The sequence below is a fragment of the Pseudomonas sp. FW215-R2 genome, from assembly GCF_058789255.1.
In genome coordinates this window covers 1-57671 of sequence record NZ_JBYTBO010000017.1, presented here as the reverse complement: position 1 = coordinate 57671, position 57671 = coordinate 1, and the positions used below count along the sequence as shown (strand labels likewise).

48 protein-coding genes and 1 other RNA gene (1 of these 49 running past the window's edge) are annotated in these 57671 nt (G+C 60.5%); 34 read left to right on the top strand and 15 right to left on the bottom strand.

What is annotated here, in order from left to right; genetic code table 11:
- The 3 genes from AC3WRD_RS21950 to AC3WRD_RS21940 all read left to right on the top strand — a co-directional run.
- Positions 1–147, top strand: the end of a protein-coding gene (locus tag AC3WRD_RS21950; RefSeq protein WP_096822786.1) for a DUF1302 domain-containing protein. Its footprint begins 1743 nt before the window's first position; the window shows 147 of its 1890 coding nt (coding positions 1744–1890); its start codon lies off the left edge, out of view; its stop codon occupies positions 145–147.
- 28 nt (positions 148–175) lie between these two features.
- A complete protein-coding gene (locus AC3WRD_RS21945; RefSeq protein ID WP_096822787.1) occupies positions 176–1540 on the top strand; it encodes a DUF1329 domain-containing protein in 1365 nt (454 codons plus the stop codon).
- A 170-nt stretch (positions 1541–1710) separates the two neighbouring features.
- Positions 1711–4446 (top strand): winged helix-turn-helix domain-containing protein, encoded by a 2736-nt coding sequence (locus tag AC3WRD_RS21940; RefSeq protein WP_102621237.1) that lies wholly within the window; start codon positions 1711–1713, stop codon positions 4444–4446.
- 96 nt (positions 4447–4542) lie between these two features.
- Here AC3WRD_RS21940 and AC3WRD_RS21935 read toward each other — a convergent pair whose 3' ends face one another.
- Positions 4543–10011 (bottom strand): M10 family metallopeptidase C-terminal domain-containing protein, encoded by a 5469-nt coding sequence (locus AC3WRD_RS21935; RefSeq protein WP_102621238.1) that lies wholly within the window; start codon positions 10009–10011, stop codon positions 4543–4545.
- Between the two features lie 204 nt (positions 10012–10215).
- On the opposite strand from AC3WRD_RS21935, the gene AC3WRD_RS21930 reads away from it, so the two are divergent.
- Both AC3WRD_RS21930 and AC3WRD_RS21925 read left to right on the top strand, forming a co-directional pair.
- Complete coding sequence (locus tag AC3WRD_RS21930) at positions 10216–10860, top strand: MBL fold metallo-hydrolase (RefSeq protein WP_096822849.1); 645 nt, start codon at positions 10216–10218, stop codon at positions 10858–10860.
- Positions 10861–10976: 116 nt separating this feature from the next.
- The gene (locus tag AC3WRD_RS21925; protein ID WP_096822848.1) at positions 10977–11714 is read left to right on the top strand and encodes a YiaD family glycine zipper/OmpA-like lipoprotein; all 738 of its coding nucleotides are present in this window, start codon (positions 10977–10979) and stop codon (positions 11712–11714) included.
- Between the two features lie 68 nt (positions 11715–11782).
- Here AC3WRD_RS21925 and AC3WRD_RS21920 read toward each other — a convergent pair whose 3' ends face one another.
- Positions 11783–12217 (bottom strand): Z-ring associated ZapG family protein, encoded by a 435-nt coding sequence (locus tag AC3WRD_RS21920; RefSeq protein WP_096822847.1) that lies wholly within the window; start codon positions 12215–12217, stop codon positions 11783–11785.
- A 144-nt stretch (positions 12218–12361) separates the two neighbouring features.
- On the opposite strand from AC3WRD_RS21920, the gene AC3WRD_RS21915 reads away from it, so the two are divergent.
- From AC3WRD_RS21915 to zapE, 3 genes are all read left to right on the top strand, one after another.
- The gene (locus tag AC3WRD_RS21915) at positions 12362–12991 is read left to right on the top strand and encodes an alpha/beta hydrolase (RefSeq protein ID WP_102621257.1); all 630 of its coding nucleotides are present in this window, start codon (positions 12362–12364) and stop codon (positions 12989–12991) included.
- A 24-nt stretch (positions 12992–13015) separates the two neighbouring features.
- Positions 13016–14371, top strand: a complete 1356-nt coding sequence (locus AC3WRD_RS21910; protein ID WP_102621239.1) for a tryptophan--tRNA ligase — start codon at positions 13016–13018, stop codon at positions 14369–14371.
- Between the two features lie 90 nt (positions 14372–14461).
- Positions 14462–15556, top strand: a complete 1095-nt coding sequence (gene zapE, locus AC3WRD_RS21905; protein WP_045121816.1) for a cell division protein ZapE — start codon at positions 14462–14464, stop codon at positions 15554–15556.
- Positions 15557–15618: 62 nt separating this feature from the next.
- Here the strand turns inward: zapE and AC3WRD_RS21900 are convergent, their stop codons facing one another.
- Complete coding sequence (locus tag AC3WRD_RS21900) at positions 15619–16515, bottom strand: GlxA family transcriptional regulator (RefSeq protein ID WP_173861364.1); 897 nt, start codon at positions 16513–16515, stop codon at positions 15619–15621.
- 246 nt (positions 16516–16761) lie between these two features.
- Here AC3WRD_RS21900 and AC3WRD_RS21895 point away from each other — a divergent pair, with 246 nt between their 5' ends.
- Positions 16762–17898, top strand: a complete 1137-nt coding sequence (locus tag AC3WRD_RS21895; protein WP_096822844.1) for an acyl-CoA dehydrogenase family protein — start codon at positions 16762–16764, stop codon at positions 17896–17898.
- A gap of 49 nt (positions 17899–17947) precedes the next feature.
- Here the strand turns inward: AC3WRD_RS21895 and AC3WRD_RS21890 are convergent, their stop codons facing one another.
- Positions 17948–18988, bottom strand: a complete 1041-nt coding sequence (locus AC3WRD_RS21890) for an NADP(H)-dependent aldo-keto reductase (protein WP_096822843.1) — start codon at positions 18986–18988, stop codon at positions 17948–17950.
- A gap of 244 nt (positions 18989–19232) precedes the next feature.
- Between AC3WRD_RS21890 and rplM the strand changes: the two genes are divergently transcribed.
- The 7 genes from rplM to AC3WRD_RS21855 all read left to right on the top strand — a co-directional run bounded on the left by rplM (position 19233) and on the right by AC3WRD_RS21855 (position 24120).
- Complete coding sequence (gene rplM / locus AC3WRD_RS21885; protein ID WP_003228062.1) at positions 19233–19661, top strand: 50S ribosomal protein L13; 429 nt, start codon at positions 19233–19235, stop codon at positions 19659–19661.
- Positions 19662–19675: 14 nt separating this feature from the next.
- Positions 19676–20068, top strand: a complete 393-nt coding sequence (gene rpsI / locus AC3WRD_RS21880) for a 30S ribosomal protein S9 (protein ID WP_007961615.1) — start codon at positions 19676–19678, stop codon at positions 20066–20068.
- A gap of 269 nt (positions 20069–20337) precedes the next feature.
- Positions 20338–20931 (top strand): ubiquinol-cytochrome c reductase iron-sulfur subunit, encoded by a 594-nt coding sequence (gene petA, locus AC3WRD_RS21875; protein ID WP_003228055.1) that lies wholly within the window; start codon positions 20338–20340, stop codon positions 20929–20931.
- A complete protein-coding gene (locus AC3WRD_RS21870) occupies positions 20931–22142 on the top strand; it encodes a cytochrome b (RefSeq protein WP_102621240.1) in 1212 nt (403 codons plus the stop codon). The genes petA and AC3WRD_RS21870 overlap by 1 nt, the downstream gene beginning before the upstream one ends.
- Entirely contained in the window at positions 22142–22924 is a 783-nt protein-coding gene (locus AC3WRD_RS21865; RefSeq protein WP_102621241.1) for a cytochrome c1, read from the top strand. Before AC3WRD_RS21870 ends, AC3WRD_RS21865 begins: the two co-directional genes overlap by 1 nt.
- A gap of 148 nt (positions 22925–23072) precedes the next feature.
- A complete protein-coding gene (locus AC3WRD_RS21860) occupies positions 23073–23690 on the top strand; it encodes a glutathione S-transferase N-terminal domain-containing protein (RefSeq protein WP_096822840.1) in 618 nt (205 codons plus the stop codon).
- Between the two features lie 16 nt (positions 23691–23706).
- Complete coding sequence (locus tag AC3WRD_RS21855) at positions 23707–24120, top strand: ClpXP protease specificity-enhancing factor (RefSeq protein WP_065261496.1); 414 nt, start codon at positions 23707–23709, stop codon at positions 24118–24120.
- Between the two features lie 51 nt (positions 24121–24171).
- Here the strand turns inward: AC3WRD_RS21855 and AC3WRD_RS21850 are convergent, their stop codons facing one another.
- The 4 genes from AC3WRD_RS21850 to AC3WRD_RS21835 form a co-directional block, all read right to left on the bottom strand.
- Positions 24172–24750: a BON domain-containing protein gene (locus tag AC3WRD_RS21850; RefSeq protein ID WP_102621242.1), complete on the bottom strand. Its 579-nt coding sequence runs from the start codon at positions 24748–24750 to the stop codon at positions 24172–24174.
- On the bottom strand, positions 24747–25340 hold the full coding sequence (locus AC3WRD_RS21845; protein ID WP_007928463.1) for a phosphoheptose isomerase: 594 nt from the start codon (positions 25338–25340) through the stop codon (positions 24747–24749). Before AC3WRD_RS21845 ends, AC3WRD_RS21850 begins: the two co-directional genes overlap by 4 nt.
- Before the next feature lie 102 nt (positions 25341–25442).
- Positions 25443–25805, bottom strand: coding sequence for a YraN family protein (locus AC3WRD_RS21840; protein WP_102621243.1), 363 nt, complete (start codon positions 25803–25805; stop codon positions 25443–25445).
- Positions 25805–27616: a penicillin-binding protein activator gene (locus AC3WRD_RS21835; protein WP_096822837.1), complete on the bottom strand. Its 1812-nt coding sequence runs from the start codon at positions 27614–27616 to the stop codon at positions 25805–25807. Before AC3WRD_RS21835 ends, AC3WRD_RS21840 begins: the two co-directional genes overlap by 1 nt.
- A gap of 240 nt (positions 27617–27856) precedes the next feature.
- On the opposite strand from AC3WRD_RS21835, the gene rsmI reads away from it, so the two are divergent.
- The 18 genes from rsmI (at position 27857) to lpxC (ending at position 47347) form a co-directional block, all read left to right on the top strand.
- The gene (gene rsmI, locus AC3WRD_RS21830) at positions 27857–28699 is read left to right on the top strand and encodes a 16S rRNA (cytidine(1402)-2'-O)-methyltransferase (RefSeq protein WP_173861362.1); all 843 of its coding nucleotides are present in this window, start codon (positions 27857–27859) and stop codon (positions 28697–28699) included.
- 73 nt (positions 28700–28772) lie between these two features.
- An RNA gene (gene rnpB / locus AC3WRD_RS21825) (RNase P RNA component class A) lies at positions 28773–29126 on the top strand.
- A gap of 403 nt (positions 29127–29529) precedes the next feature.
- Positions 29530–29985 (top strand): division/cell wall cluster transcriptional repressor MraZ, encoded by a 456-nt coding sequence (gene mraZ / locus AC3WRD_RS21820; protein WP_003205355.1) that lies wholly within the window; start codon positions 29530–29532, stop codon positions 29983–29985.
- Positions 29982–30929 (top strand): 16S rRNA (cytosine(1402)-N(4))-methyltransferase RsmH, encoded by a 948-nt coding sequence (gene rsmH / locus AC3WRD_RS21815; protein WP_371858318.1) that lies wholly within the window; start codon positions 29982–29984, stop codon positions 30927–30929. Before mraZ ends, rsmH begins: the two co-directional genes overlap by 4 nt.
- On the top strand, positions 30926–31219 hold the full coding sequence (gene ftsL, locus AC3WRD_RS21810) for a cell division protein FtsL (protein ID WP_007956777.1): 294 nt from the start codon (positions 30926–30928) through the stop codon (positions 31217–31219). The genes rsmH and ftsL overlap by 4 nt, the downstream gene beginning before the upstream one ends.
- Positions 31219–32958: a peptidoglycan D,D-transpeptidase FtsI family protein gene (locus tag AC3WRD_RS21805; RefSeq protein WP_173861365.1), complete on the top strand. Its 1740-nt coding sequence runs from the start codon at positions 31219–31221 to the stop codon at positions 32956–32958. Before ftsL ends, AC3WRD_RS21805 begins: the two co-directional genes overlap by 1 nt.
- Positions 32958–34421: a UDP-N-acetylmuramoyl-L-alanyl-D-glutamate--2,6-diaminopimelate ligase gene (locus tag AC3WRD_RS21800; RefSeq protein ID WP_102621245.1), complete on the top strand. Its 1464-nt coding sequence runs from the start codon at positions 32958–32960 to the stop codon at positions 34419–34421. Before AC3WRD_RS21805 ends, AC3WRD_RS21800 begins: the two co-directional genes overlap by 1 nt.
- Positions 34414–35781, top strand: a complete 1368-nt coding sequence (locus AC3WRD_RS21795; protein ID WP_102621246.1) for a UDP-N-acetylmuramoyl-tripeptide--D-alanyl-D-alanine ligase — start codon at positions 34414–34416, stop codon at positions 35779–35781. Before AC3WRD_RS21800 ends, AC3WRD_RS21795 begins: the two co-directional genes overlap by 8 nt.
- Positions 35781–36863, top strand: a complete 1083-nt coding sequence (gene mraY / locus AC3WRD_RS21790; protein WP_096822832.1) for a phospho-N-acetylmuramoyl-pentapeptide-transferase — start codon at positions 35781–35783, stop codon at positions 36861–36863. The genes AC3WRD_RS21795 and mraY overlap by 1 nt, the downstream gene beginning before the upstream one ends.
- A 5-nt stretch (positions 36864–36868) precedes the next feature.
- Positions 36869–38215, top strand: coding sequence for a UDP-N-acetylmuramoyl-L-alanine--D-glutamate ligase (gene murD / locus AC3WRD_RS21785; RefSeq protein ID WP_102621247.1), 1347 nt, complete (start codon positions 36869–36871; stop codon positions 38213–38215).
- Positions 38212–39429, top strand: coding sequence for a putative lipid II flippase FtsW (gene ftsW / locus AC3WRD_RS21780; protein ID WP_096822830.1), 1218 nt, complete (start codon positions 38212–38214; stop codon positions 39427–39429). Before murD ends, ftsW begins: the two co-directional genes overlap by 4 nt.
- Positions 39419–40489 (top strand): undecaprenyldiphospho-muramoylpentapeptide beta-N-acetylglucosaminyltransferase, encoded by a 1071-nt coding sequence (gene murG, locus AC3WRD_RS21775; RefSeq protein ID WP_096822829.1) that lies wholly within the window; start codon positions 39419–39421, stop codon positions 40487–40489. The genes ftsW and murG overlap by 11 nt, the downstream gene beginning before the upstream one ends.
- Positions 40482–41942 carry a UDP-N-acetylmuramate--L-alanine ligase gene (murC, locus tag AC3WRD_RS21770; protein WP_085733672.1) on the top strand — a complete coding sequence of 487 codons (1461 nt, stop codon included), beginning with the start codon at positions 40482–40484 and terminating at the stop codon, positions 41940–41942. Before murG ends, murC begins: the two co-directional genes overlap by 8 nt.
- The gene (locus AC3WRD_RS21765) at positions 41939–42913 is read left to right on the top strand and encodes a D-alanine--D-alanine ligase (protein ID WP_096822828.1); all 975 of its coding nucleotides are present in this window, start codon (positions 41939–41941) and stop codon (positions 42911–42913) included. Before murC ends, AC3WRD_RS21765 begins: the two co-directional genes overlap by 4 nt.
- 4 nt (positions 42914–42917) lie before the next feature.
- The gene (locus AC3WRD_RS21760) at positions 42918–43784 is read left to right on the top strand and encodes a cell division protein FtsQ/DivIB (protein WP_096822827.1); all 867 of its coding nucleotides are present in this window, start codon (positions 42918–42920) and stop codon (positions 43782–43784) included.
- Between the two features lie 15 nt (positions 43785–43799).
- A complete protein-coding gene (ftsA, locus tag AC3WRD_RS21755) occupies positions 43800–45059 on the top strand; it encodes a cell division protein FtsA (RefSeq protein ID WP_007956755.1) in 1260 nt (419 codons plus the stop codon).
- 67 nt (positions 45060–45126) lie between these two features.
- Positions 45127–46323, top strand: a complete 1197-nt coding sequence (ftsZ, locus tag AC3WRD_RS21750; protein ID WP_025109282.1) for a cell division protein FtsZ — start codon at positions 45127–45129, stop codon at positions 46321–46323.
- A 112-nt stretch (positions 46324–46435) separates the two neighbouring features.
- A complete protein-coding gene (gene lpxC, locus AC3WRD_RS21745) occupies positions 46436–47347 on the top strand; it encodes a UDP-3-O-acyl-N-acetylglucosamine deacetylase (RefSeq protein ID WP_007916984.1) in 912 nt (303 codons plus the stop codon).
- Positions 47348–47408: 61 nt separating this feature from the next.
- Here lpxC and AC3WRD_RS21740 read toward each other — a convergent pair whose 3' ends face one another.
- From AC3WRD_RS21740 to AC3WRD_RS21710, 7 genes are all read right to left on the bottom strand, one after another.
- On the bottom strand, positions 47409–48917 hold the full coding sequence (locus AC3WRD_RS21740) for a sensor domain-containing diguanylate cyclase (protein ID WP_102621248.1): 1509 nt from the start codon (positions 48915–48917) through the stop codon (positions 47409–47411).
- A 112-nt stretch (positions 48918–49029) separates the two neighbouring features.
- Complete coding sequence (locus AC3WRD_RS21735; RefSeq protein ID WP_102621249.1) at positions 49030–50346, bottom strand: OprD family porin; 1317 nt, start codon at positions 50344–50346, stop codon at positions 49030–49032.
- 194 nt (positions 50347–50540) lie between these two features.
- Positions 50541–50762: a hypothetical protein gene (locus AC3WRD_RS21730; protein ID WP_102621250.1), complete on the bottom strand. Its 222-nt coding sequence runs from the start codon at positions 50760–50762 to the stop codon at positions 50541–50543.
- Positions 50763–50883: 121 nt separating this feature from the next.
- Positions 50884–52248: a heavy metal sensor histidine kinase gene (locus AC3WRD_RS21725; RefSeq protein ID WP_102621251.1), complete on the bottom strand. Its 1365-nt coding sequence runs from the start codon at positions 52246–52248 to the stop codon at positions 50884–50886.
- On the bottom strand, positions 52238–52915 hold the full coding sequence (locus AC3WRD_RS21720; protein ID WP_053123617.1) for a heavy metal response regulator transcription factor: 678 nt from the start codon (positions 52913–52915) through the stop codon (positions 52238–52240). Before AC3WRD_RS21720 ends, AC3WRD_RS21725 begins: the two co-directional genes overlap by 11 nt.
- Positions 52916–52923: 8 nt before the next feature.
- Positions 52924–56025, bottom strand: a complete 3102-nt coding sequence (locus tag AC3WRD_RS21715) for a multidrug efflux RND transporter permease subunit (RefSeq protein WP_102621252.1) — start codon at positions 56023–56025, stop codon at positions 52924–52926.
- Positions 56022–57182, bottom strand: coding sequence for an efflux RND transporter periplasmic adaptor subunit (locus AC3WRD_RS21710; protein ID WP_096822821.1), 1161 nt, complete (start codon positions 57180–57182; stop codon positions 56022–56024). Before AC3WRD_RS21710 ends, AC3WRD_RS21715 begins: the two co-directional genes overlap by 4 nt.
- Positions 57183–57671 lie beyond the last annotated feature (489 nt).

The following is a 57671-nucleotide window of genomic DNA, read 5'->3' as shown; positions in this document are numbered from 1 at the left end:
GGCCGCAAGGCCATCAGCCTCGGGCTTGATGCCGAATACCAGAACACCTACACCGCAAGCCTGGCCTACACCAACTTCTTTGGTGGCGAATACAGCACGGTGGATGATCGCGATTTCGTTGCCCTCAGTGTTGGCGTGAACTTCTAAGCACAGTTTTTTCAGGACGAACAACCATATGAAAATAACAAAGAGTCTGTTCCACGCCGGTGTTCTGGGGCTTTCGCTGCTGGCGACCAGCGTGATGGCGGCGGTCCCTGCCGCCGAGGCCGACAAATTGGGCAAGAGCCTGACCCCGATGGGTGCCGAGATGGCGGGCAACGCCGACGGTTCGATCCCGGCCTGGAAACCGCTGGCGAAAAATGCTGGCACCGTCGACAGCAAAGGCTTCCTGTCCGATCCGTACGCCAGTGAAAAACCGCTGTTCACCATCACCGCGCAGAACGTCGACCAGTACAAGGACAAGCTTGCGCCGGGCCAGTACGCGATGTTCAAGCGTTACCCGGACACGTTCAAGATGCCGGTTTACCCGTCCCATCGCGGTGCCACCGTGCCGGATGACGTGTTCGCCGCCATCAGGAAAAACGCCACGACCACCACGCTGGTGGCTGGTGGCAACGGTCTGGAAAACTTCCAGACCGCCGTGCCGTTCCCGATCCCGAAAGACGGTCTGGAAGTCATCTGGAACCACATCACTCGCTATCGCGGTGGCAGCGTGACCCGTCTGGTGACCCAGGCGACGCCGCAGACCAACGGCTCGTTCAGCCTGGTGTATTTCCAGGACCAGTTCGTGTTCCGCGACAAGATGAAGGATTACGATCCGGCCAACCCGGGCAACGTGCTGTTCTACTTCAAGCAGAAAGTGACCGCGCCGGCTCGTCTGGCAGGTACCGTGCTGCTGGTGCACGAGACCCTCGACCAGGTGAAAGAGCCGCGCAAGGCCTGGGTTTATGCAACCGGCCAGCGTCGCGTACGTCAGGCACCACAAGTGTCCTATGACGGTCCGGGCACGGCGGCGGACGGTCTGCGTACCTCCGACAACCTGGACATGTACAACGGTGCACCGGATCGTTATGACTGGAAGCTTGAAGGCAAGAAAGAGATGTACATTGCCAACAACAGCTACAAGATCGATTCGCCAACACTCAAGTACACCGACATCATCAAGGCCGGTCATATCAATCAGGACCTGGCTCGTTACGAGCTGCGTCGCGTCTGGCACGTGGTGGCAACCTTGAAACCGGGTCAGCGTCACATCTATGCCAAACGTGACTTCTTCATCGATGAAGATACTTGGCAAGCAGCCGTCATCGACCATTACGACGGTCGCGGTCAGCTGTGGCGTGTCGCCGAGGCCCATGCCGAGGACTACTACGACAAGCAAGTGCCGTGGTACGCGCTGGAAACCCTGTATGACCTGCAATCGGGTCGCTACCTGGCGCTGGGCATGAAGAACGAAGAGAAATCAGCGTATGACTTCGGCTTCTCTGCCAGTAAAAGTGAATTCCAGCCGGGCAACCTGGGCCAGGACGGTATCCGCTAAGCTGTAACCCGAGGCCGCATCCTCGAAAAAACGCCCCGACTGGTTCGGGGCGTTTTTTTTGCGTCGTGATTTTGTAGCCATTTGTAGCAACAACTTCATATGTACGCCGTTTAAGGCTAGTCTGCGGACATCTGCTACGCCGCCAACAGCCATTCAAACAAGAGCCGGCCATGACTGATCTGTCCCCACTTCCGGGTCCCGCAAGCGTTGCCGTCGCGGCATTGGACGGACGTTTTTTCCGTCCTCCGCTGCCTGACGGATACGTATTGCGACCCCGCCTCTGCGAGCGCCTGCAAGCCGGGCTCGGTGGACGTCTGTTGCTGGTCTGCGCCCCGGCCGGGTTCGGCAAAAGCTCGCTGGCCGTGGAGTTCTGTCAAAGCCTGCCGGGACATTGGCAAAGCCTGTGGCTGGGACTGAGCGCCCGGGACAGTGACCCGGGGCGCTTTCTCGAGCGCTTGCTCGAAGGCTTGCAGGACTACTTCCCGGAACTCGGCAGCCGCGCACTCGGTCTGTTGAAAATGCGTCAGCGTCATCAGCCGTTCGCCTTTGAAGAATGGCTCGACGGCCTGCTCGATGAGCTGGCCCTGCACCTGCAACCGACCTCGCCCCTGTTGCTGGTGCTGGACGATTACCACCTCGCCCAAGGGCCGGTACTCGACCGTTGTCTGCAATTCTTCCTCAATCATTTGCCCGATGGCCTGCTGGTCATGGTTACCAGCCGTCAGCGACCGGACTGGCATCTCGCCCGTCTGCGCCTGTCGCGACAGTTGCTGGAACTGCATGAACAGGATCTGCGCCTGACCCACGACGAAGCCCTGGCGTTGCTCGACCGTCACAGTAGCTCGCTGCGCGGCGAGGCCCTGGAAAACCTGATCCAGCGCAGCGAAGGCTGGGTGGCCGGGCTGCGCTTCTGGTTGCTGGCGGTGTCCGAGGCCGGGAGTGACGCAGCGTTGCCGCAGGCCTTGAACAGCGGGGAAGGGCTGATCCGTGATTACCTGCTGGAAGAAGTCATCGACTGCCTGCCGGCCGAGGTGCAGGCGTTTCTCTACGACACCGCACCGCAGGAACGCTTTTGCAGCGAGTTATGCGACGCGGTGCGCGAATCCCACGACAGTGCCGAGATTCTGCGCTTCCTGCTGGCGCATCAGGTGTTTCTGGTGCCGCTGGATGAACACGGGCACTGGTATCGCTATCACCATCTGTTTTCCGATCTGTTGCGCAGCAGGCCGATCGCCCGGGCGATCGTCCCCGCGGCAACACTGCACCTGCGCGCCTGTCGCTGGTTCAATGCCCAGGGGCTGCTGGATGAGGCCGTGGAGCAGGCGTTGCGGGCAGGGCATCTGGACGTGGCGGCGAATCTGGTGCAGAACCTGTCCGAGGAACAACTGCTCGCCGAGCAGAACGTCGGCATGTTGCTGCGCTGGAAGATGGACTTGCCTGACAGTCTGCTGATCAGCACGCCACGCCTGATCGTGTTGTACAGCTGGGCGCTGGGGCTGGCGTGTCAGCTCGACGCGGCCGAAGAACTCGCCAGTCACCTGAGCCGGTTTCTGCCGGCGCCGTCGGCCACCGCACAGAAATCCATGCTTGCCCAATGGCTGGCGCTCAAGGGCATCATCGCCCGTGGCCGAGGGCATCGCGAGCAGACCATCGAGTATTGCAGCGAAGCGCTGGAAAGCCTGCCGGCCAAACGCTACGGCCAGCGCCTGATGTGTTTGTCGACCTTGTCCAACCTGGCGATTGCCGACGGCGATCTGTGGCGCGCCCGAGGCTTGAACCGCGAATCCCTGGAGCTGGCGCAGCGGGTCGGCAATCCACTGTTCGAAGCGCTGGCCCACTACGACCGTGCCCGGGTATTGCAGGCGCGGGGGGAGATCGTGCGCTCGCTCGATGAAGTGCATCAGGGCCTCGAGCGTCTGCGCGGATTGTCGGCGCAGCGTTTGTATGCCGTGCGTGCGCGATTGACGCTGTATGAGGGGTTTCTGTTGGCCATGCGCTTGCAGCCCGACGCGGCGCGAGTGCGATTGCAGGCCGGCCTGAGTGAAGCGCGCGCCTGTCGTGATATCAGCGTGTTGATTGGTCACTGTGTGATTGCCCGGCTCGACGGCAGCCGCGGTGATTACGCCCGGGCTTTTGCCGAACTGGCCGAAGCCGAGCGTCTGATGCACATCTGGGATGTTCCGCCGATCTACTACCTGGCGATGATCACGCTGGTCAAATGCGAGCTGTGGCTGGCGCAGGGGCGGATTGACCTGGCCGAGGCGTGGCTGGCGCGTCTGGGGCAGACCTACACCGGCGAACGCGCCGCGGCACCACCGGAGTTTCACCCGCAGTTGCCGTTGCATGTCGAATTGCAGCAGGCGCTGCTGGATGTCATTCAGGGGCAACCGATGCTGGCCGAAGGCCGGTTGAATGTACTGTTGGAAAACGGCCAGCAGACCGGGCGCCAGTTGTTGAGTGTGATGGCGTTGACGCAGAAGGTGGCGCTGCTGCTGGTGAACAATCGCGAACCCGAGGCCCGCAAAGCGTTGGCACAGGCAATGGAAGCAGCCAGTGGCGGGGTGTTGCAGCCATTCGAGTGCCTGGTCAAAGACCACGCCGATTGGTTGCGCGGGCAACTGTCGCTGAACGCACCGGGTCTTGTAGGTCAGCAACTGCTGGAGCACTTCCCGCCGCCAGCGTTGCGCACGGTGCAGGATTCTCCGATTACTGAACAGTTGAGCAGTCGCGAACTGGCAGTCCTGCGTCTGATTGCCCAAGGATGCTCGAATCAGGAAATCAGCGAACAACTGTTCATTTCGCTGCATACCGTGAAAACCCACGCCAGTCATATCAACAGCAAACTGGGGGTTGAGCGGCGCACACAGGCAGTGGCGAGGGCCAAGGAGCTCGGGGTTCTGAGCTAGGTCTTTGGCTCGATCGACGCCAACAAAAACGCCCCGAATCATCGGGGCGTTTTTTTGGCATCCGACCTGTGAAAACAGGTCGGGTGTCGGGTTGTATCAGGCCACCAGATCGGTGGCGCTGAAGCTGTTTACACCCACCAGCTGGATTTCGAAGTCCGCACCGGCGTTGCCGCTGACGTTGCCCGAAAGCACGTGGTCGACGAAGCGCAGTTGGCCGGCGCCAGTGAAGTCGCCCGCACCGATGAAGGTGAAGCCATTGAAGCCGGCGGTCAGCAGGTTGGCGTCAAACTTCGTCAGGTCGATCTTGTCGCCTTGCGCACTGTTGAAGTCGGTAATGACATCGCGGTTGCTGCCGGTACCCATTTCGTTGACGCCACCGAAAACAAACGTGTCCGCGCCTGCGCCACCGGTGAGCGTGTCCGCCCCGGCTCCGCCATTGAGGACGTTGTTGTCGGCGTTGCCGATCAGGGTGTTGTTCAGGCTGTTGCCGGTCAGCGCGAACTTGCCGCTGCCCAGCAACGTGGCGTTTTCGACATTCACCAGGTTACTGATGCTCAGATCGACAAGGCTCGATTGCGGTGTGGCGGCGTAGGTGATCAACAGGGTGTCGTTACCTTCGTTGGCCTGTTCCTGAATCAGGGCCAGTTCGCCGGACTGATCGAGGCCGTAGGTGTCGTTGCCCTTGCCGCCGATCATGGTGTCCAGGCCTGCGCCACCGGACAGCTGGTTGTTGCCGTCGTTGCCGATCAACACGTTGTTCAGTGCGTTGCCCAGGGCAAAGATGTCAGCAGTGCCAGTGAGGGTCAGATTTTCCAGGTTGTTGCCCAGGACATAGTTGATCGAGGACATCACTGTGTCGATCTCGTTTGCCAGGGTGCTGGTTTCGCTGACCACGTCGCCGACGTTGTCGACGATGTAGGTGTCATTGCCGGCACCGCCCGCCATGAAGTCTGCCCCGGCGCCACCATCGATAATGTTGCTGTCGGCGTTGCCGATGAGGGTGTTGTTCAGGCTGTTGCCGGTCAGCGTGAAGTTGCCGCTGCCCATCAGGGTGACGTTCTCGACGTTGTGCAGGTTGCTGAGGCTCAGGTCGACGACGTTGGTCTGTGCCGTGGCGGCGTAGGTGATCAACAGGGTGTCAGTACCTTCGTTGGCCAGCTCCTGAATCAGGGCCAGTTCACCGGCCTGATCGAGACCGTAGGTGTCATTGCCCTTGCCACCGATCATGGTGTCGAGACCGGCGCCACCGGACAATTGGTTATTACCGTCGTTGCCGATCAGCACGTTATCCAGCGAGTTACCCAAGGCAAAGATGTCGGCAGCGCCAGTGAGGGTCAGGTTTTCGAGGTTGGCGCCCAGGACATAGCTGACCGAAGCCCGTACGGTATCGATTTCACCGACTACCGTACTGGTTTCGCTGACCACGTCGCCGGCATTGTCGACGATGTACGTGTCGTTACCCGCGCCGCCGATCATGATGTCTGCGCCGGTACCACCGTCGAGAACGTTGTCGCCGCTGTTGCCGATCAAGGTGTTGTTCAGAGCATTGCCGGTACCGTTGAGGTTGTCGGTGCCGGTGAGGGTGAGGTTTTCAACGTTGTTGCCCAGGGTGTAACTGATCGAGGCTTGAACAGTGTCGATTTCGTTCGCCAGGGTGCTGGTTTCGCTGACCACGTCGCCGACATTGTCGACAATGTAGATGTCATTGCCGGCGCCGCCCGCCATGAAGTCCGCACCGGCGCCACCGTCGATGTAGTTGCTGTCAGCGTTGCCGATCAGGGTGTTGTTCAGGGCGTTGCCGTTCAAGCGGAAACTACCGCTGCCCAGCAGGGTGGCGTTCTCGACGTTGCGCAAGTTGCTGAGGTTCAGGTCGACGACATTGGTCTGCAGAGTCGATGCGTAGGTGATCAGCAGCGTGTCGTTGCCTTCGCCGGCCTGTTCCTGGATCAGGGCCAGCTCACCGGCCTGGTCGAGACCGTAGGTGTCATTGCCTTTGCCGCCGATCATGGTGTCCAGACCTGCGCCACCCGAAAGCTGGTTGTTGCCGTCGTTGCCGATCAGCACGTTATCCAGCGCGTTGCCCAGAGCAAATGTATCGCCTGTGCCGGTCAGGGTCAGGTTCTCGAGGTTGGCGCCCAGAACGTAGTTGATCGAGGCCTGCACGGTGTCGATTTCGTTCGCCAGGGTGCTGGTTTCGCTGACCACGTCGCCGACGTTGTCGACGATGTAGGTGTCATTGCCGGTGCCGCCGGCCATGAAGTCCGCGCCGACACCGCCGTCGAGAATGTTATTGCCACTGTTGCCGTTCAACACGTTGTTCAGGGCGTTGCCTGTCGCGTTGATGTTGTCAGTGCCCACCAGCGTAAGGTTTTCGACGTTGTTGCCCAGGGTGTAATTGATGTAGGAGTAAACCAGGTCGATTTCCGTCGCCGAGGTGCCCTCTTCGATAACCACGTCACCGACGTTGTCGACTACATAGGTGTCATTGCCTGCGCCGCCATTGAGGGTGTCCGCGCCAGCTCCGCCGTTGAGAATGTTGTTGTCGGCATTACCGATCAGAACGTTGTTCAGGCTGTTGCCGACCACTGCGAAATTACCGCTGCCCAGCAGTGTCACGTTTTCCACGTTCTGCAGGTTGCTGATGCTCAGATCGACAATCTGCGAGGTGGCGGCATAGGTCAGAAGCAGGGTGTCGGTGCCTTCGTTGGCCAGTTCCTGGATCAGGGCCAGTTCGCCGGACTGATCGAGGCCATAGGTGTCGTTACCCTTGCCACCGATCATGGTGTCCAGACCTGCGCCACCGGACAGCTGGTTGTTGCCGTCGTTGCCGATCAGCACGTTGTTCTGTGCGTTACCCAGGGCAAAGATGTCAGCAGTGCCAGTGAGGGTCAGATTTTCGACGTTGGCGCCCAAGGCGAAATTGACCGAGGACAATACGGTGTCGATCTCGCTCGCCAGGGTACTGGTTTCGCTGACCACGTCGCCGATATTGTCGACGATGTAGGTGTCATTGCCGGCTCCGCCCGCCATGAAGTCCGCCCCGGCGCCACCATCGATAATGTTGCTGTCGGCGTTGCCGATGAGGGTGTTGTTCAGGCTGTTGCCGGTCAGCGTGAAGTTGCCGCTGCCCAGCAGAGTGACGTTCTCGATGTTGCGCAGGTTACTGAGGTTCAGGTCGACGGTGCTGGTCTGCGGTGTGGCGGAATAGGTCAGTTGAAGGGTGTCGATGCCCTCGTTTGCCAGTTCCTGAACCAATGCCAGTTCCCCGGCCTGATCCAGTGCGTAGGTGTCATTGCCCTTGCCACCGATCATGGTGTCGAGACCGGCGCCACCGGCGAGCTGGTTGTTGCCGTCGTTGCCGATCAGCACGTTGTCCTGCGAGTTGCCCAAGGCAAAGATGTCGGCAGTGCCGGTGAGGGTCAGGTTCTCGAGGTTGGCGCCCAGAACGAAGCTGACCGAAGCCCGTACGGTATCGATTTCACCGACTACGGTACTGGTTTCGCTGACCACGTCACCGGCATTGTCGACGATGTAGGTGTCATTGCCCGCGCCGCCGATCATGATGTCCGCGCCGGCGCCACCGTTGAGCACGTTGTCGCCGCTGTTGCCGATCAAGGTGTTGTTCAGGGCATTGCCGGTACCATTGAGATTGTCGGTGCCGGTGAGGGTGAGGTTCTCAACGTTGTTGCCCAGGGTGTAACTGATCGAGGCTTGAACAGTGTCGATTTCGCTCGCCAGGGTGCTGGTTTCGCTGACCACGTCGCCGACATTGTCGACGATGTAAATGTCATTGCCAGCGCCACCCACCATGACATCCGCACCGGCGCCGCCGTCGATGTAGTTGCTGTCGGCGTTGCCGATCAGGGTGTTGTTCAGGGCGTTGCCGTTCAAACGGAAGTTACCGCTGCCCAGCAGGGTGGCGTTCTCGACGTTGAGCAGGTTGCTGAGGTTCAGGTCGACGACGTTGGTCTGCAGGGTCGATGCGTAGGTGATCAGCAGGGTGTCGTTACCTTCGCCGGCCTGCTCCTGGATCAGGGCCAGCTCACCGGCCTGATCGAGACCGTAGGTGTCATTGCCTTTGCCGCCGATCATGGTGTCCAGACCTGCGCCACCAGAGAGCTGGTTGTTGCCGTCGTTGCCGATCAGCACGTTGTTCAGCGCGTTGCCCAGAGCAAACGTATCGCCTGTACCGGTGAGGGTCAGATTCTCGATGTTGGCGCCCAGTGCGAAGCTGACCGAGGCCAGCACGTTGTCGATTTCACCGACGACCGCACTGGTTTCGCTGACCACGTCACCGGCATTGTCGACGATGTAGGTGTCGTTGCCCGCGCCGCCGGCCATGAAGTCCGCGCCGGCACCGCCATCAATGAAGTTGCTGCCACTGTTGCCGACCAGCACGTTGTTCAGCGCATTGCCGGTGGCAGTCAGATTGTCGGTGCCCACCAGCGTAAGGTTTTCGACGTTGTTGCCCAAGGTGTAGCTGATGGAGGAAATGACGGTATCGATTCCCGAGCCGAAGTTCGCGAGCTCAACCACAGTATCGCCGGCGTTATCGACGTAGTAGGTGTCGTTACCGTCACCCCCGGTCATGGAGTCTGCACCTGCCATGCCGTTGAGGGTGTTGTTCAGTGCGTTGCCGATGAGGACGTCATCGAATGCCGAGCCGATGGCATTCTCGATTTTTGCGCCATAGGCAATCGCCAGGCCGTCATTGATCGCAGCCTGGGTGTTCAGGTCAGTGAAGGCCTTGCCGATCTGGCTGTAGGCACCTTCATTCAGGTTGATCTTCACGGCGGCAAGTTGATTGCTGCCATCAATGGTGTCGTTACCGCCGGCATCCCAGATGGTTTCAAAAATCGACTGGTCAGGGGCCCACTTGTAGACGTTGTCGCCGGTCTGCCACATCGTGTTGACGCCATACAGGCTCTGAATCGCGAGGATGTCGAGAACCATCGGTGTCGTCGGTTGGTACGAGTAATTGCTGCTGTAACTCATCACCGTGAAGTGAACGTCGTCCAGTGACGGATCCAGCAGTGTCTTGTTGGTCGAGCTGACGTCGAACGGATGCTTGAGCCCCAGTGCGTGACCGATCTCATGGATGAAGGTCATGACATCATAAGACCCCTTCAGCGGGGTGGCTTCGCCCGTCTGCGGGCCAATCCAGACATCGCCACCGGCCGGGGTGTTGGCAGGGAAATAAGCCCAGGCAGCGGTCTTGTTGTCCATCAGCCGATAGCCGCCGAAGCGCAGGTCACCCACGTTGGTCAGCGTGTCTGTGGTCAGGCTGAAATTGAGATTGGTGACGGCTGCCCAAGTCCCCAGTGAGTAGTTCACTGCCGCCTTCTGACCCGGAGTGAGCTCGTACAGCGCGTTGTATTCGTTGTCGGGGCTGTAGTCAGTGACGAAGTACGAGGTGCCAGGAGCCATGAAGCTATAGCTCAAACTGGTTCCACCTTTGCCCCAGTTGGACCCCAGCCAGTAACTGCCGGCAATGAGGCTGTCGACAGTGGCATTGCCGGTCAGAAAAGCGGGGAAGGTGAAGGAGTAAGTCTTGGGCGTAGGCATGCGGGGATTTCCTGAGTGCGCTGCGGCCCTTCCTGAATGCGACCGCTACAAAAAATGCGATTTTGCACCAGAAACAGGAAGTTTGACATCATTAAGCCATCATTTTTCTGATCGCTGGCGTCAAATAACTGACCGGGCGATCTGTATCGGCCTGTGCAGTAGAATTCTGAAACCAACCTCACTACCGTTCGTCCAGGAATTCCCATGAGTGCGCCCAATTCCATGCTGATTCGCGAAACCTTTCCCGTCGGCCCGCTGCAATGCAACTGCACGATCATCGGTGATCCGGTCACGAAAAAAGCCATTGTCGTCGACCCGGGCGGCAATCCCGATCTGATCATGGCGCGCCTTGATGCGCTGGGTCTGAAAGTGGTGAGCATCATCCACACCCATGCGCACCTCGATCACTTTCTGGCCTCCGGTCAGATGAAAGAGAAAACCGGCGCAACCCTGCACTTGCATAAGGAAGATCAGTTCCTGTGGGACAACCTCGAGATGCAATGCCAGATGTTCGGCGTGCCTTACACCCCGGTGCCGTCACCGGATCGCTGGCTGAGCGACGACGAAGAGCTGGCCTGCGGCTGCGGCGTGGCGCTGCACACACCGGGGCATACGCCCGGTTCCATGAGCTTTTGGTTTTCCGAGGCTAAGCTGTTGATTGCCGGCGACACGTTGTTCCGGCGCGGAGTAGGGCGCACGGATTTGTGGGGCGGCGATCAGGCGACCATCGTGCGATCGATCAAGCAGCGGCTATATACATTGGACGAGGACGCGATCGTTGTGGCTGGACATGGCCCGGACACGCGTCTGGGGGATGAAATGCGGGAAAATCCGTTCGTGCGCGCCTAAACATTTTGTCACGAGTGCGCGGTGGAATTTTTGTGCATTGTCATGATCCAACGCCCGCAATGGTCCATTGCCAAACGGCCGTTGCACCACAGAATGCAAAAAAGTAGGAGCTCTCCATGTTCACCACGCGTCGTTTGATTATTGTCGCTACTGCCGTCGCCGTGCTGTCCGGCTGCGCCTCGCCCAACCCGTATGACAATCAGGGCCAGGCCGACGGCGGCTCCCAGGGCATGAGCAAAACCGCCAAGTACGGTGGCCTCGGCGCACTGGCCGGCGCGTTGGCCGGTGCTGCGATCGACCACAACAACCGCGGCAAGGGCGCCTTGATCGGCGCCGCCGTCGTCGGTGCTTCGGCAGCCGGTTACGGTTACTACGCCGACCAGCAAGAGAAGAAACTGCGCGCCAGTATGGCCAACACCGGTGTCGAGGTGCAGCGTCAGGGCGATCAGATCAAACTGATCATGCCGGGCAACATCACCTTCGCCACCGATTCGGCGAATATCGCCCCAAGCTTCTACCAGCCGCTGAACAACCTGGCCGGCTCGCTCAAGGAGTTCAGCCAGAACCAGATCGAGATCGTCGGCTACACCGACAGCACCGGCAGCCGTCAGCACAACATGGACCTGTCCCAGCGTCGTGCGCAGAGCGTGGCGACCTACCTGACCTCGCAAGGCGTCAGTGGTGCCAACCTGTCGGCCCGCGGTGCCGGCCCGGATAATCCGATTGCCAGCAACGGTGACGTCAACGGCCGGGCGCAGAACCGCCGCGTTGAAGTCAACCTGAAGGCGATCCCGGGCCAGCAGTACGGTGGTCAGCAGCAACAGCAGCCGGGTACGGTTCAGCAGTATCCGTAACCGTCAGGCACAAAAAAGCCCCCGGACAAGTGATTGTCCGGGGGCTTTTTATTTGCGCTGAAGACTGATTACTTCTTCAGGCCGTAATGCTCATCGAGCATGCCCGGCGAGTTCGGAGTCTTCGGCGCGTAGTCGCGCGGCGGCTCCTGATTGCGCGGTGGCGTCAGGCGTTCGCGTGGGGCCTGCGCAGCCTCTGCGTGCAGAGAGGCGAGCAGACGTTGACGGGTCTGTTCGTCCAGGGCCAGGCGATTGGCGCCCTCGGCGAGGTGATCCTGCACTTCCTGATAGCTCTGGGTCAGCTTCTTGACCAGATTGGCGGTGCTGTTGAAGTGGGTCACCACTTCGTTCTGATAACTGTCGAAGCGTTCCTGAATGTCGTCCAGTTGACGCTGTGTGCGGCTGGGCGCGGCGTTCGGCGCAACGCGTGCGATCAGGAAACCAATGGCGACACCCACAACCAGGGCAAGAGTCGGTAACAACCAAACTAAGAGCGAGTGTTCCACGAGTCCTTCCTCTATAAACGGCTTTGCTTTACGTTAACGGCTCGAACCTGCGCTGTATACCGCGATTCACTCGCAATAGATTGGCACAGACAATTTGCTAGACGAGTCGACCCGATTCGAGGTCACGGAGTTCCTTCCTTGCTGATGCGTGAAACCCCTGTAGTGATTGATGGCCCGGTGGGTCAACTTGAAAGTCTGTACCTGGACAACGAGCAGCCGCGCGGCATCGCGCTGATCTGCCATCCCAACCCGGTGCAGGGCGGCACCATGCTCAACAAGGTCGTCTCGACCCTGCAGCGCACCGCGCGCGATGCCGGTCTGATCACCTTGCGCTTCAACTATCGTGGCGTCGGTGCCAGTGAAGGTTCCCATGACATGGGCAGCGGTGAAGTCGATGACGCCCAGGCAGCCGCTGCCTGGTTGCTGGAAAAACACCCGGATCTGCCGCTGACCCTGTTCGGTTTCTCCTTCGGCGGATTTGTTGCAGCAAGTCTCGGCGGTCGACTCGAAGCCCAGGGTGTACAGCTCAAGCACCTGTTCATGGTCGCGCCAGCGGTCATGCGCCTGGGCGATCAGGATCAGTTGTCGCAGCAGGGCGAACTCACGGTGATCCAGCCGGAAACCGACGAAGTGATCGATCCGCAGCTGGTCTACGACTGGTCTGACAAACTCCAGCGCCCCCATGAGCTGCTGAAAGTGGCAGAATGCGGACACTTTTTTCATGGCAAGCTGACCGATCTCAAGGATCTGATCCTGCCGCGTCTCTCGAATTGATTGCAGTCTGACAAGCGATTACCCATGACGAACCGTACCCGCATCCTCACCGGCATCACCACCACCGGCACCCCGCACCTGGGCAACTACGCCGGCGCCATCCGCCCGGCGATTCTCGCCAGCCGCGACAGCAATGCCGACTCGTTCTACTTCCTGGCCGACTATCACGCCCTGATCAAGTGCGATGACCCGCTGCGCATCCAGCGCTCGCGTCTGGAAATCGCCGCGACCTGGCTGGCCGGTGGCCTGGATGTGGACCGCGTGACCTTCTACCGCCAGTCCGACATCCCGGAAATCCCCGAGCTGACCTGGCTGCTGACCTGCGTCGCTGCCAAGGGCCTGCTGAACCGCGCCCACGCCTACAAGGCCTCGGTGGACAAGAACGTCGAGACCGGCGAAGACCCGGATGCCGGCATCACCATGGGCTTGTACAGCTATCCGGTGCTGATGGCAGCGGACATCCTGATGTTCAACGCACACAAGGTGCCGGTCGGTCGCGACCAGATCCAGCACGTGGAAATGGCCCGCGACATCGGCCAGCGCTTCAATCACCTGTTCGGCCAGGGCAAGGAGTTCTTCACCATGCCCGAAGCGCTGATCGAGGAAAGCGTCGCCACCTTGCCTGGCCTGGACGGTCGCAAGATGTCCAAGAGCTACGACAACACCATTCCACTGTTCTCCAGCGCCAAGGAAATGAAGGACGCGATCTCGCGCATCGTTACCGACTCCCGTGCGCCGGGAGAAGCGAAAGATCCTGACAATTCGCACCTGTTCACCCTGTTCCAGGCGTTCTCCACGCCGACGCAGGCCGACGAGTTCCGCAGCGAGCTGCTGGGCGGTCTGGGTTGGGGCGAGGCGAAGAACCGTCTGTTCCAGCTGCTGGACAACGAGTTGGGCGAGTCCCGCGAGCGTTATCACCAGTTGATCGAGCGTCCGGCGGATCTGGAAGACATCCTGCAACACGGCGCCAAGAAGGCCCGTGCGGTAGCGACGCCGTTCCTTAATGAATTGCGTGAAGCGGTTGGCCTGCGCTCGTTCGTCAATCAGGTTCAGGTGGCCGCGACCACCAAGAAGAAGGCTGCGAAAGCCGCGCGTTTCGTCAGTTTCCGCGAAGACGACGGCAGCTTCCGTTTCCGTCTGCTGGCCGCCGATGGCGAGCAATTGCTGCTCTCGCGCAACTTCGCCGACGGCAAGACCGCGGGCCAGGTGACCAAGCAGCTGCAATCGGGTCAGGCGCTGGATGTGCGCAGCGAAGACCTGAGCTTCAGCGTCTGGCTGGAAGGCGAGTGTGTCGGCGACAGCCCGGCGTTCGCCGACGTGGCTGCGCGGGATGCGGCCGTCGAAGCTTTGCGGATCGCTCTGACACCGGTTCAGGAATAATCAACGGGCCGGCCCGACCAAGGGCCGATTGCCATTCCCACGGGCCATCGCTACAGTGACGGCCCGTTTTTGTTGCCTTGCTAACGAATTATGACGCCCCTAGAACGATATCAAGCTGATCTGAAACGCCCGGACTTCTTCCATGACGCGGCGCAGGAAACTGCCGTGCGTCACTTGCAACGCCTGTACGACGATCTGATCGCGGCAGAGCAGAACAAGCCGGGTTTGCTGGGCAAACTGTTTGGCAAAAAGGATCAGACCCCGGTCAAGGGCCTGTACTTCTGGGGCGGCGTGGGTCGCGGCAAGACTTACCTGGTGGACACCTTCTTCGAAGCGCTGCCATTCAAGGAAAAGACCCGCACCCACTTCCACCGCTTCATGAAGCGCGTGCACGAAGAGATGAAGACCCTCGGCGGCGAGAAAAACCCGCTGACCATCATCGCCAAGCGTTTCGCGACTGAATCGCGGGTCATCTGCTTCGATGAATTCTTCGTTTCCGACATCACCGACGCCATGATCCTCGGCACGCTGATGGAAGAGCTGTTCAAGAACGGCGTGACCCTGGTCGCCACGTCGAACATCGTGCCGGACGGCTTGTACAAGGACGGCCTGCAACGCGCGCGCTTCCTGCCGGCCATCGCGCTGATCAAGCAGAACACCGAGATCGTCAACGTCGACAGCGGCGTCGACTACCGTCTGCGCCACCTCGAACAAGCGGAGCTGTTCCACTTCCCGCTCGACGAAGCCGCTCATGAAAGCCTGCGCAAGAGCTTCCGTGCGCTGACGCCGGAATGCACGGCTGCCGTGGAAAACGATGTGCTGATCATCGAAAACCGCGAAATCCGCGCGCTGCGCACCTGCGATGACGTGGCCTGGTTCGACTTCCGCGAACTGTGCGACGGCCCGCGTAGCCAGAACGACTACATTGAACTGGGCAAGATTTTCCACGCTGTGTTGCTCAGTGGCGTAGAACAGATGAGCGTCGCTACCGATGACATCGCCCGGCGCTTCATCAACATGGTCGACGAGTTCTACGACCGTAACGTCAAGCTGATCATTTCTGCCGAAGTCGAGTTGAAAGACCTGTACACCGGCGGGCGTCTGACGTTCGAATTCCAGCGGACCCTCAGCCGTCTGCTGGAAATGCAATCCCACGAATTCCTGTCCAGGGCACACAAGCCTTAAGCGGATTCGGCAAACAAAAAGGGCCTGCAGATGCAGGCCCTTTTTTGTGTCTGGTCGAATCGTCAGGCAGCTTGCTGGAACTGCTGTCGATACTGGTTCGGCGACAGTTCGGTGTGCTGGCGGAACAGACGTGCGAAGAAGCTCGCATCGTCGTAGCCGACTTCGTAGCTGATGGTCTTGATGCTCTTGCGGCTGCCGGAGAGCAAGCCCTTGGCGGTCTCGATGCGCAGCCGTTGCAGGTAGTGCAGAGGCTTGTCGCCGGTGGCGGTCTGGAAGCGGCGCATGAAGTTGCGGATGCTCATGCCGTGCTCGCGGGCCACGTCTTCGAAGCGGAACTTGTCGGCGAAATGCTCTTCGAGCCAGTGCTGGATCTGCAGGATGATCACGTCCTGGTGCAGTTTCTGTCCGCCGAAACCGATGCGGCCCGGCGAATAACTGCGCTGCACTTCGTAGAGAATATCGCGGGCTACAGCTTGCGCCACATTGGCGCCGCAGAAGCGTTCGATCAGATAGATGTAAAGGTCGCAGGCCGAGGTGGTGCCGCCGGCGCAGTACAGGTTGTCGGCGTCGGTCAGGTGCTTGTCCTGATTGAGATAGACCTGCGGGAAGCGCTCGGCGAAGGCATTGAAGAAGCGCCAGTAGGTGGTCGCTTCCTTGCCGTTGAGCAGGCCGGCTTCGGCCAGCCAGAACACCCCGGTGGCTTCGCCGCAGAGTACTGCGCCACGGGCGTGTTGTTCGCGCAGCCACGGCAGCACCTGTGGATAACGCTGGCAGAGCGTGTCGAAGTCATCCCAGAACGCTGGAAGGATGATGACGTCGGCGTTTTCCAGGCCGCCGTCCACCGGCATGACCACGTCACTGAAGCTGTTCACCGGTTTGCCGTCGGGGCTGACCAGGCGGGTTTCGAACGCCGGAGTCAGGCCGTGGCCCAGTTGTTTGCCGTAACGCAGGCTGGCCAGATGGAAGAAATCCTTGGCTTGCATGAGGGTGGAAGCGAAAACCCGGTCGATCGCCAGGATGCTGACGCGCCGCAAGGGCGTGGAGACTTGCTTGGACATAATTCAACTTTTGTTTTTATAAGGGAAAGTGGTCACCAGACGGCTGGATCGTCTTATTTTTTGTCGGATGTGTCCAGTGTCCTGTATCGGAAGCGAGGCTTAGTCTCTGAAGGTCTGATCCCTTCAACAATAAAGAAAAGGTGTCGCATGATCCCCAGAACCCTGTTCAGCTCCGAGCACGAATTGTTCCGCGACAGCGTGCGGACATTCCTTGAGAAAGAGGCCGTGCCGTTCCACGGGCAATGGGAAAAACAAGGCTACATCGACCGCAAATTGTGGAACAAGGCAGGGGAGGCGGGGATGCTCTGCTCACACCTGCCGGAAGAATACGGCGGGCTGGGGGCGGACTTTCTGTACAGCGCGGTGGTCATCGAGGAAGTGGGGCGGCTGGGTCTGACCGGTATCGGTTTCTCACTGCATTCGGACATTGTCGCGCCGTACATCCTGCATTACGGCAGTGAGGCGTTGAAGCACAAGTACCTGCCGAAACTGGTGTCCGGCGAGATGGTTACGGCCATCGCCATGACCGAGCCAGGCGCGGGTTCCGACTTGCAGGGGGTCAAGACCACCGCCGTGCTGGACGGCGATGAGTATGTGATCAACGGCTCGAAAACCTTTATCACCAATGGCTTCCTGGCGGATCTGGTGATCGTCGTCGCCAAGACCGATCCCAAGGCTGGAGCGAAGGGCACCAGCCTGTTTCTGGTGGAGGCGAACACGCCAGGCTTCGACAAGGGCAAGCGCCTGGAGAAGGTCGGAATGAAGGCTCAGGACACGTCGGAATTGTTCTTCCAGGACGTGCGAGTGCCAAAGGAAAACCTGTTGGGTCAGGCCGGGGCCGGGTTTGCTTATCTGATGCAGGAATTGCCGCAGGAGCGTCTGACCGTGGCCATTGGCGGGCTGGCCTCGGCCGAGGCGGCGCTGCAATGGACGCTGGAGTACACCCGTGACCGCAAGGCGTTCGGCAAGGCAATCGCCGACTTCCAGAACACGCGCTTCAAGCTGGCGGAGATGGCCACCGAGATTCAGATCGGCAGGGTGTTCGTCGATCGCTGCCTGGAGCTGCACCTGCAAGGCAAACTCGACGTACCAACCGCCGCGATGGCCAAGTACTGGGGCACCGACCTGCAATGCAAGGTGCTCGACGAGTGCGTGCAGTTGCATGGCGGCTACGGTTTCATGTGGGAGTACCCGGTGGCCCGGGCTTGGGCGGATGCGCGGGTGCAGCGGATCTATGCCGGCACCAACGAAATCATGAAAGAGATCATTGCGCGGTCGCTATGACCTGGGCGCTCCCACGCTTGTGCGTGGGAGCGCGGCTTTTAGCGCCGGATCAAGGCGCCGGGTTCGGATGATCCTTGTGAATCGCTTCAATCCCTTCAAGCACTTCGTCTGAAAGATTCAGATAGAAACTGGCAATGTTGCTGTCCAGCTGCTCAAGCGTCGTCGCCCCGATGATGTTGCTGGTGACGAACGGTTGCTGATTGACGAAGGCCAACGCCATTTGCGCCGGATCCAGGCCGTGTTCCCGGGCGAGTGCCACGTAACGGCTGCACGCCGCTTCCGATTGCGGGTTGAAATAGCGGCTGAAGCGGCTGTAGAGGCTCAGGCGACCTTTTGGCGGACGGGCGCCACCTTCGTACTTGCCCGACAGGAAACCGAACGCCAGCGGCGAATAGGCGAGCAGGCCGCACTGTTCGCGAATGGCGATCTCCGCCAGACCGACTTCGAAGCTGCGGTTGAGCAGGTTGTACGGGTTCTGGATCGACACCGCGCGCGGCCAGCCACGGGCTTCGGCCAAAGCCAGGAAACGCATGGTGCCCCACGGGGTTTCGTTGGACAGGCCGATGTGGCGGATCTTGCCGGCCTTCACTTGCTCGTCGAGCGCTTCGAGGGTGTCCTCGAGCGGGGTGAGGTTGGCTTCGATCTTGTGTTTGTAGCCCAGCTGTCCGAAAAAGTTGGTGCTGCGCTCCGGCCAGTGCAATTGATACAGGTCGATGTAGTCGGTCTGCAGGCGCTTGAGGCTGGCGTCCACGGCTTCGGTGATGTGCTGGCGGTTGTGGCGCAGGTTCTTGTCGCGGATGTAGTCGATGGTGTTGCCGGGGCCGGCGATCTTGCTGGCGAGGATCCAGTCGGCGCGGTCGCCGCGACTCTTGAAGTAATTGCCGATGTAGCGCTCGGTGGTGGCATAGGTTTCGGCTTTCGGCGGCACCGGGTACATCTCGGCGGTGTCGATGAAATTGATCCCGGCGCCCTTGGCCCGTTCGATCTGGGCGAAGGCTTCAGCCTCAGTGTTTTGCTCGCCCCAGGTCATGGTGCCGAGGCAGATTGCACTCACGTTCAGGTCGGTACGGCCTAGCTGGCGATAGTCCATCGGGTGCTCCTTGGGCAAAACAAGCATAAAAGCAGGTTGAAATTTTTTTCGCAATCTGCATAATTGCCGACCTCTTTCTGCAGTGGAAGTGATGCGCCGCCGCCGAAGAATCTTGCCGTTGAACGGACGCGCCGACCCGAGCCCCCGAAAGCGTCTGTATCCGGCTGCCTTTGACTTGTCAAAGTACGCACTATTCAGTAAGATCCGCCGTCTTATTTACAGGCGGCCCCTGAGGCTATAAAGAATGAAAACTTTTACTGCTAAACCGGAAACAGTAAAGCGCGACTGGTTTGTCGTCGACGCTGCTGGTCAGACCCTGGGTCGTCTGGCCACCGAAATCGCGAGCCGTCTGCGTGGCAAGCACAAGCCTGAGTACACTCCTCACGTTGACACCGGCGACTACATCGTCGTAATCAACGCCGAGCAGATCCGTGTTACCGGTGCTAAAACCACTGACAAAATGTACTACTCCCACTCCGGTTTCCCGGGCGGCATCAAGTCGATCAACTTTGAAAAGCTGATCGCCAAAGCCCCTGAGCGCGTGATCGAGACCGCGGTTAAAGGCATGCTGCCTAAGAACCCACTGGGTCGCGACATGTACCGTAAGCTGAAAGTCTATGCGGGCGCTGCACACCCTCATACTGCTCAGCAGCCCCAAGAACTGAAGATTTAACGGAATAGTTCATTATGTCGGCGACTCAAAATTACGGCACTGGCCGTCGCAAGACCGCAACCGCACGCGTTTTCCTGCGTCCGGGTACTGGTAACATCTCCATCAACAACCGTTCGCTGGATTCGTTCTTCGGCCGCGAAACTGCCCGCATGGTAGTTCGTCAGCCGCTGGAACTGACCGAGACTGTCGAGAAATTCGACATCTACGTCACCGTGATCGGCGGTGGTGTAAGTGGTCAAGCTGGCGCAATCCGCCACGGCATCACTCGCGCTCTGATGGACTACGACGAAACCCTGCGTAGCGCTCTGCGCAAAGCTGGCTTCGTTACCCGCGACGCCCGTGAAGTTGAACGTAAGAAAGTTGGTCTGCGTAAAGCGCGTAAGCGTCCGCAGTACTCGAAGCGTTAATTTCGCTTCCACGTTCAAAAAGAACGCCCGATTCCTCACGGAACCGGGCGTTTTTTTATGCGTGCGATTTCTCGAATAATTGCGCTGTGACAACTTGCCACATTCGTAGACCCCCTATACTACAAGGCTTGGGGGCCACCCCTCCGGGTAATTACCTTGTCAGAATTGGGGGTTTTCATTACCATTCGGCAAAATTTTTATAAGTACATAGATTCATATTTAGTAGATGCCTGATTTAACAGGCCACAAAGCTGATGGGAGAGGACTGAATGAGCAATGACGGCGTGAATGCAGGCCGGCGTCGCTTCTTGGTAGCAGCCACATCCGTGGTGGGTGCTGCAGGAGCGGTGGGGGCTGCGGTCCCGTTCGTGGGGTCATGGTTTCCCAGTGCCAAGGCGAAAGCTGCCGGTGCACCGGTGAAAGTGAATGTCAGCAAAATCGAGCCCGGACAGCAGATGATTGCTGAATGGCGCGGCCAGCCGGTATTCATTGTTCGCCGTACTGCGGAAATCCTGGGGAATCTCAAGAAGATCGAGGGCCAGCTCTCCGATCCGACCTCCAAAAACTCCACGCAACCTACCTATGTCGACCCTGAAGTGCGTTCGATCAAGCCGGAAATTCTGCTGCTGATCGGGATCTGCACTCACCTGGGTTGCTCACCGACCTTCCGTCCCGAAGTGGCACCCGCGGATCTGGGAAAAGACTGGGTAGGCGGCTATTTCTGCCCTTGCCACGGTTCCCACTACGATCTGGCTGGCCGCGTCTACAAGTCGCAACCTGCGCCTTTGAACCTGCCAGTACCCCCGCATTCCTATGAGACCGATGACCTGATTGTCATTGGCGTCGATACGGAGAAAGCGTGATGAGCAAGTTCATGGATTGGGTTGATGCGCGCTTCCCCGCCACCAAGATGTGGGAAGACCATCTCAGCAAGTATTACGCTCCAAAAAACTTCAACTTCTTCTACTTCTTCGGCTCGCTGGCGTTGCTCGTTCTGGTCAATCAGATCGTCACCGGTGTCTGGCTGACCATGAGCTACACCCCATCGGCGGAAGAGGCGTTCGCTTCCGTTGAAGGCATTATGCGTGACGTCAGTTACGGCTCGATCTTGCGTCTGTTGCACGCCGTCGGCGCTTCGATGTTCTTTATCGTGGTCTATCTGCACATGTTCCGTGGCCTGCTCTACGGTTCGTACCAGAAACCGCGTGAGTTGGTCTGGGTGTTTGGCATGCTGATCTACCTGGCGCTGATGGCTGAGGCCTTCATGGGTTATCTGCTGCCATGGGGCCAGATGTCCTACTGGGGCGCCCAGGTGATCATCTCGCTGTTCGGCGCGATTCCGGTCATCGGCAACGACCTGACCCAGTGGATTCGTGGTGACTACCTGATTTCCGGAATCACCCTGAACCGCTTCTTCGCCCTGCACGTTGTGGCCCTGCCGATCGTGATTCTCGGTCTGGTGGTGCTGCACATCCTGGCGTTGCACGAAGTCGGTTCGAACAACCCGGACGGCGTGGACATCAAGAAGCACAAAGACGAAAACGGTATCCCGCTGGACGGCATCGCCTTCCACCCGTACTACACCGTGAAAGACATTGTCGGCGTGGTGGTGTTCCTGTTCATCTTCTGCTTCATCGTGTTCTTCTTCCCGGAAATGGGCGGTTACTTCCTCGAAAAGCCAAACTTCGAGCCGGCTAACCCGTTCAAGACGCCAGAGCACATTGCACCGGTCTGGTACTTCACGCCGTTCTACGCGATCTTGCGTGCGGTACCGGACAAGCTCATGGGGGTTATTGCCATGGGGGCCTCGATTGCCTTTCTGTTTGTCTTGCCATGGCTCGACCGCAGTCCGGTCAAGTCGATGCGCTACAAAGGCTGGATGAGCAAAATCTGGCTGGTGGTGTTCTGCATTTCCTTCGTGATCCTCGGCATTCTGGGTGTTCTTGCGCCGACGCCGGAGCGCACGCTGGTATCGCAGATCTGCACCTTCCTGTACTTCGCCTACTTCATTCTGATGCCGTTCTACACCAGGCTCGAGAAGACCAAACCGGTTCCGGAAAGGGTGACTGGCTGATGAAAAAGTTATTTTTTGCTCTGATTTTTGCTGCGCTGCCAGTGCTGTCTTTCGCTGCCGAACACGGTGGTCCGGAGCTGGAAAAAGTCGACATCGACGTTTCCGACAAGGCTGCCCTGCAGGATGGTGCGCGTACCTTCGCCAACTATTGCATGGGTTGCCACAGCGCCAAGTTCCAGCGTTACGAGCGTGTTGCCGATGACCTCGACGTACCGCATGATCTGATGCTGCAGAAACTGGTGTTCACTGGCGCCAAGATCGGCGATCACATGACCATCGGCATGCAGCCGGCCGACGCCAAGACCTGGTTCGGCGCAGCGCCGCCGGACCTGACCCTGGTGGCTCGTGTTCGTGGCACTGACTGGCTTTATGGTTACCTCAAGTCGTTCTACGAAGATCCTGCGCGTCCATGGGGCGTGAACAACAAGGTCTTCCCGAACGTCGGCATGCCAAACGTGCTGGTCGGCCTGCAAGGTCGTCAGGTCGTGGGTTGCAAGCAGGTGCAGATCGTCGAAAACGGCAAGAAGCAATATGACCCGCTGACCGGTACGCCTCTGACTCATGAAGCGTGCGATCAGTTGACCATCGTGCCGAAAACCGGAGCCCTGAACGAAGAGCAGTTCGATGAGAAGGTCAAGAATCTGGTAACCTTCCTGGCTTACTCGGCTAACCCGGTTAAGCTGCAACATCAGCGCATCGGTACTTACGTCTTGCTGTACCTGGCGTTCTTCTTTGTGTTCGCCTACCTGCTCAAGCGTGAATACTGGAAAGACGTGCACTGATAACGCTTCAAGCAATTGCTGTTAATCGCGCGCGCCCAAGGGCGCCTCTGAAAACGCAACGCCTGGTCTGTCAGGTGTTGCGGGAGGCGCCCTCTGGGCGCGCGCGTTTTTCCGGCTCCGACAATTTCAACAAGCGAGGAGGATCGCCATGGGCGTGACCAATCGGTTGGCCTGTTACTCCGACCCCGCCGACCACTATTCCCACCGAGTGCGCATCGTGCTTGCAGAGAAGGGTGTCAGCGCCGAAATCATTTATGTGGAGGCTGGTCGTCAGCCGCCTAAACTGATTGAGGTGAACCCTTACGGGAGTCTCCCGACGCTGGTCGATCGCGACCTGGCGTTGTGGGAGTCGACCGTGGTGATGGAATATCTGGATGAGCGTTACCCGCATCCGCCATTGATGCCGGTGTACCCGGTGGCGCGTGCCAACAGTCGTCTGTTGATACACCGTATCCAGCGCGACTGGTGTGGTCTGGTGGATCTGATTCTGGATTCACGCACCAAGGAAGCCGCGCGTGTCGTGGCGCGCAAGGAATTGCGCGAAAGCCTGACGGGCGTGTCGCCGTTGTTTGCCGACAAGCCGTTTTTCCTCAGTGAGGAACAAAGTCTGGTGGATTGCTGCCTATTGCCAATACTCTGGCGTTTGCCGATTCTGGGTATAGAACTGCCGCGGCCAGCCAAGCCGCTGCTTGATTATATGGAGCGTCAGTTTGCGCGTGAGGCTTTCCAGGCGAGTCTGTCTGGTGTCGAACGCGACATGCGCTAAGGCTTAAGGAGCCGCTATGAACTCCAGTCGACCTTATCTGGTCCGCGCGCTCTACGAGTGGATTGTGGATAACGATTGCACCCCGCACATGCTGGTCAATTCCGAATACCCGGCGGTTCAGGTGCCACAGGGTTTTGCCAGTGACGGGCAGATTGTCCTGAACATTTCGCCGAGTGCCGTGCGTCATCTGCACATGGACAACGACGTCGTGACCTTCGAAGGTCGCTTCGGTGGCGTTCCGCACAGCCTGTATGTGCCGATTGCCGCGATCCTGGGTATTTATGCCCGGGAGAACGGTCAGGGCATGGTGTTCGATCTGGAGTCGCCGATGGATGACGAAGACGAGATCGAACAGGATGACGATATTCCGCCGCCGGACAGCGAGCCGCCACGCCCAAGCGGCCGGCCAAGCCTGAAAGTGGTGAAGTAATAAAAAAGGCGATCCAACCGGATCGCCTTTTTTGTGCCTGCGCTTTGCGTATCAGTCGATGTATTCGAACAGCTTCACAATTTTCTGCACGCCGGAAACACCCTGCACCAGATTGGTGGCCTGGGCCGCTTCCTGCTTGGTCAGCAGGCCGAGCAGATAGACGATACCGTTCTCGGTCACGACCTTGATGCGCGAGCCGGGAATGTTGGCGTCGGCAAGCATCTGGGTTTTGATCTTGGTCGTCAGCCAGGAGTCATTCTGGCGGGCGAGGAAGCTTGAAGGTGAAATCAATTGCAGCTCGTTGTGCACCGTCTTCACTCGTTGCACGTTGGCGGCAGCCTGTTCGGCCTTGGCTTTGAGGTCTGCGTTCTCGGTCTGGCCGGCCAGAAGTACGACGCCGTTGAAGCTGGTGACGACGATGTGCGATTTTTTGTCCATGTTCGGATCGGCCTTGGACACATTGACGCCGACTTTGGTTTCGATCAGTGAGTCGTCGATCTTGCTGCCGAAGGTGCGGGTGCCGCGATCGTCTTCGATCGGTGCTTCGCGGCTGGCATTCACCACGGAGGTGCAGCCAGTAATTCCGAGGCACAGGGTCAAGGCCAGAAGGCCAAGGCGATTAGGGGTCATTCTTCACTCCCGAACAGTTGGCTGTCGATCAGATCGCAAAGGCAATGGATCGCCAGCAAGTGGACTTCCTGAATACGTGCGGTGACGTTGGCCGGTACGCGAATCTCGACGTCCTCGGGCAACAGCAACGACGCCATGCCGCCGCCATCGCGGCCGGTCAATGCTACGACAATCATTTCTCGATCATGTGCGGCCTGGATCGCTTGAATAATGTTCGCCGAGTTACCGCTGGTCGAAATCGCCAGCAATACATCGCCTGGCTGACCGAGCGCTCGGATCTGCTTGGAGAACACTTCGTTGTAGCTGTAGTCGTTGGCGATCGAGGTGATGGTCGAGCTGTCGGTGGTCAGGGCGATAGCCGGCAGGCTCGGGCGCTCGCGCTCGAAACGGTTGAGCAGTTCCGAGGAGAAGTGCTGGGCGTCGCCGGCCGAACCGCCGTTGCCGCACGAGAGCATCTTCCCCTCGTTGAGCAAGGCGTTGACCATCACTTGGCTGGCTTGCTCGATGTGCGGTGCAAGTACGTCCATCGCCTGTTGCTTGGTGTCGATACTGGCCTGAAAAAGCTGGCGAATTCGGGATTGCATGTCCATCTGTGTGACCTTAATTAGCGCGGCTGTCCGGCACGTGAATGTGCAGCCCGCAAAGCAAAGAGCAAAAGTGTTGAGTGAAAATGTCCAGGTTGGCGCAGGCGCTCAACTGTCGAACGCATTCTGCAACCAGTTCAGCTGACCCTGGTGGCTGTCGATGGCCACCACGTCGAAGCGGCAGGGGGAATTGGCCCAACGCGACTCGCGCTGAAGAAAATACTGTGCGGCGAAAATCAGTTTCTGCCGTTTGCGCCCGTCGATACTGTCGAGCGCTCCACCCCATTGAGTGTTCTTTCGGTAACGTACTTCGACGAATACTACTGTATCGCCATCAAGCATGACCAGATCAAGCTCGCCGCGTTTGCATAACCAGTTCTGCGCCAGCAGGCGCAGACCCTGGTGTTGCAGATGCTCGAGCGCCTGGCGCTCGGCATCCTTGCCGCTTTGCAGGTTTGACCTGTCGGGCATCAGCGCGGAGTGTCCGGCAGGCGCTGAACCTGACCACTGACGAACTGAGCCCATGGCAGTTGACGCACGACGCGTTGTGTCTGAGTCATGCCCAGGCTACCCGACAGACCATCGATGCGGCTGTCCGGCAGCGCCTTGAGTTGATCAAGGCGTGGCGCCAGGCGGTAGGCATCAACACCCATCGCATACAGGCGGCCGAGGCTGCCGGAGGCTTGTGGCCACTGTGCGGTGACCTGCTTGCGCAGCGGATCGTTGGCATCCAGCAACCATGGGGTCTCGCAGAAGCGCACACCGTTCATGTCGTTGTACTGGTTCACGTCGCCGCTGGCGCTGAACACATGGGAGGTCGCGTAGACCGGCACGTCGCCAGCGTACTGGAAGTTCAGGGTCGGCTTGATCTGCTGCGCCTGTTGCGGGGTCGCGGCGAGGAAGATGAACTCGATGTCCTGGCGACGCGAAGGCTGGGCGGCGACGTTCGTGCCGGCAGCATTCTGCAGGCTCTTGGCGCGGGCTTCGCTCTGGCGCAGCTGGAACATGTCGGCGATCTGTTGGGCCAGTTGCACAGGCTGATCGACGCGCTCGGTGGCGACGATGCTGCCGCCGTTGGCTTGCCAGTCCTGGCTGAACGCACGCAGGACGCGGTCGCCCCATTCGCCTTTCGGCACCATGATCGCGGCGCGGTGCAGACCGTCGGCACGGGCGCGGCGGGACACTTCGCGGGCTTCGTCTTCAGCAGCCAGGCCGAACTGGAACAGTTGCGCCGGGCCCTGGTCGCCTTCGCTGTAGTTCAGCGCGAGGGTCGTGATCGGCAGTTGCGGGCGGGTGCTCAGCTGTTTGACCAGTGGTTTTTCCAGTGGCCCGACAACCAGTTGCACGCCGTCGGCCTGGGCCTTGCGGTAGAACTCGTCCATGTTGGTCAGGTGCGAGCTGTCGTAGAACACGATGGCCGGTGGTTTCTGACCGGCTTGCTGAGCCTGGTAGTGCGCGGCCATGAAGCCGTCGCGCAGGGCCTTGCCGACCGAGGCCAGTTGGCCATCCTGCGGCAGCAGCAGGGCGATCTTGCTCAACGGCTGGCTGGCCAGTTCCTTGAGCTTGGTCAGTGGCAGCGGCAGGTTGATCGCGGCCGGGTGTTTCGGGTGCTGCGAGCGCCAAGCGTCGATGGCGGCTTGCTGTTGCTCGAGGGTGCCGGCAGTTTTCACTGCCAGAGCCAGGCTCATCCAGCCGCCGAGGTCGTCGGTGGTGTTCGGTTGCAGTTGATCGGTCGGCAGCGACGCAATCAGGGTCCAGATCGCTTCGTGGTTCTTGCTGGCGGCTTCGCCTTCCAGCATCGGTGCGATGAAGATGCGCTCGCGGGCGGCAGCCAGTGTCTGGCCATCGGCTTCAAGGGCGCGGGCGTGAACGGTGCCGGCGCGAACTTGCAGCGGTATCGACATTTCGCTCAGGCGTTGCAGGCTTGGATGGTTCAAGGCTGCCAGCGCGGCTTTCGGCTGGTTGCGGGTCATGGCCAGTTCAGCGGCCAAGGTGCTGGCGAATGCCTGCTGGCCCGGCTGGAGTTGCTCCATTGGCACCTGTTGCAGGATCTGCGCGGACTGTCCGGCATTGCCTTGACGGTAAGCCATGTCCGCCGCACTCAGGCGCAGCAGTGCAGCCTTGTCCGGCGATTTGGCCTGGGCGGCCTGTTCGAGCAGTTGCTCGATGCTGGCATCCGGAGTCCGTGGAAGTTCGCCAAGGCTGGAGGAAGGGGAGCTGGCGCAAGCCGCCAGCAAGGCAGCGAGGCAGAGGGCAGTGAACAGCCGCAGGCAAGCGATCATGTAAGTGTTCCTGATACTCGATCAAATTAGCGTCGAATTGTACCCAAGCGCTGGCCGGGGCGCGATGTTACTGGCGTGAAACCGTCAATTTAGCTGATACAAATGTTGCGCGACCGCACAATGGTGCGACAAACCGTGTCTGCCGCGACCGCATCGCCGGTCGCTCGACGCGCTACAATGGCGGTTTTTACCGATCGTGAGGTGTGCGCTTTGACTGCTCCAGGTGCTTTGAATTCCGCTATGGGCTCGCTTTATGTGGTGGCGACGCCCATCGGCAACCTGGATGACATCAGCGCCCGGGCGTTGAAAATCCTGCGCGAAGTGGCGCTGATTGCCGCCGAAGACACGCGCCATTCCCAGCGTCTGATGCAGCACTTCGGCATCACTACACCGCTGGCGGCCTGTCACGAACACAATGAGCGTGACGAAGGCAGTCGCTTCATCACCCGTCTGTTGGCTGGCGATAACGTGGCGCTGATTTCCGATGCCGGTACGCCGCTGATTTCCGATCCGGGTTATCACCTGGTGCGTCAGGCTCGTGCCGCCGGGATCAATGTGGTGCCGGTACCGGGTGCCTGCGCGTTGATTGCGGCACTGTCGGCTGCCGGTCTGCCGTCTGATCGTTTCATCTTTGAAGGCTTTCTGCCGGCCAAGGCGGTGGGGCGCAAGGCGCGTCTTGAGGCGATCAAGGAAGAGCCGCGCACGCTGATTTTCTACGAGGCGCCGCATCGTATTCTCGAGTGTCTGCAGGATATGGAAGCCGTGTTTGGCGCTGATCGCCCGGCATTGCTCGCCCGCGAAATCACCAAAACCTTTGAAACGCTCAAGGGCCTGCCGCTGGCCGAGTTGCGCGCATTCGTCGAGGCGGACAGCAATCAACAGCGTGGCGAATGCGTTGTTGTGGTGGCTGGCTGGACTGCGCCGGAATCCGAAGATGCCGTCAGCAGCGAGGCCATGCGCATCCTCAATCTGTTGCTCGAAGAGATGCCGCTCAAGCGTGCTGCGGCTCTGGCGGCGCAAATCACCGGTGAGCGCAAAAACGTGCTGTATCAGGTCGCGCTGGATCAGCAAAAAGACGCGTAACCCGTCGCGCAGACCGGTTTGCGGGCTATTAGCGCTTGTTCTTCGGGCGCTCTGCCGTTAACCTGCGCGGCGGAGAGTCGATCGGACAGTCGCTGCCCTCTATGAAAATTAGGGGGGGGAGGAAAGTCCGGGCTCCATAGGGCGAAGTGCCAGGTAATGCCTGGGAGGCGTGAGCCTACGGAAAGTGCCACAGAAAATAACCGCCTAAGCGCTTCGGCGCCGGTAAGGGTGAAAAGGTGCGGTAAGAGCGCACCGCACGTCTGGCAACAGTTCGTGGCTAGGTAAACCCCACTTGGAGCAAGACCAAATAGGGTCCCAAGGCGTGGCCCGCGCTGGGACCGGGTAGGTTGCTAAAGATGTCCAGTGATGGCCATCGTAGACGAATGACTGTTCAAGACAGAACCCGGCTTACAGATCGACTCTCCACCTTTTTCTTTTCCCTGCTTGAATTAAAGGCGACAGGGCTGTTTATTATCAGCAGGCCTGCTCTGGAAATCCGGCAGCGGCAACCGCAGTAATAGCCATTTCCCACCTTGCTTCAATCAACAGCAGAAGCGCTTTTGTAATACCGAAAAAATCTTACTCTTAACAAATTACTTTAACTTTCGAGCGCAGCTTTCAGTGCTGCATCAAGTTATTGGATAAAAGCATCCGCCAGATTCTCGTTGCGCCTCCTTTTATGCTCCTAAATCTCCGTTCTGTAAGGGTTTTCCTTTAATCCGCGCCTTGACGGTGTGGTGGGCGCATTCCTATAGTGTGCGCAAGTGGCGGAAAGTGGCATGAAGTGGGTTTTTTGAGCTCAAAACGATAAAAATTGGAGAAACGCAGACGTGTTTCGCGGAGCTAACGCTATCAGTCTCGACGCAAAGGGCCGTCTCGCCATGCCGAGCCGGTACCGTGACGAGCTCGTTTCGCGTAGTTCCGGCCAGTTGATCGTGACCATCGATGCCGTTGATCCGTGTTTGTGTGTCTACCCGCTCGATGAGTGGGAAATTATTGAAACCAAGTTGCGCGCGCTTCCTTCGCTCCGCGAAGAGAACCGTCGTCTGCAGCGCTTATTGATTGGTAATGCCGTTGACCTCGAGCTCGACGGCAGTGGTCGTTTTCTGGTTCCGCCGCGTCTGCGCGAATACGCAAAGCTGGACAAGCGCGCGATGCTGGTCGGCCAACTGAACAAGTTCCAATTGTGGGACGAAGATGCCTGGAACGCGGTTTCTGCCGCTGACCTGGCTGCCATACAACAACCGGGCGCCATGCCTGACGAACTGCGTGATTTGATCCTGTGACTATTGATAGCGGCTTTAACCACATCACCGTACTGCTTGACGAAGCCGTCGAGGCTCTCGCCGTACGTCCTGATGGCTGCTATCTGGACGGCACGTTCGGGCGCGGCGGGCACAGCCGGTTGATCCTCAGCAAGCTCGGTCCCGATGGCCGGCTCATCGGATTCGACAAGGATCCTCAAGCGATTGCCACCGGGCAAACGCTAGCGGCCGAAGACGGCCGCTTTGTCGTTGTGCAGCGCAGCTTTGCCGAGCTCGGTTCGGTGGTTGCCGAGCGTGGTCTGGACGGCAAGGTCAGCGGTATTCTGCTCGATCTGGGCGTGTCTTCGCCGCAGCTCGATGATGCCGAACGCGGCTTCAGCTTCCTCAATGACGGCCCGCTGGACATGCGCATGGATCCGTCCCGTGGCATCAGCGCAGCCGAGTTCGTCAACACCGCGCCTGTGGAAGAAATCGCCCGGGTGTTCAAGGAATATGGCGAAGAACGTTTCTCCGGTCGCATGGCTCGCGCCGTGGCCGAACGTCGTGACATCACGCCGTTCGAGCGTACCGCCGATCTGGCCGAAGTGCTGAAAGTCGCCAACCCTGCATGGGAAAAGGGCAAGAACCCGGCAACCCGTGCATTCCAGGGTCTGCGCATTCACGTCAACAACGAACTGGGCGATCTGGAAGCGGGCCTTGAAGCCGCTTTGGAATCGCTGGAAATCGGCGGCCGTCTGGTCGTGATCAGCTTCCACTCGCTGGAAGACCGCATCGTCAAACTGTTCATGCGCAAGCTGGTGAAAGGCGAAGCCGACAACCTGCCGCGCAACCTGCCGGTTCGCCACGTTGCGTTCGAACCGAAAATCAAAGTCCATGGCAAAGCGCAGACGGCCTCCGACGCCGAACTCAAAGCCAACCCACGTTCCCGTAGCGCCGTCATGCGCGTCGCGGAGAAGCTGCGGTGAGCAAGCTTTTCGCCAAGCCACTGCCCGGCGGCAGCTTTTTCATGCTGCTGCTGTTCATCGGCGTGCTCGTGTCGGCCATCGGCGTGTCTTACAGCGCCCACTGGAATCGGCAGTTGCTCAATACCCTGTACAACGAACTGAGCGTGCGCGACAAGGCGCAGGCCGAGTGGGGGCGCCTGATCCTGGAGCAAAGCACCTGGACCGCCCACAGCCGGATCGAAGTGCTGGCCACCGAACAACTGAAGATGCACATCCCTGGCGCGGCTGACGTGAAGATGGTGGCGCCATGATGAAACTCGAAGGGGCTCTCTTCCCGTGGCGCTTCCGTCTGTTGGTAGGTCTGCTCGGCGTGATGGTGGCCGCGATCTGCTGGCGCATCATTGACCTGCAAGTGGTCGACCGTGACTTCCTCAAGGGGCAGGGCGATGCGCGCAGCGTTCGTCATATCCCGATTCCGGCACACCGTGGCCTGATCACCGACCGCAACGGCGAGCCTCTGGCCGTGAGTACCCCGGTGACCACACTGTGGGCCAACGCCAAGGAAATGCAGACGGCCAAAGAGAAGTGGCCGGCACTGGCAGCGGCGCTGGGGCAGGATCCGAAAGCCCTGGCCGAACGCCTCGAAGCCCAGGCCAACAAAGAATTCATTTATCTGGTGCGCGGGCTGACCCCCGAGCAGGGCCAGGCCGTGCTCGACCTGAAAGTACCGGGCGTCTACGGCATCGAAGAATTCCGCCGGTTCTACCCGGCCGGTGAAGTCACCGCGCACATGGTCGGGTTCACCGACATCGATGACCACGGTCGTGAAGGCGTCGAACTGGCCTACGATGAATGGCTGGCCGGCGTGCCCGGCAAGCGGCAAGTCATCAAGGATCGGCGCGGACGGCTGATCAAGGATGTCCAGGTCACCAAAAACGCCAAGGCCGGCAAGCCCTTGGCGTTGTCCATTGACCTGCGTCTGCAATACCTGGCCAACCGCGAGCTGCGTAACGCGATCATCGAGAACGGCGCCAAGGCTGGCAGCCTGGTGATCATGGACGTGAAAACCGGCGAGATCCTCGCCATGGTCAACCAGCCGACCTACAACCCGAACAACCGTCGCAACCTGCAACCGGCGATGATGCGTAACCGCGCGATGATCGACGTGTTCGAACCGGGTTCGACCATGAAAGCGATCTCGATGAGCGCCGCGATCGAAACCGGCCGCTGGAAACCGAGCGACACCGTCGAGGTGTATCCGGGCTCCCTGCAGATCGGCAAATACACGATCAAGGACGTATCGAAGACCGAAGGTCCGGTACTCGACCTGACCGGCATTCTGATCAATTCCAGTAACGTCGGCATGAGTAAGGTCGCGTTCGATATCGGCGGCGAAACCATTTTCCGTCTCGCGCAGAAAGTCGGCCTCGGTCAGGACACCGGCCTCGGCTTCCCGGGCGAACGTGTCGGTAACCTGCCGAATTACCGCGAGTGGCGTAAAGCCGAAACCGCAACGCTGTCCTACGGCTACGGTATTTCGGTGACCGCGATTCAGCTGGTGCACGCGTTCTCGGCGCTGGCCAACAACGGTCGCCTCGCGCCGCTGACCCTGATCAAAACCGACAAGGCGCCACAGACCACTCAGGTGCTGCCGGAAGCCGTCGCGAAAACCATGCAAGGCATGCTGCAACAGGTGATCGAGGCCCCGCGCGGTGTGTTCCGTGCGCAGGTGCCGGCGTATCACGTGGCGGGCAAGTCGGGTACTGCGCGCAAGACGTCGGTGGGCACCAAGGGTTACGCCGAAAACTCGTACCGCTCGCTGTTCGCCGGTTTCGGCCCGATGAGCGATCCGCGTTACGCCATCGTCGTGGTGATCGATGAACCGAGCAAGGCCGGTTACTTCGGTGGTCTGGTTTCGGCGCCGGTGTTCAGCCGTGTGATGTCCGGCACCCTGCGTCTGATGAACGTGACCCCGGACAACCTGCCGACAACACAACAGGCCAACGCCACCCCGGCCGTTCCGCTGAAAGCCAATGGAGGGCGCGGCTGATGTCTCTTAGTCTGAACAAGATTTTCCCCCACGCCGGCCACGATCTGTTGATCCGTGAACTGGCACTCGACAGCCGCAACGTGCGCGCGGGCGACCTGTTCCTCGCGGTGCCGGGCGGCAAGTTCGACGGTCGTGCGCATATTGCTGACGCGCTCACTCGTGGCGCTGCCGCCGTGGCTTACGAAGTGGAAGGCGCCACCGTGCTGCCGATCACTGACGTGCCGTTGATTCCGGTCAAAGGCCTGGCCGCGCAGCTGTCGGATATCGCCGGCCGTTTTTACGGTGAGCCGAGTCATCACCTGAATCTGGTGGGCGTGACCGGCACCAACGGAAAGACCAGCGTGACTCAGCTGGTTGCCCAGGCGCTGGACCTGCTGGGTCAGCACTGCGGCATCGTCGGCACCCTCGGCTCCGGTTTCTACGGCTCGCTGCAAAGCGGCCTGCACACCACGCCGAACCCGATCGCCATGCAAGCGACCCTGGGCGACCTGAAAAAGGCCGGCGCCAAAGCCGTGGCCATGGAAGTCTCGTCCCATGGTCTGGATCAGGGCCGGGTCACTGCACTGGCGTTTGACGTGGCGGTGATGACCAACCTGTCCCGCGATCACCTCGATTACCACGGCACCATGGAGGCCTACGCCGAAGCGAAGGCCAAGCTGTTTGCTTGGAATGACCTGAAGTGCCGCGTGGTCAATCTGGACGACGATTTCGGCCGGCAACTGGCCGCTGAAAAGCGTGATTCGCGTTTGATTACATATAGCTTGCTCGACAGCAGTGCCTATCTGTATGTCCGCGAAGCGCAGTTCGACGACCATGGCGTGCGCGCCACGCTGGTCACGCCGCAAGGCGAGCATCATCTGCGCAGCACATTGCTGGGCCGTTTCAACCTGAGCAACGTACTGGCTGCGGTCGGCGCCTTGCTCGGTCTGGACTACGCCCTCGACGAAATCCTCAAGGTGCTGCCGAAACTCGAAGGCCCGGCCGGACGCATGCAGCGTCTCGGCGGTGGTACTCAGCCGCTGGTGGTGGTCGATTACGCCCACACGCCGGATGCGCTGGAAAAAGTTCTGACCGCACTGCGTCCACACGTCAAAGGCCAGTTGCTGTGCCTGTTCGGTTGCGGCGGTGATCGCGATCGCGGCAAACGTCCGTTGATGGCCGAAGTGGTCGAGCGTCTGGCCGACCGCGTGCTGGTCACCGATGACAATCCGCGCACCGAAGATCCGGCGGTGATTTTCGATGACATCCGCGCCGGTTTTGCGGCTGTGGATAACGTGACGTTCGTGGCCGGCCGTGGCCAGGCCATCGCGCAATTGATCGCCAGCGCCTCGGCGGATGACGTGGTGGTCCTGGCCGGCAAAGGTCACGAGGACTATCAGGAAATCAACGGCGAGCGCCACGCATTCTCTGATCTGGTCGAGGCGGATCACGCCCTGACCGCGTGGGAGGTGGCCCATGCTTAAGGCCCTGAAACTCAGCGAGCTGACCAATGCACTCGACGCACGTCTGATCAGTGCAGACGCCAGTTTTGACGGCGTGAGCATCGACAGCCGCGCCATCAAGGCTGGCCAACTGTTTATTGCGCTGACCGGCCCGCGTTTCGACGGTCATGACTATTTGAACGACGTCGCTGCAAAAGGCGCGGTCGCGGCGCTGGTCGAGCGCGAAGTCGCCGACAGCACGCTGCCGCAATTGCTGGTCAAGGACACCCGTCAGGCCCTCGGCCAGTTGGGCGCGCTGAACCGTGCCGCATTTACCAAACCGGTTGCAGCTGTCACCGGCTCCAGCGGCAAGACCACGGTCAAGGAAATGCTCGCGAGCATCCTGCGCACGCGCGGCTCGGTGCACGCGACCCGTGGCAACCTGAACAACGACCTCGGCGTGCCGCTGACCCTGCTCGAACTTGCCCCGGAACACAGCGCGGCAGTGATCGAACTGGGTGCTTCGCGTCTGGGTGAAATCGCCTACACCGTCGGGCTGACCAAACCGCACGTAGCGATCCTCAACAACGCCGGCACCGCTCACGTCGGTGAGTTCGGCGGGCCGGAGAAAATCGTCGAAGCCAAAGGCGAAATCATCGAAGGGCTGGCGGCCGATGGCGTCGCCGTGCTGAACCTCGATGACAAGGCGTTCGGTATCTGGAAGACCCGCGCTGCCGGTCGCAAGGTGCTGACCTTTGCCCTGAGCAACACCCAGGCAGATTTCCACGCCAGCGATCTGGCCACTGACGCCCGTGGCTGCCCGGCGTTCAACCTGCACAGTCCTGAAGGTGTGGAACGGGTTCAACTGAACCTGCTCGGCACCCATAACGTCGCCAATGCCCTGGCCGCTGCCGCTGCCGCTCACGCCCTGGGCGTGTCGCTGTTCGGCATCGCCACCGGGCTTGGCGCGGTACAACCGGTCAAGGGTCGCACCGTCGCGCAACTGGCGAAAAACGGCATGCGCGTGATCGATGACACTTACAACGCGAACCCCACCTCCATGTGTGCGGCCGTTGATATACTCGCCGGCTTTTCCGGCCGCACCGTTCTGGTGCTCGGGGATATCGGCGAGTTGGGCGACTGGGCGGAGCAGGGGCACCGCGACGTGGGCGAATACGCCCGGGGCAAGGTTTCCGCGCTTTACGCCGTCGGGCCGAACATGGTCCACGCCGTGAACGCATTCGGCAACGAGGCGCATCACTTCGGCACACAGGCCGAACTGATCCAGGCCCTCGGCGCCGAGCAGGACAAAAACACCACCATTTTGATCAAGGGTTCGCGCAGCGCAGCGATGGAAAACATCGTTGCGGCCCTGTGCGGGTCCAGTCTGGAGAAACATTAATGCTGCTGCTGCTAGCGGAGTATCTGCAACAGTTCTACAAAGGCTTCGCGGTCTTCCAGTACCTGACCCTGCGCGGGATCCTCGGTGTGCTGACCGCGCTGGTCCTGTCGCTGTGCTATGGCCCGTGGATGATCCGCACCCTGCAGAACCGTCAGATCGGTCAGTCCGTTCGTAACGACGGCCCGCAATCGCACCTGTCCAAATCCGGTACGCCGACCATGGGTGGCGCGCTGATTCTGTCTTCGATCGGCGTCAGCACGTTGCTGTGGGCTGACCTGAGCAATCGTTATGTCTGGACCGTTCTGCTGGTGACCCTGCTGTTCGGCGCCATCGGCTGGGTCGACGACTACCGCAAGGTCATCGAGAAGAACTCCCGTGGTCTGCCGAGTCGCTGGAAGTATTTCTGGCAGTCGGTGTTCGGCCTCGGCGCGGCGATCTTCCTTTATATGACCGCTGCCACTCCGGTGGAAACCACCCTGATCCTGCCGATGCTCAAGGACTACAGCATTCCGCTGGGCGCCGGTTTCATCGTGCTGACTTACTTCGTGATCGTCGGTTCGAGCAACGCGGTCAACCTGACCGACGGTCTCGACGGTCTGGCGATCATGCCGACAGTGATGGTCGGCGGCGGCCTGGGCATCTTCTGCTACCTGTCGGGTAACGTGAAATTCGCTGAATACCTGCTGATCCCGTACGTACCGGGCGCAGGCGAACTGATCGTGTTCTGCGGCGCGCTGATCGGTGCCGGCCTGGGCTTCCTGTGGTTCAACACCTATCCGGCGCAAGTCTTCATGGGTGACGTCGGCGCACTGGCGCTGGGCGCAGCCCTGGGCACCATCGCGGTGATCGTCCGTCAGGAAATCGTCCTGTTCATCATGGGCGGCGTGTTCGTGATGGAAACCCTGTCAGTCGTGATTCAGGTTGCTTCCTTTAAGCTGACCGGTCGCCGTGTGTTCCGCATGGCTCCGATACACCACCACTTTGAACTCAAGGGCTGGCCCGAGCCGCGTGTGATCGTCCGTTTCTGGATCATCACCGTGATTCTCGTGCTGATCGGCCTTGCCACCCTGAAGCTGAGGTAGAACGAGTGTCTCTGATCGCTTCTGACCACTTCCGCATCGTTGTCGGCCTCGGCAAGAGCGGCATGTCCCTGGTTCGCTTCCTGGCGAACCGGGGCGTGGCGTTTGCGGTGGCCGACACGCGGGAAAATCCACCGGAACTGGCCACGCTCCAGCGTGACTATCCGCACGTGGAAGTGCGTTGTGGCGAGCTGGACGTCGAGTTCCTGTGCCGTGCCGACGAGCTCTACGTGAGCCCCGGTCTGGCGCTGGCGACCCCGGCCCTGCAAGCCGCCGCGGCCCGTGGCGTGAAGTTGTCCGGCGACATCGAGCTGTTCGCGCGTAACGCGAAGGCGCCGATTGTGGCCATCAGCGGTTCCAACGCGAAAAGCACCGTCACCACCCTGGTCGGCGAGATGGCGGCTGCGGCCGGCAAACGTGTGGCAGTGGGCGGCAACCTCGGTACGCCGGCGCTGGACCTGCTCAGCGATGACGTCGAGCTGTACGTGATGGAGCTGTCGAGCTTCCAGCTGGAAACCACCGACCAGCTCAACGCCGAAGTGGCGACCGTGCTCAACATCAGCGAAGACCACATGGATCGCTACAGCGGTCTGCCGGCCTATCACCTGGCCAAGCACCGGATCTTCCGTGGCGCCAAGCAGTTCGTGGTCAACCGTCAGGACGCGTTGACCCGTCCGCTGATGGGCGAGGGCCAGCCATGCTGGACCTTCGGTCTCACCAAACCCGATTTCAAGGCGTTCGGCCTGCGCGAAGAGAATGGCGAGAAATACCTGGCCTTTGAATTCCAGAACCTGATGCCGGTACGTGAACTGAAGATTCGCGGCGCCCACAACCAGTCCAACGCCCTCGCGGCGCTGGCGCTCGGACATGCAGTCGGTCTGCCGTTCGACGCCATGCTTGCGGCCCTGCGCAACTTCGCCGGCCTCGAGCATCGCTGCCAATGGGTGCGTGACCTGGGCGGCGTCGGTTACTACAACGATTCCAAAGCCACCAACGTCGGCGCCGCACTGGCTGCCATCGAAGGCCTGGGTGCGGACATCGACGGCAAGGTCGTGCTGATCGCCGGTGGCGACGGCAAGGGTGCCGAATTCAAGGACCTGCGTGACCCGGTAGCCGCTCATTGCCGCGCCGTGATCCTGATGGGCCGCGACTCCGACAAGATCGGCGAGGCCATCGGCGACGCCGTGCCGCTGATCCGCGCCAGTTCGCTGGTCGATGCGGTCGAACAATGCCGCGCCGCCGCCCAACCGGGTGACGTGGTGCTGCTGTCGCCGGCCTGCGCCAGTTTCGACATGTTCAAGAATTACGAAGACCGTGGTCACCAGTTCGTCCGCGCTGTGGAGGAACTGGCATGAGCCTGAGAAACATCATCAAGCCGTATCCGTCGCCGATCATCACCGGGCGCGGGATCGACCTCGACTTCCCGATGCTCGCCGGTTGCCTGGCGCTGCTCGGCCTCGGCCTGATCATGATCGCTTCGGCATCGACCGAAGTCGGTGCGGTGCAGTCGGGCAGTGCTCTTTATTACATGACCCGTCACCTGATCTACGTGGTGCTGGGACTGGGCGCGTGCATCGTCACCATGATGATTCCGATCGCCACCTGGCAGCGGCTGGGCTGGCTGATGCTGATTGGTGCGTTCGGTCTGTTGGTGATGGTGATCGTCCCGGGGATCGGCCGTGAAGTGAACGGTTCGATGCGCTGGATCGGTTTCAGCTTCTTCAACGTTCAGCCGTCCGAGATCGCCAAGGTGTTCGTGGTGATTTACCTCGCCGGTTATCTGGTGCGTCGCCAGAAGGAAGTGCGCGAGAGCTGGATGGGCTTCTTCAAGCCATTCATCGTGCTGCTGCCGATGGCCGGTCTGTTGCTGATGGAGCCGGACTTCGGTGCCACCGTCGTAATGATGGGCGCAGCGGCGGCGATGCTGTTCCTCGGCGGGGTCGGGTTGTTCCGGTTCTCGCTGATGGTGGTGCTGGCGGTGGCGGCGGTGGTGTTGCTGATTCAGATGCAACCGTACCGGATGGCGCGTCTGACCAACTTCGCCGACCCGTGGGCCGACCAGTTCGGCGCCGGATATCAATTGTCCCAGGCCTTGATCGCGTTCGGTCGCGGCGAGTGGCTGGGCGTGGGGCTGGGCAACAGCGTGCAGAAGCAGTTCTACCTGCCGGAAGCCCACACCGACTTCGTGTTCTCGGTACTGGCTGAAGAGCTGGGCGCGGTGGGTTCGCTGTGCACCGTGGCGTTGTTCGTGTTCGTGTGTATTCGCGGCATGTACATCGGTCTGTGGGCCGAGAAAGCCAAACAGTTTTTTGCCGCTTATGTTGCCTACGGTCTGTCGTTCCTGTGGATCGGCCAGTTCCTGATCAACATCGGCGTGAACGTCGGCCTGCTGCCGACCAAGGGTCTGACCTTGCCGTTCCTCAGTTATGGCGGCAGTTCCCTGGTGATCTGCTGCGCCTGCCTTGGCTTGTTGCTGAGGATCGAGTGGGAGAGTCGGACCCACCTGGGCAGTGAAGAGATGGAATTCCATGAGAGCGACTTCGCGGAGGAGCCGAATCATGGGCGCTAACGTATTGATCATGGCCGGTGGTACCGGTGGCCACGTGTTCCCGGCACTGTCCTGCGCCCGTGAGTTTCAGGCACGCGGCTATACCGTGCACTGGCTCGGCACGCCACGCGGGATCGAAAACGACCTGGTGCCGGCCGCCGGCCTCGAATTGCACCGCATCAACGCCAGCGGTCTGCGCGGCAAGGGCAAGCTGTCGCTGCTCAAGGCGCCGTTCATGCTGCTGAAGTCGGTGTGGCAGGCGCGGGCGATCATTCGCCGGCTGCGTCCGGTGTGTGTGGTCGGCTTCGGTGGTTACGTGACCGGCCCTGGTGGCATCGCCGCGAAACTGGCCGGCGTACCGGTGATCGTTCATGAGCAGAACGCCGTGGCCGGCACCGCCAATCGGTTGCTGGTGCCGTTCGCCGCCCGGGTGTGTGAAGCCTTCCCCGACACCTTTACCCTGTCGGACAGCCGCCGTACCACCGGTAACCCGGTGCGCAGCGAGCTGTTCCTCGAAACACCGCGTGCGGCACTGGCCGGACGCAAGGCGCGTTTGCTGATCCTGGGCGGAAGCCTGGGCGCAGAACCGTTGAACAAGTTGCTGCCTGAAGCCTTGGCACAAGTCGCTGCCGACTTGCGCCCGGAAGTGTTTCATCAGGCCGGCAAAAATCACGATGAAGTGACTGCAGAGCGCTACCGCGCCGCCGGCGTGGACGCGCAGGTGCAGCCCTTCATCAAGGACATGGCCCAGGCCTATGGCTGGGCCGATCTGGTGGTGTGCCGCGCAGGCGCATTGACCGTCAGTGAGCTGGCTGCCGCCGGTCTGCCCTCGATGCTGGTGCCCTTGCCCCACGCGATCGACGATCACCAGACCCGCAACGCCGATTATTTGGCCCGCGAAGGCGCTGCCTTCCTGATGCCGCAAAGAACGACTGGTGCCGCGGACCTTGCCGCGCGCCTGACAGAGGTCTTGATGCAACCGCAACGACTCGAAGAAATGGCCCAAGCGGCCCGCCGTCTGGCAAAACCCGAAGCCACCCGCAGCGTGGTCGATACCTGTCTGGAGGTGGCCCATGGTTGAGAATCAGAAAGCCATGCCGCAACCGGAAATGCGCCGCATCCGTCGCATCCACTTCGTCGGGATCGGCGGCGTGGGCATGTGCGGCATTGCCGAAGTGCTGCTGAACCTGGGTTACGCCGTGTCCGGCTCCGACCTCAAGGCTTCGCCGGTCACTGAGCGTCTGGAATCCTTCGGTGCGCAGATCTTCATCGGTCACCGTGCCGAGAACGCCGCTGCCGCCGATGTGCTGGTGGTATCGAGCGCCGTGAACACCTCCAACCCGGAAGTCGCGACCGCCCTTGAGCGTCGTATTCCGGTGGTGCCACGTGCCGAGATGCTCGCCGAGCTGATGCGCTACCGCCACGGCATCGCCGTTGCCGGTACCCACGGCAAAACCACCACCACCAGCCTGATCGCTTCGGTGTTCGCGGCCGGTGGCCTGGACCCGACGTTCGTCATCGGTGGCCGTCTGAACGCTGCGGGCACCAATGCCCAGCTCGGCACCAGCCGCTACCTGATCGCCGAGGCCGACGAGAGCGACGCCAGCTTCCTGCACCTGCAACCGCTGGTGGCCGTGGTCACCAACATCGACGCCGACCACATGGCGACCTACGACGGTGACTTCAACAAACTGAAGAAAACCTTCGTCGAGTTCCTGCACAACCTGCCGTTCTACGGTCTGGCGGTGATGTGTCTGGACGACCCGGTGGTGCGTGAAATCCTGCCGCAGGTGAAACGTCCGACCGTGACCTACGGCTTCAGCGAAGACGCTGACGTGCGCGCCATCAATGTGCGCCAGCAAGGCATGCAGACCTTCTTCACCGTGCTGCGCCCTGATCGCGAGCCGCTGGATGTGTCCGTGAACATGCCGGGCAACCACAACGTGCTCAATTCCCTGGCGACCATCTGCATCGCCACCGACGAAGGCGTCAGTGATGAAGCCATCGTTCAGGGGCTGTCCGGGTTCCAGGGTGTCGGTCGTCGCTTCCAGGTCTACGGCGAACTGCCGGTGGACGGCGGCAACGTGATGCTGGTCGATGACTACGGTCACCACCCGACCGAAGTCGCGGCCGTGATCAAGGCTGTGCGCGGTGGCTGGCCAGAGCGCCGCCTGGTGATGGTCTACCAGCCGCACCGCTACAGCCGCACCCGTGACCTGTACGACGACTTCGTCAATGTACTGGCCGACGCCAACGTGCTGCTGCTGATGGAAGTCTATCCGGCCGGCGAAGAGCCGATTCCGGGGGCTGACAGCCGCAAACTGTGCAACAGCATCCGTCAGCGCGGTCAGCTAGACCCGATCTACATCGAGCGCGGTGTCGATCTCGCGCCGCTGGTCAAGCCGCTGCTGCGTGCCGGTGACATTCTGCTGTGCCAGGGCGCCGGTGACATCGGCGGCCTCGCACCGAAACTGTTGAAAAGCGAGTTGTTCGCCGGTGCCGTGGCGGCGCCGGTCGAGGGGAAGTTGAAATGACTGCTGCCTACGCCAATCTGTTCTCCACCATTGCCCCGAAAGACTTCGGCCGGGTTGCCGTGCTGTTCGGTGGCTTGAGTGCCGAGCGTGAAGTCTCGCTGAAGTCCGGCAACGCCGTGCTCACTGCGCTGCAAAGCGCCGGTGTGGACGCGTTCGGGATCGACGTCGGTGCCGACATTCTGCAGCGCTTGTTGAGCGAGAAGATCGACCGCGCGTTCATCATCCTCCACGGTCGTGGCGGTGAAGACGGCAGCATGCAGGGCCTGCTCGAAGTGGCCGGCATTCCGTACACCGGCAGCGGCATCCTGGCTTCCGCGCTGGCGATGGACAAACTGCGCACCAAGCAGGTCTGGCACACGTTGGGGATTCCGACGCCGCGTCACGCCGTGCTGCGCAGCGAGGCCGATTGTATTTCGGCAGCGACGGAACTGGGCTTCCCTTTGATCGTCAAACCGGCGCATGAAGGTTCAAGTATCGGGATGGCCAAAGTGAGTTCTGCGTCCGAGTTGATCGACGCATGGAAAGCGGCCAGTACCTACGATTCGCAAGTGTTGGTCGAGCAATGGATCCACGGTCCGGAGTTCACCATCGCCACCCTGCGTGACCAGGTGTTGCCTCCTATCGCCCTGGGTACGCCACACACGTTCTACGACTACGACGCCAAGTACATCGCCAACGATACCCAGTATCGGATTCCGTGCGGGCTGGATGCCGCCAAGGAAAAAGAACTCATGGACCTCACGGCGCAAGCCTGCGAGGCGCTGGGCATCGGTGGTTGGGGTCGGGCGGACGTGATGCAGGACGCCGACGGCAAATTCTGGTTCCTGGAAGTCAACACCGCTCCCGGCATGACCGATCACAGCCTGGTACCGATGGCGGCGAAAGCGGCCGGTCTGGATTTCCAGCAACTGGTCCTGGCCATTCTGGCCGCCAGTGTCGATGCCGATGGCAAGAAAGAGGCGCGAGGTTAAGACCATGCAAGGCGCACAGCTCAGACATCAGCCACCCGCTCCCGGCCGCAAGCCGGTGCCGCGGGGTGCCAGCCGAATGGTGGCCAAAGAGCCGATGTCCGCGCGCCTGCCCAAAGCCAATTTCGGCTTTCTGAAAAGCCTGTTCTGGCCGGTGTTGCTGGTGGTGCTCGGGTTCGGCACCTACGAAGGCGCGCAGCGGTTGTTGCCGTACGCCGACCGGCCGATCACCAAGATCGCGGTGCAGGGCGACCTGAGCTATATCAGCCAGCAAGCGGTGCAGCAGCGAATCGCCCCGTACGTGGCGTCGAGCTTCTTCACCATCGACCTGGCGAGCATGCGCACCGAGCTGGAGCAGATGCCGTGGATCGCTCACGCCGAAGTCCGTCGGGTGTGGCCGGACCAGGTGGTGATCCGCCTCGAAGAGCAACTGCCTGTGGCCCGTTGGGGCGACGAGTCGCTGCTCAACAACCAGGGCCAGGCGTTCACGCCCAAGGAACTGGCGAACTACGAACACTTGCCACAGCTGTTCGGCCCGCAGCGGGCCCAGCAGCAAGTGATGCAGCAGTATCAGGTGCTGAGCCAGATGCTCAGGCCAATGGGCTTCTCGATTGCGCGCCTTGAGCTGCGTGAACGTGGCAGCTGGTTCCTGACTACCGGTGCCGGCAGTTCCGGCCCCGGCATCGAGTTGCTGCTGGGACGCGGCAACCTGGTGGAAAAGATGCGCCGCTTCATTGCCATCTATGACAAGACGCTTAAAGACCAGATTACGAACATTGCGCGCATCGATCTGCGCTATGCCAACGGCCTCGCTGTTGGCTGGCGGGAACCAGTAGCGCCGACGACAGCCCAACCCGCTGTCGCAAAGAATTAAGAAGAGGCAGGACCCATGGCAAACGTGCAAAGCGGCAAAATGATCGTCGGTCTCGATATCGGCACCTCCAAGGTGGTGGCGCTGGTCGGCGAGGTTGCGGACGACGGCTCGCTGGAAATCGTCGGGATCGGCACTCATCCGTCCCGCGGCCTGAAGAAAGGCGTGGTGGTGAACATCGAGTCCACCGTGCAATCGATCCAGCGCGCGATCGAAGAAGCCCAACTGATGGCGGGCTGCCGCATTCACTCGGCGTTCGTCGGCGTGGCGGGCAATCACATCCGCAGCCTGAACTCCCACGGCATCGTGGCGATTCGTGATCGCGAAGTCAGCTCGGCTGACCTGGAGCGCGTACTCGACGCCGCCCAGGCTGTGGCGATCCCGGCTGACCAGCGGGTGCTGCACACCTTGCCGCAGGACTACGTGATCGATAACCAGGAAGGCGTGCGCGAGCCGCTGGGCATGTCCGGCGTGCGTCTCGAAGCCAAGGTCCACGTGGTCACCTGCGCCGTCAACGCTGCACAGAACATTGAAAAATGCGTGCGCCGCTGCGGTCTGGAAATCGACGACATCATTCTCGAGCAACTGGCCTCGGCCTACTCGGTACTGACCGACGACGAAAAAGAGCTGGGCGTGTGCCTGGTCGACATCGGCGGCGGCACCACCGACATCGCGATCTTCACCGAAGGCGCCATCCGCCACACGGCCGTGATCCCGATTGCCGGGGACCAGGTGACCAACGACATCGCCATGGCGTTGCGCACCCCGACCCAGTACGCCGAAGAGATCAAGATCCGTTACGCCTGCGCCCTGGCCAAACTGGCCGGTGCCGGCGAAACCATCAAGGTGCCGAGCGTCGGCGACCGTCCGCCGCGCGAACTGTCCCGTCAGGCCCTGGCCGAAGTGGTCGAGCCGCGTTACGACGAGCTGTTCACCCTGATCCAGGCCGAGCTGCGTCGCAGCGGCTACGAAGACCTGATCCCGGCCGGCATCGTGCTGACCGGCGGTACGTCGAAAATGGAAGGCGCCACCGAACTGGCCGAGGAAATCTTCCACATGCCGGTCCGCCTGGGCGTGCCCCATGGCGTGAAAGGTCTGGATGACGTGGTACGCAACCCGATTTATTCCACTGGCGTTGGCTTGTTGATGTACGGCCTGCAAAAGCAGTCCGACGGGATCTCGTTCTCGGGCATCGGCAGCCGCGACAGCTACAGCAACGATGAGCCTCAGGCGCCGTTGCTGGACCGTTTGAAGAAGTGGGTTCAAGGCAACTTCTAAAGCTTTACCGCAGCACCGCAACAAAATGCAGTAGGCGAAAAAACTAGAGAATGTAAGGAGAGGGAAAATGTTCGAACTCGTAGACAACATCCCCGCAAGCCCGGTAATCAAAGTTATCGGTGTTGGCGGTGGCGGCGGCAACGCTGTCAACCACATGGTCAAGAGCAACATCGAAGGCGTCGAGTTCATCTGCGCCAACACCGATGCTCAAGCGCTGAAAAACATCGGCGCGCGCACCATTCTGCAACTGGGCACCGGTGTGACCAAAGGCCTGGGCGCCGGCGCCAACCCGGAAGTCGGCCGTCAGGCTGCGCTGGAAGATCGCGAGCGCATCGCTGAAGTGCTGGCCGGCACCAACATGGTGTTCATCACCACTGGCATGGGCGGTGGTACCGGTACCGGTGCTGCGCCGATCATCGCCGAAGTGGCCAAGGAAATGGGCATCCTGACCGTTGCTGTCGTAACGCGTCCGTTCCCGTTCGAAGGCCGCAAGCGTATGCAGATCGCCGACGAAGGCATCCGCATGCTCTCCGAAAGCGTCGACTCGTTGATCACCATTCCTAACGAGAAGCTGCTGACCATCCTCGGTAAAGACGCAAGCCTGCTGTCGGCTTTCGCCAAGGCTGACGATGTACTGGCCGGTGCCGTTCGCGGTATCTCCGACATCATCAAGCGTCCGGGCATGATCAACGTCGACTTCGCCGACGTGCGTACCGTGATGAGCGAAATGGGCATGGCGATGATGGGCACTGGCTGCGCCAGCGGTCCGAACCGTGCACGTGAGGCGACCGAAGCGGCCATCCGCAACCCGCTGCTGGAAGACGTGAACCTGCAAGGCGCACGCGGCATCCTGGTGAACATCACTGCCGGTCCTGACCTGTCCCTGGGTGAGTACTCCGACGTGGGTTCGATCATCGAAGCCTTCGCCTCCGAGCACGCGATGGTCAAGGTCGGTACCGTTATCGATCCGGACATGCGCGACGAGCTGCACGTAACCGTGGTTGCCACCGGTCTGGGCGCGAAAATCGAGAAACCTGTGAAGGTCATCGACAACACCGTTCACACCTCCATGGCTGCCGCTCAGGTGCAACAACCGGCTCCCGCCCGTCAGGAAGCGCCAGCGGTGAACTACCGTGATCTGGACCGTCCGACCGTCATGCGCAACCAGGCTCAGGCCGGTGCTGCGACTGCCGCGAAGATGAATCCGCAAGATGACCTGGACTACCTGGACATCCCGGCTTTCCTGCGTCGTCAGGCTGATTGATGGAATGTATCAGGGCTATGAAGGTGATTGGTGTTCAGCAAAGGCATGGTCTGCTATCATCGCCAGCCTTTGTTGATACCAGTTCGCAATTTGCGCTGAAGCGGCCCAAGCCATGATTAAACAACGCACACTGAAAAATATTATCCGTGCCACAGGTGTAGGCCTGCACTCCGGGGAGAAGGTCTACCTGACCCTCAAGCCTGCGCCTGTCGACACTGGCATTGTGTTTTGTCGCGCTGACCTCGACCCTGTGGTGCAGATTCCTGCCCGCGCGGAAAACGTCGGTGAAACCACTATGTCGACGACGCTGATTAACGGCGACGTCAAAGTGGACACGGTAGAGCACTTGCTCTCGGCCATGGCTGGCCTGGGCATCGATAACGCCTACGTCGAGCTCTCCGCGTCCGAAGTCCCGATCATGGACGGTAGCGCAGGACCTTTCGTATTCCTGATTCAATCGGCAGGCCTGGAAGAACAGGACGCCGCCAAGAAATTCATCCGCATCCTGCGTGAAGTGACAGTGGAAGACGGCGACAAGCGCGCCACTTTCGTCCCTTTCGAAGGGTTCAAGGTGAGCTTCGAGATCGATTTCGATCACCCGGTTTTCCGGGACCGCACCCAAAGTGCAAGCGTGGATTTTTCCAGCACTTCGTTCGTAAAAGAAGTCAGCCGCGCCCGTACTTTCGGTTTCATGAGTGACATCGAGTACCTGCGCAAGCACAACCTCGCACTCGGCGGCAGCGTTGAAAACGCGATCGTGGTCGATGCCGATGGCGTACTGAACGAAGACGGCCTTCGCTATGAAGACGAATTCGTGAAGCACAAGATCCTCGATGCAATTGGCGACCTGTACCTGCTGGGCAATAGCCTGATTGGTGAGTTCAAGGGCTTCAAGTCCGGCCACGCACTGAACAACCAGCTGCTGCGCAAGTTGATTGAGCAGACAGATGCCTGGGAAGTCGTGACGTTCGAAGACGCCAGCACCGCACCAATCTCTTACATGCGCCCGGTTGCGGCGGTGTAAGTAAAAAACCTCTCTAGTTTTTTGAAGGCCACCTTTGGGTGGCCTTTTTTTATGCCTGTTTTCAGGACGCCACCACCACTCGATTCCGGCCACCTTCCTTGGCCTGATACAGCGCTTTGTCCGCTGCAAACATCAACTGCTCCAGACTGATTTCGCTCGCCGCTGTCCAGGTGCTGATACCGATGCTCACGGTCATCGGCACTTCATCCCCCTCCAGGCGCGGTAACTGTTCCACCGCCGCCCGCACATGCTCGGCAATCTGTTGCGCGCCGACGCTGTCGGTTTCGGCCAGGATCACCGAGAACTCTTCACCGCCATAACGTGCCACCAGATCCGCCGGGCGCCGCACATTGGCGCTAATCACTTTGGCCAGTTCACGCAGTGCCTGATCCCCGGCCTGATGGCCATGCCGGTCGTTGAATGCCTTGAAGTGATCGGCATCGACCATCAGCACCGACAGTGCCTTGCCCGAGCGCTGGGCACGAAACCATTCGTGTCGCAGCGCCTGATCGAGCATCCGCCGGTTGGCGACGCCGGTCAGGGCATCGGTGGCCGCCAGTTGCGCCAGTTCTCGTTCGGCCCGTTGCCGCAGGCGCAGCTCCCGGGCCAGCAGCCAGGTCAGCCATAACAGGCCGAGGCAAAGCACACCGGTGGCACCGCTGATCAGAATCGCCGTGCGCTTCCACGCCCCGAACACTTCATCGCTCGACAGCGCAACGATGACTGTCAGCGGCAGGTTGCCGACCTGAGAGTAGGTGTAAAGCCGTTGCTGGTGATCCATGCTCGAAATGCTGCTGAAACTGCCATTGCCGCTGCGGTCGCGCAGAATCCGCACCACATTGGGACGGGCGGCAAAACTCTTGCCGATCGAATCGCTTTGCAGATAGGGCTTCTGGGCCAGCAGGATACCGTCGTTGTTGATGATGTTCAGCGTGCTGTCGACGCCGATGTCGAGGCTGTTGAACAACTGGTCGAAGTAATCGAGCTTCATCGAAGCGACCGCCACACCCAGGAATTCACCGGTGTCCGAAGAGATGCGCCGGCTGAAGCTGACACGCCACTGGTTGGCGTCGTCGCAGTCGCAACGTGGCTTGAACGGGCGGCTGATGTACATGCCGGTGTCGCGGTTGAAGGCGTGGGCGAGAAAGTAATCGCGGTCGGCGAAATTGCCCGGCAGCGGTTCGACCCGCGAGGAGTCGGCGATGACCTCGCCATGTTTGTCGAGCAGCAGGATGTCGCCCTTGAAGCGCGCCGTCGTCGAGCGGTCGAACAGCGCCAGGTGACGAATCTGCGGTGACACGCTTTTCAGGTCATCGCGCTGGGCCGCTGCGATCAGCCCTTGCAGGGTCAGGTCGTACAGCTCAACGGTGCGCAACACATCGGCATCGATGAGTTGGGCGATGGTGGTGGCACTGCGCGTTGCCGATTCCTGAGCGTTGGCGTGCTCACGAATCAGCAGAAAAGTGACGATGCACACAATCGCGATGACGCTCAGCAGACTGCCGAGGATCAACAGCAACTCGGGGCGTCCGGTCTTGCCCGCAACGGGTGGGGTACGGCTCGCGATCATGGTTGGGTTATCGGTTGAAGAGTCTTCTAAGCGTAGTTGTACAAACGTCGCTGCCGCACACGCAAGAAAAAGGCCAGCGCATAAGGCTGGCCTTCTTACTGTAGCGCCGATCTTAGAAGACGTTGATCGGGTAGTCGATGATCACGCGGTATTCATCTGTGTCCGTATCCAGCGCGCCGTAACCGTTGCCGCCACGGTTGGTGGCCCATTGCAGACGTACCGCCAGGTCTTTGGCCTGGCCGCTCTGCACCACGTACTTGAGGTCGATGTCACGTTCCCAGTGCTTGGCGTTGCGACCTTCGGCGCTGTACCACGTGGCGTAGCCTTTGCTGTCCGGGTCGACCTTGGTCAGGTCCAGCGTGCCGCGCGAGTAGGACACGGCCGAAGTCAGACCCGGCATGCCGAGACCAGCGAAGTCGTAGGCGTACTTGAGTTTCCACGAGCGCTCGTTCGGGCCGTTGAAGTCCGAGTACTGCTGGGAGTTGTCGAGGTAGATGCTGTCGCCCTGGCTGATGTAGTCGAACGGCGTGTTGCCGTTGACCCGCTGGTACGCGGCGGTGACGCTGTGGCTGCCGATGCCGACGGTGAAATGCAGGCTGTAGGTGTTGTTGTCGATGTTGCCCAGCAACGCGTCGCCGGTGTCCTGCGTGTGATAGAAGTGCAGGCCCGGGTTGAGGGTCACCAGATCATTCAGCGCCCAGGTGTAGTCGAGGTCGTAGTAGTACTGGTTCCAGATGTCCTTCAGCTCGGAAGCATAAAGGCTGCTGGTCAGGCCTTCGACGCCGCTCCAGGCCACGCCGGCCCAGTTCAGGTGCTGGCTGTCATCGTGCTCGGCGAGCGTGCCGTAAGAGGTGCCGATGCGTTTGTGACCGCTCTGGTTGTACGGTTTGGTGAAACTGGCCTGGCCACCTTCGATCATCCAGCCGTCGAAGCTGTGGTTGGTCAGGCTGACGCCACGGAAGGTCTGCGGCAGCATGCGGCTTTCACCGCCGGCGATCACCGGGTTGGTGAGGAACAGGTCACCGGCCTTCAGTTCGGTATCGAACGCACGCATTTTCAGCGTGCCACCCGCGGTGGAGAACGAGCCCGGCGCTTTGCCGTTGCCGTCGCTGACCGGCAGGATGCTGGAGTTGTCCGTACCGCCACCACCGTCGAGTTTCAGACCGAGCATGGCGTGGGCATCAATGCCGAAACCGACCGTGCCTTTGGTGTAGCCCGACTGGAATTTGCCGAGGAAACCCTGGCCCCACTCGATGTTGTCGTCCGTCTGCTGCAGGCGGTTACGGTTCATGTAGTAGTTGCGGGCATTGAGGTTGAGGCTCGAGCCTTCGACGAAGCCTTCTTTCTCGGGTTCGGCGGCGTGGGCGGCGGGGGCAATCGTTGCGGCAATTGCAATGAACAGCGGGGTGAAGCGAACTGGGTAACGCACGTGCGGTAAAGCTCCTTGGGTCAACTGACACTTCAATGTCTTGAGGTGCGGGATGTTTCTAATTGTAAGAGACGAACCAGGCCGCTTGCACACCACAACGAAAAAAGGCCGCTGAAAGTCAGCGGCCTGGAAGGACGACGGTTGAACGGGAAGAGCCAAACAACCGCGTCGAGGGAAACTGCGCTGTGTGCGACTCAGCTGTCTTTCTCGGCTGCCTGAACCTTGGAAGTTGCGGCCTGAGGGGCTTGCGTGGCGTCTTGGGCCTTGGCCATCACTTCTGCCTGATACTGCTCGAATGCCTGGGCGCGAGCGGCGTTTTGCGCTACGAACGACTGCGATTCTTCAGCCATCGCCATCGGCGACAGGATCAATGAGGACAAAACGAAAGCGCTGGCAATACCCATACTGTTGGACATCTTGAAAACCTTCTTGCTTGGCAAGTGCTGTTTGGTGCGGGCAAAGATAAGGTTGCCGGGCGTTGGGAAACAGCGTGATTTTCATAAATGACTGTTGCGGGAATGGCAACGATCCAGGTCCTCAGACCGGGAGGTGAATGCCAAAAGTGTTCATTCCGCGATCACTACGCACAAACACATCCCCACCATGCATCAACGCAATTGCCTTGACGATCGCCAGCCCCAGGCCGTGGTTGTTGCCGCTGTTGCTGCGCGACGCATCGACCCGGTAGAAGCGTTCGAACAAGCGCGGCAAATGTTCGCTGGCAATCGGTGAGCCGGGGTTGGCGACGCCGATGCTGACATGATGTTCCTCGACCTCGATCTGCACTTCGATCACCTGACCGGGCGCGGTGTGTTGCACCGCGTTGCTCAGCAGATTGATCAACGCCCGGCGCAAATGAGCGATCTCGATCTGCACCTGCGCGTCGCCGCTCACTCGTACTTCGACCTGTGCATCTTCGAGGATGAAATCGAGGTATTCGAGGGTGGTCGCCACTTCATCGGCGAGTGACGTCGAGGTCAGTTTGGTGGCCTTGCTGCCCTGGTCGGCACTGGCCAGAAACAGCATGTCGTTGATGATCGAGCGCAGGCGTTCCAGCTCTTCGAGGTTGGATTGCAGCACTTCGAAATAATGTTCGGCAGAACGCCCGCGAGTGAGGGCAACCTGAGTCTGGCCGATCAGGTTGGTCAACGGCGAGCGCAGTTCATGGGCGACGTCGGCATTGAACGATTCCAGCCGCGAGTAGGCTTGTTCAACCCGCTCCAGTGTCGAGTTGAACGAGTCGACAAACTGTTCGAGCTCCGGTGGCAGCGGCGACAGACGCAAGCGCCCGGCCCGCAGCGGCGGCGCCAGACGCTGCGCCTCGTGGGACAGCTTGATCAGTGGCTTGAGGCCGATCCGCGCTACCCAATAACCCAATGCCGACGCCATCAGCACGCCGACAATCGCCAGGCCGATCAAGGCAATCAAAAGATTGTGCTGGGTCTGGTGAAAGGTCTCGGTATCGATGCCGATCATGAAGCGCAGTGGCGGGCGTTGATCCTTGGCCGGCAACTCGGTCAGCAGCACTTTCAGCGGGTAATCATGGTTGGGCAGTTGCAGGTCGCGCATGCCCAGGGGGCCTTGGGCAAAGGCGCGGATCATGGCGTCCGGCTGGCCATATTCATAACCCGGGTCACCGCTCACCACCCAGAAGCGGATGCGTTTGTCTTCTTCGCCGAGCAAGTTCAGTTTGGCGTTGATCTTCACCCAATGTTCGGGAGTGCCGAATCGGTTGAGTGCCGACTCCAACACGCTATAACGCGCGTCCAGCTCGGCTTCCGGCAGCAACCCCAAGCCCTTGTCCACCTGCTGATACAGCGCGCCGCCGATCAACAGAAACACCAGCAGCGCCACCAGCGTGAACATTCCGCTCAGGCGCAGCGCAATCGAATTACTGGACACCACGGCTCTCCAGCACATACCCCATGCCACGGATGGTGTGCAGCAGTTTCTCGTCGAACGGCCCGTCGAGCTTGGCCCGCAGACGCTTGATCGCGACTTCGACGACGTTGGCGTCGCTGTCGAAATTGATGTCCCAGACCATTTCCGCAATCGCGGTTTTCGACAGGATCTCACCCTGGCGCCGGGCCAAAACGCTGAGCAGCGAAAACTCCTTGGCGGTCAGGTCCAGTCGCGTGCCGGCGCGGGTAGCCTTGCGGCTGATCAAATCTATCCACAGGTCGGCGATGCTCACTTGTACCGGTTCATGGCCGCCACTGCGACGGGTCAGCGCTTGCAGACGCGCCACCAGTTCGAGGAAGGAAAACGGTTTGCCGAGGTAATCGTCGGCACCGTCGCGCAAGCCCCTGATCCGGTCTTCGACCCGTTCGCGGGCGGTGAGCATGATCACCGGCGTCTGCTTGCGCGCACGCAACGCGCGCAGTACGCCGAAGCCGTCGAGGCCCGGCAGCATCACGTCGAGGACGATCACCGCGTAGTCGCTTTCCAGCGCCAGGTGCAGGCCCTCGATGCCGTCGCGAGCCAGATCCACGGTGTAACCCTGTTCCGTCAGGCCGCGGTGCAGATAGTCCGCGGTTTTCTCTTCGTCTTCGATAATCAGAACGCGCATGACCCGCCTCAGTCTGTCGTTGCCAGCGCCGCGACGGGCGATGGTTTGGGCTTGTGGAACAGCCGCTCAAGCCACAAGTATATGACCGGTGTGGTGAACAGCGTCAGCATCTGGCTGACCAGCAAGCCGCCCACGACCGCGATCCCCAGCGGCTGGCGCAGTTCGGCGCCGGTGCCGTAGCCGAGCATCAGCGGCAGCGCGCCGAGCAGGGCGGCGAGGGTGGTCATGATGATCGGCCGGAATCGCGTGATACACGCCTCGAAAATCGCATCCTGCGGCGACAGCCCGCGATGGCGTTGCGCTTCAAGAGCGAAGTCGATCATCAGGATGCCGTTCTTCTTGACGATACCGATCAGCAGCACCAGCCCGATCAGCGCCATGATCGAAAAGTCCTGGCCGCAGATCCACAGCATGATCACCGCGCCAAGGCCCGCTGCCGGCAAGGTCGAGATGATCGTCAGCGGGTGGACGAAGCTTTCATAAAGCACACCAAGGATGATGTACACCGCCACCAGCGCCGCCAGAATCAGCCACGGCTGGCTGGCCAGCGAACTCTGGAACGCCTGGGCCGCGCCCTGGAAGTTGCCGCTGATCGCGGTCGGCATGCCGATCTCGGCCTTGGCCTGATTGAGCAGGATCACCGCGTCACCCAATGCCACTCCGGGTGCCAGGTTGAACGACAGGTTGGCGGCCGGGAACATGCCGTCGTGGGCAATCGACAGTGGGCCGATGGTCGGTGCATCGAATCGGGCCAGCGCCGACAGCGGCACCATTTCCCCGCTCAGCGGTGAGCGCAAGTAGAAGTAGTTGAGGCTTTCGGCCTTGCCGCGCTGTTTGGTGTCCAGTTCCAGAATCACGTTGTACTGGTTGACCTGGGTCTGGAACTCGTTGATCTGCCGTTGCCCGAACGCGTCGTACAGCGCCTCGTCGACATCACTCGCCGTCAGGCCGAAACGCGCGGCGGCGCTGCGGTCGATGCTGATGTGGGTGATGCTGCCGCCCAGTTGCAGGTCGTTGGAAATGTCACGGAACGCCGGGTTGCTGCGCAGCTTTTCGGTGAGTTTCTGAGTCCAGGTGGCGAGGGTCGGCCCGTCGTTGCTCTTGAGCACATATTGATACTGCGCACGGCTCGGGCCGGAGCTGAGGTTGATGTCCTGGCCGGCGCGCAGGTAAAGCACGATGCCGGGGACTTTCATCAGTTGCGGACGGATGCGGTCGATGAACTGGCTGGCCGAAACGTCGCGATCACCGCGTTTTTTCAGAGCAATCCAGAAGCGGCCGTTGGCGATGGTCTGGTTGCTGCCGGACACACCCACCGAATGGGAAAACGCCTGGACGGCCGGGTCGGCGGCGACGATTTCGGCCATCGCCAGGTGTTTTTTCACCATGTCGCTGTAGGAAATGTCCGCGGCGGCTTCCGTCGTACCGAGGACGAAGCCGGTGTCCTGCACCGGGAAGAACCCTTTGGGGATAAAGATGTAACCACCGATGGCCATCGCTACAGAAACACCGAACACCGCGATCATCAGTTTCTGGTGGGCGAGGGCGCGGCGCAGGCCTGTTTCGTACCAGCCGAGCAGGCGCTCGCTGAACCCCGGTTTGTCATGGGCGTGATGCACCGGTTTGCGCATGAACAGCGCGGCGAGGGTTGGCGCCAACGTCAGCGACACCACCACGGAAATCATGATGGTCGAGGTCGCCGTCAGGGCAAATTCCTTGAACAGGCGCCCGACCACGCCGCCCATGAACAGCAGCGGAATGAACGCGGCCACCAGCGAGAAACTGATCGAGACCACGGTGAATCCGATCTCCCCGGCGCCCTTGACCGCCGCTTCGCGCATGCTGTCGCCGGCCTCCAGATGACGGTGAATGTTCTCCACCACCACGATCGCATCGTCGACCACAAACCCGACCGCCACCACAATCGCAACCAGCGTCAGGTTGTTCAGGCTGAAACCGAGTAAATACATCAGGGCGAAACTGGCGGTCAGCGACACACCGAGCACCGCCGAGACAATCATCGTCGCGGACAACTGGCGCAGGAACAGCGCCATCACCGCCACCACCAGCAGGATCGCGATCAGCAGGGTGATTTCCACTTCATGCAGGGAGGCACGAATGGTCTGGGTGCGGTCGATCAGCACTTTGACCTGCACCGAGGCCGGCAGCATGGCTTCGAGGCCGGGCAGGGCGGCTTGAATGCGGTCCACCGTCTCGACGATGTTGGCCCCCGGCTGGCGGGAGATCACCAGGTTCACCCCCGGTTGATCGCCGGCCCACGCTTGCACGTAGGCATCTTCCGAACCGTTGACGACTTTGGCGACATCTTTCAGGTGAACCGGGGCGCCATCCTTGTAGGAAACGATGAGCTGGCTGTATTCCTCAGGGTGGAACAACTGGTCGTTGGTCGACAGCGTGGAAATGCTCGACTCGCCGTACAGCGCACCTTTGGCGAGGTTGAGGCTGGTCTGCTGGATCGCCAGACGAATGTCGGCGAGGGTCAGGCCGATGGCGGCCAGTTTGTCCGCCGAGGCTTGTACACGAATCGCCGGACGTTGCTGACCGGTAATGTTGATCTGGCCTACACCGTCGATCTGACTGATCTGACGCGACAGCAGGGTTTCCACCAGGTCACTGAGTTCGGTACCGGGCATCTGGGTCGAGCTGACGCTGAGGATCAACACCGGGCTGTCGGCCGGGTTGACCTTCTTCCAGGTCGGCAGGGTCGGCATGTCTTTCGGCAGTTTGCCGGCGGCGGTGTTGATCGCGGCCTGCACTTCCTGGGCGGCGGTGTCGATGCTCTTGTCGAGGGTGAATTGCAGGGTCAGCAGGCTGGAGCCCAGCGCACTGCTGGAGGTCATCTGGGTCATGCCGGGGATGGCGCTGAATTGCACCTCCAGCGGCGTGGCCACGGACGACGCCATGGTGTCCGGACTGGCGCCGGGCAGTTGCGCGGAGACCTGGATCGTCGGAAATTCCGCTTCCGGCAACGGGGCAATCGGCAGGCGCGGGAAGGCAATCACCCCGACCAGCACCAGCGCGATGGTCAGCAGAATCGTCGCCACCGGGTGATCGATGCACCAGGTCGAAACGCCTTTGTGCTGCTTCATGGCTTGGGCTCCGCTTGCACCACCTGCGGCGGCTCGCTCATGACCTGCACGGTCGAACCGGGTTTGAGCCGTGACTGGCCGTCACTGACCAATACGTCGCCGGGTTTCACGCCCTTGATGATGTCCTGACCGCTGCCCTGGTAAACCATCTGCACCTGCACGGCTTCCACCTTGTCGCCGTTGACCCGGTATACAAAGTGTTGATCCAGTCCCCGTTGTACGACAGTGGGCGGGACCACCAGCGCATCTTTATCCAGTGCTGTCTGAATTTTTACCGTCACCAGCAGGCCGGGCCAGAGCTTCTGATTGGGGTTGTCGAATTCGGCCTTGGCGCGAATGGTGCCGGTGTTGGCGTTGATCTGGTTGTCGATCAGGGTCAGGTGACCTTCGCCGAGCAGGTTGCCGGTTTCGCCATCGGTGTCGGCGCCGATGTAGGCCTTGACCTGGGCGCGCTGCGGATCGCTGATCAAACCTTGCAGGGTCGGCAGCATTTGCTGCGGCAGGGAAAACTCTACGGCGATCGGGTCGATCTGGGTCACGGTGAACAGACCCTGAGTATCGGTCATGCGCAGGAAGTTGCCTTCGTCGACCGTGCGAATCCCGACGCGGCCGGTGACCGGGGAGCGAATCTGGGTGTAGGAAAGTTGTACCTGAGCCGCGTCAATCGAGGCCTGATTGCCTTGGGCGGTGGCTTTGAGCTGGTTGACCAGTGCCTGCTGCTGGTCGTAGGTCTGCTTCGATACACCGTCGTCGACGCTGAGCAGTTTGTAGCGCTTGAGGTTGACCAGCGCCACTTGCAGTTGCGCCTGGCTTTCGCCCAGTTGCGCCCGGGCCTGGTCGAGGCTGGCGCGGATCGAGCGGTCGTCGATGGTGGCGAGCAGGTCGCCCTGTTTGACCAGTTGACCCTCTTTGACCAGAAGTTTGGTGAGGATGCCGTCGATCTGCGGTCGCACCACGACGCTGTGCAGCGAGAGGACCGAGCCGATGCCGCTGGTGTAGCGGGGGACATCTTTTTCGCTGACGGCGACGACCCTGACCGGGATGGCGGTGGGGGCGGCGAGTTTGGCCGGTGCGGGTTTTATCGCGTACCACAGGCCAGCGGCTGCGAGGGCGATCAGCAGGGTGGCGAGCAGGGCCTTTTTCTTCTGGATTTGCATGCTTGTGGGGCGCCAGGGGGACGGGGTTTGGGCAGGTTGGTTCTTTATAAACTTGTTTGGGGGTCAGGAGGGTGACGGCTAGCTGTCGCGGCTGTCAGTTTCGGCTTTGACTTGGCGGCCTTTGGGCCGGCCAGGTTTTGGGTGTTCTTTGTGAATATCCGTTTCTGCGGGTGCTGCCGCTGGCGGTTTCGCCCTTACGGCGGGTCACTTTGGCAAACGCCCCAAAGTAACCAAAGGTCTGGGCCCCGGCGTTCGGCGCCTCGCTGTGGCTCGGCGTTCCTTCGTTCCGGGATTCATCCGGGGGCATCGCCTCCGGTTTGCTTCGCTGCACCTCCTCTCGATGTGTTTGGCTTCGCCAAACGGCGCTACGCGCCTACCCCCGGATGAATCCCTCCACTCAGCCTGCCGAAGGGGCCGGCACGTCAAAAGCGGTACTTGAGCTAACGCTCATCGTGTTGAGTGGTGAGGAGCAGGGTGGTGGTGGTGGTG

Excerpts from the sequence above, each read along its gene's own strand:
- AC3WRD_RS21945 (WP_096822787.1), top strand. The coding sequence starts at position 176 with ATGAAAATAACAAAGAGTCTGTTCCACGCCGGTGTTCTGGGGCTTTCG.
- AC3WRD_RS21940 (WP_102621237.1), top strand. The coding sequence starts at position 1,711 with ATGACTGATCTGTCCCCACTTCCGGGTCCCGCAAGCGTTGCCGTCGCG.
- AC3WRD_RS21935 (WP_102621238.1), bottom strand. The coding sequence starts at position 10,011 with ATGCCTACGCCCAAGACTTACTCCTTCACCTTCCCCGCTTTTCTGACC.
- AC3WRD_RS21930 (WP_096822849.1), top strand. The coding sequence starts at position 10,216 with ATGAGTGCGCCCAATTCCATGCTGATTCGCGAAACCTTTCCCGTCGGC.
- AC3WRD_RS21925 (WP_096822848.1), top strand. The coding sequence starts at position 10,977 with ATGTTCACCACGCGTCGTTTGATTATTGTCGCTACTGCCGTCGCCGTG.
- AC3WRD_RS21915 (WP_102621257.1), top strand. The coding sequence starts at position 12,362 with ATGCGTGAAACCCCTGTAGTGATTGATGGCCCGGTGGGTCAACTTGAA.
- AC3WRD_RS21910 (WP_102621239.1), top strand. The coding sequence starts at position 13,016 with ATGACGAACCGTACCCGCATCCTCACCGGCATCACCACCACCGGCACC.
- zapE (WP_045121816.1), top strand. The coding sequence starts at position 14,462 with ATGACGCCCCTAGAACGATATCAAGCTGATCTGAAACGCCCGGACTTC.
- AC3WRD_RS21895 (WP_096822844.1), top strand. The coding sequence starts at position 16,762 with ATGATCCCCAGAACCCTGTTCAGCTCCGAGCACGAATTGTTCCGCGAC.
- AC3WRD_RS21890 (WP_096822843.1), bottom strand. The coding sequence starts at position 18,988 with ATGGACTATCGCCAGCTAGGCCGTACCGACCTGAACGTGAGTGCAATC.
- rplM (WP_003228062.1), top strand. The coding sequence starts at position 19,233 with ATGAAAACTTTTACTGCTAAACCGGAAACAGTAAAGCGCGACTGGTTT.
- rpsI (WP_007961615.1), top strand. The coding sequence starts at position 19,676 with ATGTCGGCGACTCAAAATTACGGCACTGGCCGTCGCAAGACCGCAACC.
- petA (WP_003228055.1), top strand. The coding sequence starts at position 20,338 with ATGAGCAATGACGGCGTGAATGCAGGCCGGCGTCGCTTCTTGGTAGCA.
- AC3WRD_RS21870 (WP_102621240.1), top strand. The coding sequence starts at position 20,931 with ATGAGCAAGTTCATGGATTGGGTTGATGCGCGCTTCCCCGCCACCAAG.
- AC3WRD_RS21865 (WP_102621241.1), top strand. The coding sequence starts at position 22,142 with ATGAAAAAGTTATTTTTTGCTCTGATTTTTGCTGCGCTGCCAGTGCTG.
- AC3WRD_RS21860 (WP_096822840.1), top strand. The coding sequence starts at position 23,073 with ATGGGCGTGACCAATCGGTTGGCCTGTTACTCCGACCCCGCCGACCAC.
- AC3WRD_RS21855 (WP_065261496.1), top strand. The coding sequence starts at position 23,707 with ATGAACTCCAGTCGACCTTATCTGGTCCGCGCGCTCTACGAGTGGATT.
- AC3WRD_RS21850 (WP_102621242.1), bottom strand. The coding sequence starts at position 24,750 with ATGACCCCTAATCGCCTTGGCCTTCTGGCCTTGACCCTGTGCCTCGGA.
- AC3WRD_RS21845 (WP_007928463.1), bottom strand. The coding sequence starts at position 25,340 with ATGGACATGCAATCCCGAATTCGCCAGCTTTTTCAGGCCAGTATCGAC.
- AC3WRD_RS21840 (WP_102621243.1), bottom strand. The coding sequence starts at position 25,805 with ATGCCCGACAGGTCAAACCTGCAAAGCGGCAAGGATGCCGAGCGCCAG.
- AC3WRD_RS21835 (WP_096822837.1), bottom strand. The coding sequence starts at position 27,616 with ATGATCGCTTGCCTGCGGCTGTTCACTGCCCTCTGCCTCGCTGCCTTG.
- rsmI (WP_173861362.1), top strand. The coding sequence starts at position 27,857 with ATGGGCTCGCTTTATGTGGTGGCGACGCCCATCGGCAACCTGGATGAC.
- AC3WRD_RS21805 (WP_173861365.1), top strand. The coding sequence starts at position 31,219 with ATGAAACTCGAAGGGGCTCTCTTCCCGTGGCGCTTCCGTCTGTTGGTA.
- AC3WRD_RS21800 (WP_102621245.1), top strand. The coding sequence starts at position 32,958 with ATGTCTCTTAGTCTGAACAAGATTTTCCCCCACGCCGGCCACGATCTG.
- AC3WRD_RS21795 (WP_102621246.1), top strand. The coding sequence starts at position 34,414 with ATGCTTAAGGCCCTGAAACTCAGCGAGCTGACCAATGCACTCGACGCA.
- mraY (WP_096822832.1), top strand. The coding sequence starts at position 35,781 with ATGCTGCTGCTGCTAGCGGAGTATCTGCAACAGTTCTACAAAGGCTTC.
- ftsW (WP_096822830.1), top strand. The coding sequence starts at position 38,212 with ATGAGCCTGAGAAACATCATCAAGCCGTATCCGTCGCCGATCATCACC.
- murG (WP_096822829.1), top strand. The coding sequence starts at position 39,419 with ATGGGCGCTAACGTATTGATCATGGCCGGTGGTACCGGTGGCCACGTG.
- murC (WP_085733672.1), top strand. The coding sequence starts at position 40,482 with ATGGTTGAGAATCAGAAAGCCATGCCGCAACCGGAAATGCGCCGCATC.
- AC3WRD_RS21765 (WP_096822828.1), top strand. The coding sequence starts at position 41,939 with ATGACTGCTGCCTACGCCAATCTGTTCTCCACCATTGCCCCGAAAGAC.
- AC3WRD_RS21760 (WP_096822827.1), top strand. The coding sequence starts at position 42,918 with ATGCAAGGCGCACAGCTCAGACATCAGCCACCCGCTCCCGGCCGCAAG.
- ftsA (WP_007956755.1), top strand. The coding sequence starts at position 43,800 with ATGGCAAACGTGCAAAGCGGCAAAATGATCGTCGGTCTCGATATCGGC.
- ftsZ (WP_025109282.1), top strand. The coding sequence starts at position 45,127 with ATGTTCGAACTCGTAGACAACATCCCCGCAAGCCCGGTAATCAAAGTT.
- lpxC (WP_007916984.1), top strand. The coding sequence starts at position 46,436 with ATGATTAAACAACGCACACTGAAAAATATTATCCGTGCCACAGGTGTA.
- AC3WRD_RS21740 (WP_102621248.1), bottom strand. The coding sequence starts at position 48,917 with ATGATCGCGAGCCGTACCCCACCCGTTGCGGGCAAGACCGGACGCCCC.
- AC3WRD_RS21730 (WP_102621250.1), bottom strand. The coding sequence starts at position 50,762 with ATGTCCAACAGTATGGGTATTGCCAGCGCTTTCGTTTTGTCCTCATTG.
- AC3WRD_RS21720 (WP_053123617.1), bottom strand. The coding sequence starts at position 52,915 with ATGCGCGTTCTGATTATCGAAGACGAAGAGAAAACCGCGGACTATCTG.
- AC3WRD_RS21715 (WP_102621252.1), bottom strand. The coding sequence starts at position 56,025 with ATGAAGCAGCACAAAGGCGTTTCGACCTGGTGCATCGATCACCCGGTG.
- AC3WRD_RS21710 (WP_096822821.1), bottom strand. The coding sequence starts at position 57,182 with ATGCAAATCCAGAAGAAAAAGGCCCTGCTCGCCACCCTGCTGATCGCC.